Source organism: Streptomyces sp. NPDC050636 (assembly GCF_040654775.1).
GTDB lineage: Bacteria > Actinomycetota > Actinomycetes > Streptomycetales > Streptomycetaceae > Streptomyces.
In genome coordinates, this window is the sequence record NZ_JBFAIP010000047.1 from 1 (window position 1) to 51,382 (window position 51,382).

At 70.1% G+C, this 51,382-nt stretch carries 42 protein-coding genes, 1 pseudogene and 1 riboswitch; of the genes and pseudogenes, 27 read left to right on the forward strand and 16 right to left on the reverse strand.

Translation table 11 applies throughout. The features are described from left to right. Positions 1–154 precede the first annotated feature (154 nt). Positions 155–850 (reverse strand): annotated as a pseudogene (locus tag AB0I10_RS26965) (M23 family metallopeptidase); the annotation flags it as partial. Positions 851–1,760: 910 nt separating this feature from the next. Between AB0I10_RS26965 and rpsB the strand changes: the two are divergent. The 9 genes from rpsB (at position 1,761) to AB0I10_RS27010 (ending at position 11,830) form a co-directional block, all read left to right on the forward strand. After that, positions 1,761–2,648: a 30S ribosomal protein S2 gene (rpsB, locus tag AB0I10_RS26970; RefSeq protein ID WP_363155214.1), complete on the forward strand. Its 888-nt coding sequence runs from the start codon at positions 1,761–1,763 to the stop codon at positions 2,646–2,648. Positions 2,649–2,754: 106 nt separating this feature from the next. Next, on the forward strand, positions 2,755–3,591 hold the full coding sequence (tsf, locus tag AB0I10_RS26975; RefSeq protein WP_363155215.1) for a translation elongation factor Ts: 837 nt from the start codon (positions 2,755–2,757) through the stop codon (positions 3,589–3,591). A 161-nt stretch (positions 3,592–3,752) separates the two neighbouring features. Beyond that, the gene (pyrH, locus tag AB0I10_RS26980) at positions 3,753–4,523 is read left to right on the forward strand and encodes a UMP kinase (protein ID WP_363155216.1); all 771 of its coding nucleotides are present in this window, start codon (positions 3,753–3,755) and stop codon (positions 4,521–4,523) included. Positions 4,524–4,698: 175 nt separating this feature from the next. Beyond that, complete coding sequence (frr, locus tag AB0I10_RS26985) at positions 4,699–5,256, forward strand: ribosome recycling factor (RefSeq protein WP_363155217.1); 558 nt, start codon at positions 4,699–4,701, stop codon at positions 5,254–5,256. Further along, positions 5,256–6,419: a phosphatidate cytidylyltransferase gene (locus AB0I10_RS26990; RefSeq protein WP_363155218.1), complete on the forward strand. Its 1,164-nt coding sequence runs from the start codon at positions 5,256–5,258 to the stop codon at positions 6,417–6,419. Before frr ends, AB0I10_RS26990 begins: the two co-directional genes overlap by 1 nt. A gap of 169 nt (positions 6,420–6,588) precedes the next feature. After that, positions 6,589–7,701, forward strand: a complete 1,113-nt coding sequence (gene rlmN / locus AB0I10_RS26995) for a 23S rRNA (adenine(2503)-C(2))-methyltransferase RlmN (protein WP_363155219.1) — start codon at positions 6,589–6,591, stop codon at positions 7,699–7,701. 33 nt (positions 7,702–7,734) lie between these two features. After that, a riboswitch (TPP riboswitch) is annotated at positions 7,735–7,855 on the forward strand. Positions 7,856–7,958: 103 nt separating this feature from the next. Next, positions 7,959–9,026, forward strand: coding sequence for a thiamine ABC transporter substrate-binding protein (locus tag AB0I10_RS27000; protein WP_363155220.1), 1,068 nt, complete (start codon positions 7,959–7,961; stop codon positions 9,024–9,026). 53 nt (positions 9,027–9,079) lie between these two features. After that, positions 9,080–10,759 (forward strand): iron ABC transporter permease, encoded by a 1,680-nt coding sequence (locus tag AB0I10_RS27005; RefSeq protein WP_363155254.1) that lies wholly within the window; start codon positions 9,080–9,082, stop codon positions 10,757–10,759. Beyond that, entirely contained in the window at positions 10,760–11,830 is a 1,071-nt protein-coding gene (locus tag AB0I10_RS27010) for an ABC transporter ATP-binding protein (protein WP_363155221.1), read from the forward strand. A 63-nt stretch (positions 11,831–11,893) separates the two neighbouring features. Here AB0I10_RS27010 and AB0I10_RS27015 read toward each other — a convergent pair whose 3' ends face one another. The 3 genes from AB0I10_RS27015 to AB0I10_RS27025 form a co-directional block, all read right to left on the reverse strand. Then, positions 11,894–12,931, reverse strand: coding sequence for a hypothetical protein (locus AB0I10_RS27015; RefSeq protein ID WP_363155222.1), 1,038 nt, complete (start codon positions 12,929–12,931; stop codon positions 11,894–11,896). A gap of 200 nt (positions 12,932–13,131) precedes the next feature. Beyond that, positions 13,132–14,277, reverse strand: a complete 1,146-nt coding sequence (locus AB0I10_RS27020) for an LOG family protein (protein WP_363155223.1) — start codon at positions 14,275–14,277, stop codon at positions 13,132–13,134. 10 nt (positions 14,278–14,287) lie between these two features. Continuing rightward, positions 14,288–14,695: a MarR family transcriptional regulator gene (locus tag AB0I10_RS27025; RefSeq protein ID WP_363155255.1), complete on the reverse strand. Its 408-nt coding sequence runs from the start codon at positions 14,693–14,695 to the stop codon at positions 14,288–14,290. A 116-nt stretch (positions 14,696–14,811) separates the two neighbouring features. Here AB0I10_RS27025 and AB0I10_RS27030 point away from each other — a divergent pair, with 116 nt between their 5' ends. Then, positions 14,812–15,234 (forward strand): RidA family protein, encoded by a 423-nt coding sequence (locus AB0I10_RS27030; protein ID WP_363155224.1) that lies wholly within the window; start codon positions 14,812–14,814, stop codon positions 15,232–15,234. A 179-nt stretch (positions 15,235–15,413) separates the two neighbouring features. Here AB0I10_RS27030 and AB0I10_RS27035 read toward each other — a convergent pair whose 3' ends face one another. From AB0I10_RS27035 to AB0I10_RS27050, 4 genes are all read right to left on the reverse strand, one after another. Beyond that, on the reverse strand, positions 15,414–16,568 hold the full coding sequence (locus AB0I10_RS27035; RefSeq protein WP_363155225.1) for a hypothetical protein: 1,155 nt from the start codon (positions 16,566–16,568) through the stop codon (positions 15,414–15,416). Next, positions 16,550–17,290, reverse strand: coding sequence for an ATP-binding cassette domain-containing protein (locus tag AB0I10_RS27040; RefSeq protein ID WP_363155226.1), 741 nt, complete (start codon positions 17,288–17,290; stop codon positions 16,550–16,552). Before AB0I10_RS27040 ends, AB0I10_RS27035 begins: the two co-directional genes overlap by 19 nt. 216 nt (positions 17,291–17,506) lie before the next feature. Next, entirely contained in the window at positions 17,507–18,868 is a 1,362-nt protein-coding gene (locus AB0I10_RS27045) for an aspartate aminotransferase family protein (protein ID WP_363155227.1), read from the reverse strand. Positions 18,869–18,870: 2 nt separating this feature from the next. Continuing rightward, entirely contained in the window at positions 18,871–19,353 is a 483-nt protein-coding gene (locus tag AB0I10_RS27050) for an Lrp/AsnC family transcriptional regulator (RefSeq protein ID WP_363155228.1), read from the reverse strand. Positions 19,354–19,532: 179 nt separating this feature from the next. On the opposite strand from AB0I10_RS27050, the gene AB0I10_RS27055 reads away from it, so the two are divergent. Beyond that, positions 19,533–20,987 (forward strand): gamma-aminobutyraldehyde dehydrogenase, encoded by a 1,455-nt coding sequence (locus AB0I10_RS27055; protein ID WP_363155229.1) that lies wholly within the window; start codon positions 19,533–19,535, stop codon positions 20,985–20,987. Positions 20,988–21,119: 132 nt separating this feature from the next. Beyond that, positions 21,120–22,301, forward strand: a complete 1,182-nt coding sequence (locus tag AB0I10_RS27060; protein ID WP_363155231.1) for a spermidine/putrescine ABC transporter substrate-binding protein — start codon at positions 21,120–21,122, stop codon at positions 22,299–22,301. Positions 22,302–22,337: 36 nt separating this feature from the next. Here AB0I10_RS27060 and AB0I10_RS27065 read toward each other — a convergent pair whose 3' ends face one another. Next, the gene (locus tag AB0I10_RS27065) at positions 22,338–23,324 is read right to left on the reverse strand and encodes a winged helix-turn-helix domain-containing protein (RefSeq protein ID WP_363155232.1); all 987 of its coding nucleotides are present in this window, start codon (positions 23,322–23,324) and stop codon (positions 22,338–22,340) included. A gap of 288 nt (positions 23,325–23,612) precedes the next feature. Between AB0I10_RS27065 and AB0I10_RS27070 the strand changes: the two genes are divergently transcribed. After that, positions 23,613–24,869 carry an alpha/beta hydrolase gene (locus AB0I10_RS27070; protein ID WP_363155233.1) on the forward strand — a complete coding sequence of 419 codons (1,257 nt, stop codon included), beginning with the start codon at positions 23,613–23,615 and terminating at the stop codon, positions 24,867–24,869. Between the two features lie 84 nt (positions 24,870–24,953). Here the strand turns inward: AB0I10_RS27070 and AB0I10_RS27075 are convergent, their stop codons facing one another. Further along, positions 24,954–25,655, reverse strand: a complete 702-nt coding sequence (locus AB0I10_RS27075; RefSeq protein ID WP_363155234.1) for a hypothetical protein — start codon at positions 25,653–25,655, stop codon at positions 24,954–24,956. Positions 25,656–25,927: 272 nt separating this feature from the next. On the opposite strand from AB0I10_RS27075, the gene AB0I10_RS27080 reads away from it, so the two are divergent. Continuing rightward, on the forward strand, positions 25,928–26,431 hold the full coding sequence (locus tag AB0I10_RS27080; protein ID WP_363155235.1) for a hypothetical protein: 504 nt from the start codon (positions 25,928–25,930) through the stop codon (positions 26,429–26,431). Between the two features lie 212 nt (positions 26,432–26,643). Here AB0I10_RS27080 and AB0I10_RS27085 read toward each other — a convergent pair whose 3' ends face one another. Then, the gene (locus AB0I10_RS27085) at positions 26,644–27,666 is read right to left on the reverse strand and encodes an adenosine deaminase (RefSeq protein WP_363155236.1); all 1,023 of its coding nucleotides are present in this window, start codon (positions 27,664–27,666) and stop codon (positions 26,644–26,646) included. Positions 27,667–27,789: 123 nt separating this feature from the next. Between AB0I10_RS27085 and AB0I10_RS27090 the strand changes: the two genes are divergently transcribed. Next, the gene (locus AB0I10_RS27090; protein WP_363155237.1) at positions 27,790–28,488 is read left to right on the forward strand and encodes a DUF4190 domain-containing protein; all 699 of its coding nucleotides are present in this window, start codon (positions 27,790–27,792) and stop codon (positions 28,486–28,488) included. A 70-nt stretch (positions 28,489–28,558) separates the two neighbouring features. Here the strand turns inward: AB0I10_RS27090 and AB0I10_RS27095 are convergent, their stop codons facing one another. Then, a complete protein-coding gene (locus AB0I10_RS27095) occupies positions 28,559–29,173 on the reverse strand; it encodes an NADAR family protein (protein ID WP_363155238.1) in 615 nt (204 codons plus the stop codon). Between the two features lie 202 nt (positions 29,174–29,375). Here AB0I10_RS27095 and AB0I10_RS27100 point away from each other — a divergent pair, with 202 nt between their 5' ends. From AB0I10_RS27100 to AB0I10_RS27125, 6 genes are all read left to right on the forward strand, one after another. After that, positions 29,376–30,914: a gamma-aminobutyraldehyde dehydrogenase gene (locus AB0I10_RS27100; RefSeq protein WP_363155239.1), complete on the forward strand. Its 1,539-nt coding sequence runs from the start codon at positions 29,376–29,378 to the stop codon at positions 30,912–30,914. A 191-nt stretch (positions 30,915–31,105) separates the two neighbouring features. Next, positions 31,106–32,353 carry a spermidine/putrescine ABC transporter substrate-binding protein gene (locus AB0I10_RS27105; RefSeq protein ID WP_363155240.1) on the forward strand — a complete coding sequence of 416 codons (1,248 nt, stop codon included), beginning with the start codon at positions 31,106–31,108 and terminating at the stop codon, positions 32,351–32,353. A 115-nt stretch (positions 32,354–32,468) separates the two neighbouring features. Next, positions 32,469–33,641 (forward strand): ABC transporter ATP-binding protein, encoded by a 1,173-nt coding sequence (locus tag AB0I10_RS27110; protein ID WP_363155241.1) that lies wholly within the window; start codon positions 32,469–32,471, stop codon positions 33,639–33,641. Beyond that, positions 33,638–34,576, forward strand: a complete 939-nt coding sequence (locus tag AB0I10_RS27115; protein ID WP_363155242.1) for an ABC transporter permease — start codon at positions 33,638–33,640, stop codon at positions 34,574–34,576. The genes AB0I10_RS27110 and AB0I10_RS27115 overlap by 4 nt, the downstream gene beginning before the upstream one ends. An 83-nt stretch (positions 34,577–34,659) precedes the next feature. Then, positions 34,660–35,454, forward strand: coding sequence for an ABC transporter permease (locus tag AB0I10_RS27120; protein ID WP_363155256.1), 795 nt, complete (start codon positions 34,660–34,662; stop codon positions 35,452–35,454). Between the two features lie 14 nt (positions 35,455–35,468). Beyond that, positions 35,469–36,899, forward strand: coding sequence for an FAD-dependent oxidoreductase (locus AB0I10_RS27125; RefSeq protein WP_363155243.1), 1,431 nt, complete (start codon positions 35,469–35,471; stop codon positions 36,897–36,899). Between the two features lie 101 nt (positions 36,900–37,000). On the opposite strand, the gene AB0I10_RS27130 is transcribed toward AB0I10_RS27125, so the two are convergent. Both AB0I10_RS27130 and gabT read right to left on the reverse strand, forming a co-directional pair. After that, on the reverse strand, positions 37,001–37,756 hold the full coding sequence (locus AB0I10_RS27130) for a phosphatase PAP2 family protein (protein ID WP_363155244.1): 756 nt from the start codon (positions 37,754–37,756) through the stop codon (positions 37,001–37,003). A 536-nt stretch (positions 37,757–38,292) separates the two neighbouring features. Then, positions 38,293–39,642, reverse strand: a complete 1,350-nt coding sequence (gabT, locus tag AB0I10_RS27135; protein ID WP_363155245.1) for a 4-aminobutyrate--2-oxoglutarate transaminase — start codon at positions 39,640–39,642, stop codon at positions 38,293–38,295. A 252-nt stretch (positions 39,643–39,894) separates the two neighbouring features. Here gabT and AB0I10_RS27140 point away from each other — a divergent pair, with 252 nt between their 5' ends. After that, a complete protein-coding gene (locus AB0I10_RS27140; protein WP_363155246.1) occupies positions 39,895–42,117 on the forward strand; it encodes an ATP-binding protein in 2,223 nt (740 codons plus the stop codon). Positions 42,118–42,123: 6 nt separating this feature from the next. On the opposite strand, the gene AB0I10_RS27145 is transcribed toward AB0I10_RS27140, so the two are convergent. Together AB0I10_RS27145 and AB0I10_RS27150 are read right to left on the reverse strand one after the other, a co-directional pair. Further along, positions 42,124–42,543, reverse strand: coding sequence for a PIN domain nuclease (locus AB0I10_RS27145; protein WP_363155247.1), 420 nt, complete (start codon positions 42,541–42,543; stop codon positions 42,124–42,126). Positions 42,544–42,548: 5 nt separating this feature from the next. Beyond that, complete coding sequence (locus tag AB0I10_RS27150) at positions 42,549–42,782, reverse strand: type II toxin-antitoxin system VapB family antitoxin (RefSeq protein ID WP_363155248.1); 234 nt, start codon at positions 42,780–42,782, stop codon at positions 42,549–42,551. A 208-nt stretch (positions 42,783–42,990) separates the two neighbouring features. Here AB0I10_RS27150 and AB0I10_RS27155 point away from each other — a divergent pair, with 208 nt between their 5' ends. From AB0I10_RS27155 to AB0I10_RS27175, 5 genes are all read left to right on the forward strand, one after another. After that, positions 42,991–44,676, forward strand: coding sequence for a PucR family transcriptional regulator (locus tag AB0I10_RS27155; RefSeq protein WP_363155249.1), 1,686 nt, complete (start codon positions 42,991–42,993; stop codon positions 44,674–44,676). Between the two features lie 217 nt (positions 44,677–44,893). Then, positions 44,894–46,351, forward strand: coding sequence for an aldehyde dehydrogenase family protein (locus tag AB0I10_RS27160; RefSeq protein ID WP_363155250.1), 1,458 nt, complete (start codon positions 44,894–44,896; stop codon positions 46,349–46,351). Between the two features lie 335 nt (positions 46,352–46,686). Next, the gene (locus AB0I10_RS27165) at positions 46,687–48,612 is read left to right on the forward strand and encodes an acyl-CoA dehydrogenase family protein (RefSeq protein WP_363155251.1); all 1,926 of its coding nucleotides are present in this window, start codon (positions 46,687–46,689) and stop codon (positions 48,610–48,612) included. Positions 48,613–48,743: 131 nt separating this feature from the next. Continuing rightward, entirely contained in the window at positions 48,744–50,009 is a 1,266-nt protein-coding gene (dxr, locus tag AB0I10_RS27170; protein WP_363155252.1) for a 1-deoxy-D-xylulose-5-phosphate reductoisomerase, read from the forward strand. Then, a complete protein-coding gene (locus AB0I10_RS27175; RefSeq protein WP_363155253.1) occupies positions 50,006–51,307 on the forward strand; it encodes a site-2 protease family protein in 1,302 nt (433 codons plus the stop codon). Before dxr ends, AB0I10_RS27175 begins: the two co-directional genes overlap by 4 nt. Positions 51,308–51,382: the final 75 nt, after the last annotated feature.

Genomic DNA, 51,382 nt, shown 5'->3' on the forward strand with positions numbered 1-51,382 from the left:
AGCCCGCAGCCCGCAGCCCGCAGCCCGCAGCCCGCAGCCCGCAGCCCGCAGCCCGCAGCCCGCAGCCCGCAGCCCGCAGCCCGCAGCCCGCAGCCGTGGTCCGCGCCCCCGCTACCTGGCGCTGCACCGCGCTACACCTCGCGTCTCTTCCCTCTCACTGCGACGGCGTCACCCCCCCCCAGCCCCCACGCGTCACCTCGGCGGACCGGTGGAGACGTCGAGACCAGCGGCCCCGGTGGCGGCCATAGGGTCTCCCGGCCGGCGAAAGCCGACCCAGCGCCCAGACCGCCCCGACGGCAAGCACGACCGCCCCCGTTAGCGCAGTCCCCGTCGGCGCGGCCCCCGTCTCGTCGGCTGTTGGCTCCGGCCGGTCGGGACCCGTATGGCCCAAGGGCCCGGGAACGGGGACGCCGATGACTGGGAGCAGGCGCGACGGGCCGCCGCGGATCATGGGCGGGGGCAGGAGCGAGAGCGGGTCCAGGTATGTCTTCCCGCGACGCAGGCCCCAGTGGAGGCATGGCGCCCGGCAGTGGAACGGGCCGCGTTGCAGTACCGCGACCGGCTGGCCTGCCGTGATGCGTTCTCCCTTACGGGCCGTGGCGCGCACGGGTTCGTATGTGGTGCGTAATGGGGGTCGACCCGAGCGGGACAGCTCGATGGTGAGGACGCCCCGGCCGGCGACCGTCCCGGCGAAGGCGACCCGCCCCGGTGCGGCCGCCCGCACCGTCGCGCCGGCCGTCGTTGCCAGATCCACGCCGCGGTGACCCGCCGCCCAGGGCGACGGTGGCGGCTCCCAGCCGCGTAACACCGTGGGCCGTAATCCCGCTGCTCCGTCCACAGGCCAAGCCCGGTCGGTCGCTGACGCCGACGCTGACCGCTCAAGCCGTACCGCGCCCCGCCCCGGCACGCGTTCCACCCGGCGCGCCGCCGCGTGTTCCGTCCTGCTCTCCACCCCACGTTCCGAAGCGAAGCCCGCGGATGTGGAGACCCCGGTGGTGGACGCGGATCCCAGCCCGAGCAGCGGCACGGAGAGCGCGGCGGCCAGCGCGACGGCCAGGGACGCACTCACACCACGCGCCGGGAAGAAGCAGCTCGGCCCGTACCTGTCCGGCTTGCCTCGCGGCGGCGGGGGCCAGAAGGGAGATGAGGGACGCGGCATCCCTCGCGGTCGCGGCGCACCGGACCGAGGCCGTCGGCATCCGCCTCGTCCTGGGAAGCCAAGCGGGCCAGCAGCACCAGAAGGCCCAGGCGCGCCGCATAAGCCAGCCGGGCTGGCAGGCCCGAACTCCGCCCCCAACCGACGCCACCCGCGCCACCCGTTCCACCCGCGCCGTCCACCCCACCCCTGCAATCGCCGCCCCGCCCCCGTGCCGCGGAAGATCAGAACCGACCTTGAATTTCCTCGCATGTTTCGTGGCATGTGTCGACGGTGGCGTAGTCCGCCGCTGCGTGGGGATCTTGGTCGGAAGCTGTGGATTACCGGCCGGTTGTGGACAACGGTGTCACTCGCGTGGGGCTCGAAAAGGTGCGCGTCGCCCGGTGCGTCGGCAGTCCCGTACACTTCTTATGGCGATCCGGGTCACCGGGTCGACTTCGCACGCCCCGCCATCAGTGCACCAGTCCCTTTCGGGCAGCACGGTGGCCGCGCTCCTCGGTCCTCGGAAGGTTCCGCAAGGTTCCCTCCTCGGCAGGCGCGTCGGGGCGTCAGGCACTGCGGCCGGCCGGTCGCAGTGAAACCGAGAAACACAAGGAGTACGGCCATGGCCGTCGTCACGATGCGGGAGCTGCTGGAGAGCGGCGTCCACTTCGGGCACCAGACCCGGCGCTGGAACCCGAAGATGAAGCGCTTCATCTTCACCGAGCGCAACGGCATCTACATCATCGACCTGCTCCAGTCGCTGTCGTACATCGACCGCGCCTACGAGTTCGTCAAGGAGACCGTCGCCCACGGCGGTTCGGTCATGTTCGTCGGCACGAAGAAGCAGGCCCAGGAGGCCATTGCCGAGCAGGCGACCCGCGTGGGCATGCCCTACGTGAACCAGCGCTGGCTCGGCGGCATGCTGACCAACTTCTCGACCGTCTACAAGCGCCTGCAGCGCCTGAAGGAGCTCGAGCAGATCGACTTCGAGGATGTGGCCGCCTCCGGCCTCACCAAGAAGGAGCTCCTCGTCCTCTCCCGCGAGAAGGCCAAGCTGGAGAAGACCCTCGGCGGTATCCGCGAGATGCAGAAGGTGCCCAGCGCCGTCTGGATCGTGGACACCAAGAAGGAGCACATCGCCGTCGGTGAGGCGCGCAAGCTCAACATCCCGGTCGTCGCGATCCTCGACACCAACTGCGACCCCGACGAGGTCGACTACAAGATCCCGGGCAACGACGACGCGATCCGCTCCGTCACCCTGCTCACCCGCGTGATCGCCGACGCCGTCGCCGAGGGCCTCATCGCCCGCTCCGGCGCCGCCACCGGCGACCAGAAGCCGGGCGAGAAGGCCGGCGAGCCGCTCGCCGAGTGGGAGCGCGACCTGCTCGAGGGCGAGAAGAAGGCTGACGACGCGGCCCCCAAGGCGGAGGAGGCCCCCAAGGCCGAGGCTCCCGCCGCCGAGGCCGAGGCCGAGGCTGAGAAGCCGGCCGCGGACGCCGAGCAGGCCTGACCTCAGAACCGGTTGATGACGGCGGGGGCAGGCGCGACCAGCGCCGCCCCCGCCGTCCACCCGTAGATCTTTCGACTTCGAGATTTCGAGAAGAGATTCACAGACCATGGCGAACTACACCGCCGCTGACGTCAAGAAGCTCCGCGAGCTCACCGGCGCCGGCATGATGGACTGCAAGAAGGCCCTGGACGAGGCCGAGGGCAACGTCGACAAGGCCGTCGAGGCGCTGCGCATCAAGGGTCAGAAGGGCGTCGCCAAGCGCGAGGGCCGCTCCGCCGAGAACGGCGCCGTGGTCTCCGTGATCGCCGGCGACAACACCTCCGGTGTCATCGTCGAGCTGAAGTGCGAGACGGACTTCGTCGCCAAGGGCGAGAAGTTCCAGGCCGTCGCCAACGAGATCGCCGCGCACGTCGCGAAGACCTCCCCGGCCGACATCGAGGCCCTGCTCGCCTCCGAGATCGAGGCCGGCAAGACCGTCCAGGCGTTCGTGGACGAGGCCAACGCCAACCTCGGCGAGAAGATCGTCCTGGACCGCTTCGCGCAGTTCGCCGACGGCTTCGTCTTCAACTACATGCACCGCACCATGCCCGACCTGCCGCCGCAGATCGGTGTCCTGGTCGAGCTGGACAAGGCCGACGCCGACGTCGCCAAGGGCATCGCGCAGCACATCGCCGCGTTCGCCCCGAAGTGGCTGTCCAAGGAGGACGTGCCGGCCGAGGTCGTCGAGACCGAGCGCCGCGTCGCCGAGGAGACCACCCGCGCCGAGGGCAAGCCGGAGGCCGCGCTCCCGAAGATCGTCGAGGGTCGCGTCAACGGCTTCTTCAAGGACGCCACGCTGCTCGGCCAGCCGTACGCCCTGGACAACAAGAAGACCGTCCAGAAGGTCCTGGACGAGGCCGGTGTCACCCTGAAGCGCTTCTCGCGCATCAAGGTCGGCATCTGAGCCTGCCACGAAGGCAGCGAATGACCTGCGACCCGCTAGGGTCGTACGCAGTCGGCCGCTCACCGGCCGGCCGCAGATGTGACGAGGAGGCCATTGCCGCAGAGGGATCTGGACCAGACCCACGGCAATGGCCTTCTTCGTATGTGCACGAGGAGAGCTCAATGAATCACGGTGCCGACGGCGCGGACACAGACAAAGCCGACAAGGGTGACAGGCGACGCTTCCTGCTGAAGCTGTCGGGCGAGGCGTTCGCCGGCGGCGGCGGACTGGGCGTCGACCCCGATGTCGTGCACGCCATGGCCCGCGAGATCGCCGCCGTGGTGCGCGACGGATACGAGATCGCCATCGTGATCGGTGGCGGCAACTTCTTCCGCGGTGCCGAACTCCAGCAGCGCGGCATGGACCGGGCCCGCTCCGACTACATGGGCATGCTCGGTACGGTCATGAACTGCCTGGCCCTCCAGGACTTCCTGGAGAAGGAGGGCATCGACTCCCGCGTCCAGACCGCCATCACCATGGGCCAGGTCGCGGAGCCGTACATTCCGCTGCGTGCGGTGCGCCACCTGGAGAAGGGCCGGGTCGTCATCTTCGGCGCCGGTATGGGCATGCCGTACTTCTCCACCGACACCACCGCCGCCCAGCGCGCCCTGGAAATCGACGCCGAGGCCATGCTGATGGGCAAGAACGGTGTGGACGGGGTCTACGACTCCGACCCCAAGAAGAACCCGGACGCGGTCAAGTTCGACGCCCTGGAATACGGCGAGGTCATCACCCGTGACCTCAAGGTCGCCGATGCCACCGCCATCACCCTGTGCCGCGACAACAAGCTCCCGATCCTTGTCTTCGAGCTGCTTACCGAGGGCAACATCGCGCGCGCGGTGAAGGGTGAGAAGATCGGCACGCTCGTCAGCGATCAGGGCACCCGGGCCTGACGGCCCCAACTGCCGCGATTCCGTACGGGCATCGGCCTGTGCGGGCGGCAACTCCCGGCCGTGGGAAGACCTCGGTACGGGGATGGACAACCGCCTGCCGGTCGGACACCGTGCAGGAGAAGACGCGCGGCAGGGGCGAGGCTCTGCTTCTTACCGAAAAGACCAGGAGCAAGTGGTGATCGAAGAGACCCTCCTCGAGGCCGAGGAGAAGATGGAGAAGGCCGTCGTGGTCGCCAAGGAGGACTTCGCCGCGATCCGCACCGGGCGTGCGCACCCGGCGATGTTCAACAAGATCGTGGCGGACTACTACGGTGCCATGACGCCGATCAACCAGCTGGCGTCGTTCTCGGTTCCCGAACCGCGGATGGCCGTGGTGACCCCGTTCGACAAGAGCGCGATGCGCAACATCGAGCAGGCGATCCGCGACTCCGACCTCGGCGTCAACCCGAGCAACGACGGCAATATCATCCGAGTGACGTTCCCGGAGCTGACCGAGGAACGCCGCAAGGAGTACATCAAGGTCGCCAAGGCCAAGGGCGAGGACGCGAAGATCTCGATCCGTAGCGTCCGCCGCAAGGCCAAGGAGACCCTCGACAAGCTCGTCAAGGACAAGGAGTCCGGCGAGGACGAGGTGCGCCGCGCCGAGAAGGAGCTCGACGACACCACCGCGAAGTACGTCGCGCAGGTGGACGAGCTGCTCAAGCACAAGGAATCCGAGCTCCTCGAGGTCTGATGAACGAGTCATCCTGGGGAGTCCCGCCCGGCGCCGGTCAATGGGGACCACCCGACAGGGGAACTGCCCCCTCGCTCCGGGCGATGCCCCCCGCCTCGGCGAGCCCCCTGCACGACGGGGGCGATGCGGCGCAGACTCGGCCCATGCCCCTCGTGCCCGGCGCAGGCGGACACCAGGACGACGCCCGGGACCACCGGGACATCCGGGACCACCGGGACGACCGGGGGGCTGCTCGACTGAGCGGCCCCCTGTTCCGCGACGAAAAGCCGCAGGAGCCCATGCCCACTGCTTTCCCCGGTTCTCCCGGGCACGACAGCTCGCAGGACTCGGACAAGCCGAAGAAGAAGAGCGCGGGACGCAATTTGCGTGCCGCAATAGGGGTCGGCGTCGGTCTCGGCGCGGTCATCCTCGCCTCGCTCTTCTTCTACAAGCCTGTCTTCATCGGCGTGATAGCGATCGCCGTTGTCGTGGGCCTGTGGGAGCTGACCTCGCGGCTGGCGGAACGCAAGGACATCCGGGTGCCGCTGGTGCCGCTCGCGGTCGGCGGCACCGCCATGGTCGTCGCCGGGTATGTGCGCGGCGCGGAAGGCGCGTGGGTGGCGATGGCGCTCACCGCGCTCGCCGTGCTGGTCTGGCGCATGACGGAGGCGCCCGAGAACTATCTGCGGGATGTCACCGCCGGTGTGTTCGCGGCGTTCTATGTGCCGTTCCTCGCGACGTTCGTGGCGCTGATGCTCGCGGCCGAGGACGACGGGCCGCAGCGGGTGCTGACGTTCCTGCTGCTGACGGTCGTCAGCGACACCGGCGCGTATGCGGTCGGCTGGCGGTTCGGCAGCCACAAGCTCGCGCCGCGCATCAGCCCTGGCAAGACCCGCGAGGGACTCGCCGGCGCGGTGCTGTTCGCGATGGTCGCCGGCGCGCTGTGCATGGAGTTCCTGATCACGGACGGCGCCTGGTGGCAGGGGCTGCTGCTCGGCCTCGCGGTCGCGGCCAGCGCCACCCTCGGCGACCTCGGCGAATCCATGATCAAACGCGATCTCGGCATCAAGGACATGGGCACGCTGCTGCCCGGCCACGGCGGCATCATGGACCGCCTCGACTCCCTGCTGCCGACCGCGCCGGTGGTCTGGCTGCTGTTTGTGATCTTCGTGGGAGCGGGCTGAATCGCCCCCAGGTACCCTGGAAGGGCTCGCTGCCTGTTGCAGCGGGCCCTTTTCCTGCCCCGCGGCTGCGGGGACGGCCCCGTGAGGTCTCCGGGTTCAGGCATCGTCCAGCCGTTGGCTCCGCGACAGCGGAGATCGTCCGGCCCATCGCAATGAGGAGTTTCCGCCCATGGCACCGCCCGAGCCTGGTGTGCTGACTTTCGTCGCCCCCCGCGGCGCCAAGCAGCCCCCGCGGCACCTTGCCGATCTCACCCCGGCCGAGCGCCGCGAAGCGGTGGCCGCGATCGGCGAGAAGCCGTTCCGCGCCAAGCAGCTGTCGCAGCACTACTTCGCCCGTTACGCGCACGACCCGGCGCAGTGGACCGACATCCCGGCGGCGGCGCGCGAAAAGCTGGCGGCAGAGCTGCTGCCCGACCTGATGAACGTGGTGCGGCACATCTCGTGCGACAACGACACCACCCGCAAGACCCTGTGGAAGCTGCACGACGGCACGCTCGTCGAGTCCGTACTGATGCGCTACCCGGACCGGGTCACCATGTGCATCTCCTCACAGGCCGGCTGCGGGATGAACTGCCCGTTCTGCGCCACCGGCCAGGCGGGACTGGACCGCAATCTCTCGACCGCGGAGATCGTCCACCAGATCGTCGACGGGATGCGGGCACTGCGCGACGGCGACGTCCCGGGCGGACCGGCGCGGCTGTCCAACATCGTCTTCATGGGGATGGGCGAGCCGCTCGCCAACTACAAGCGGGTGGTCGGCGCCATCCGGCGGCTGACCGACCCCGAGCCGGACGGGCTGGGGCTGTCCCAGCGCGGCATCACCGTCTCCACGGTCGGCCTGGTCCCGGCGATGCTGCGGTTCGCGGACGAGGGCTTCAAGTGCCGGCTCGCGGTATCGCTGCACGCGCCGGACGACGAGCTGCGCGACACGCTCGTGCCCGTCAACACGCGCTGGAAGGTGCGTGAGGTGCTGGACGCGGCCTGGGAGTACGCGGAGAAGTCCGGGCGGCGCATTTCGATCGAGTACGCCCTGATCCGGGACATCAACGACCAGGCGTGGCGCGGTGACCTGCTGGGACGGCTGCTCAAGGGCAAGCGGGTCCATGTGAACCTGATTCCGCTGAACCCGACGCCCGGCTCGAAGTGGACCGCCTCGCGTCCCGAGGACGAGCGGGCGTTCGTCAAGGCCATCGAGGCGCACGGCGTGCCGGTGACCGTCCGCGACACCCGCGGTCAGGAGATCGACGGCGCCTGCGGGCAGCTGGCTGCCTCGGAGCGCTGACCGCTCGCTGGTACGGTGTGGTCGAACAAATGCACATTCCGACAGGGGAGCGCCACAGCGCTGAGAGTGCGGAAGCGTCGTAGTCCTACGGTGCCCGCAGACCCTTGAACCTCGCCCGGGTCATTCCGGGTAGGAAGTTCGGTCGTCACTCATGCTGTTGCGCCCTGCCCGGAGTCCCCTCCGTACGTCATCGGACGTCGCGAGCCGCGGACACCGGGCGGGGCCGCGTCTCTTCCTGGCCAGCCAGGAGGAAATCAGTGAGCACCACCAGGAGGATCACCGCGACGGCCGTCGCCGCCGCGGTCGGTATGACGGCGCTCGCCGCATGCGGCAGCTCGGACGGCGGCAGCGCGGACGCCAAGACGGTCACGCTCGTCAGCCATGACTCGGGTCCCTCCGAGTCCGCCCTCGCCGCCTTCGAGAAGGAGAGCGGCTACAAGGTGAAGGTCCTGAAGGGCGGGGACGCCGGCAAGGCCGTCAACCAGGCGATCCTGTCCAAGGGCAATCCGCAGGGCGATGTATTCTTCGGCATCGACAACACTCTGCTCTCGCGCGGCCTGGACGAAGGCATCTTCAGCCCGTACCAGGCCGAGGGCTTGGACAAGGTCCCGGCCACGCTTCAGCTCGACAAGGGCAAGAACCGCGTCACCCCGCTCGACTACGGCGACATCTGCGTCAACTACGACCGGTCCTACTTCGACCGGCACAAGATCGCGCCGCCGAAGACGTTCGACGATCTGATCAAGCCCCGGTACAAGGGGCTGCTCGTCACGGAGAACTCCGCGACCTCCTCCCCGGGGCTCGCCTTCCAGCTCGGCACCATCGCCACGTACGGCGAGGAGGGGTGGCAGGGCTACTGGAAGAAGCTCAGGGCCAATGGCGTCGAGGTCGTCGACGGCTGGGAGCAGGCCTACAACGGGCGGTTCTCGGGCTCCGTGGCGGGCAAGGGCGACAAGCCGCTGGTGGTCTCCTACGCCTCCAGCCCGCCCTTCGAGGTGCTCGGCAAGAAGCCGGCGCCCAAGGAGGCACCGACCGGTGTCGCGACCGGCACCTGCTTCCGCCAGATCGAATTCGGCGGCCTCCTCAAGGGCGCGAAGAACGAGAAGGGCGGCAAGGCGCTGCTGGACTTCCTGCTGAGCAAGAAGTTCCAGGAGGAGGTGCCGCTGCAGATGTTCGTCAACCCGGCACGCGAGGACGCCAAGGTGCCGGAGCTGTTCACCAAGTACGGCGCGACGATCGACAAGCCGGCGACGCTGGCCCCGGAGACGATCACCAAGAACCGCGAACAGTGGATCAAGCAGTGGTCCTCGCTCGTTCTGAAGTAACCCGCGCTCTGCGCAGAAGGCCCTCGCGAGGAACGGCGGTGCGGCTCGGCCTGATGGCCCTGCCGCTCGCCTTCTTCGCGCTGTTCTTCGCCTATCCGGTCGTCGCGATCGTCGGCCGGGGGCTGAAGGACGGCGGACGGTGGCAGCTCGGCCGGATCGGCGAGGTGGTGAGCGATCCGGATCTTCTCCATGTCCTGTGGTTCACCGTCTGGCAGGCGGCGGCCTCGACCGCGCTGACCCTGCTGATCGCGCTGCCCGGAGCGTATGTCTTCGCGCGCTTCGACTTCCCCGGCAAACAACTGCTGCGGGCGGTGGTGATGGTGCCGTTCGTGCTGCCCACCGTCGTCGTCGGTTCGGCTTTTCTGGCGCTGGTCGGGCGCGGTGGGCTGCTCGACGACCTCTGGGGCGTACGCCTGGACACCTCGGTGTGGGCGATCCTGCTGGCACACGTCTTCTTCAATTACGCGGTGGTCGTACGGACCGTCGGCGGGCTGTGGGCGCAGCTCGACCCGCGTCAGGAAGAGGCGGCGCGGGTGCTGGGAGCCGGACGGTTCGCGGCCTGGCGGCGCGTGACGCTGCCCGCGCTCGGCCCGGCCGTCGCCGCCGCCGCGCTGATGGTCTTCCTCTTCACCTTCACCTCCTTCGGGGTGGTGCAGATTCTGGGCGGGCCCACCTTTTCGACGCTGGAGGTGGAGATCTACCGGCAGACCGCGGACTTCCTGGATCTGCCGACGGCCGCTGTCCTCACGATGATCCAATTCGCGGCAGTGCTGGGACTGCTGGCGCTGCACGCATGGACCGTGCGACGGCGGGAATCCGCTCTCCGTCTCGTCGACGCTTCGCAGACCGCTCGGCGGCCGCGCGGACCCGGCCAGTGGGCACTGCTGTGGGGCACGCTCACCGTCATCGCCGTCCTGCTCGTCGGGCCGCTGGTCGTGCTTGTCGAGCGGTCGTTCGCTGGGTCGGGCGGCTATGGGCTGACGTTCTACGACACGCTGCGATCCGCCGCGTCAGCCGACAACACCTTCGTCGTCGCACCGCTCGATGCCCTGTGGAACTCCCTCGCTTACGGGGCGGCGGCGACGGTGATCGCTCTGGTGGTGGGCGGGCTGGCGGCGGCCGCCCTCACCCTGCGGACGAGCTCGGCCGGGGGGAGCACTAAACCTGGTCGGCTCATCCGCGGTTTCGACGCACTGCTGATGCTGCCCCTCGGCGTCTCCGCGGTGACCGTCGGCTTCGGCTTTCTGATCACCCTCGACGAACCTCCGCTGGACCTGCGCTCCTCGTGGTGGCTGGTTCCCCTGGCCCAGGCGCTGGTGGGTGTGCCGTTCGTGGTCCGGACGATGCTGCCCGTCCTGCGTGCGGTGGACGGGCGGCTGCGCGAGGCGGCCGCGGTGCTCGGCGCCTCGCCGTGGCGGGTATGGCGGGAGGTGGATCTGCCGATCGTACGGCGGGCCGTGCTGATCGCGGCCGGCTTCGCCTTCGCCGTCTCGCTCGGTGAATTCGGTGCGACGGTCTTCATCGCGCGGCCGGACCAACCGACGCTGCCGGTGGCCGTTGCGCGGCTGCTGGGGCGCCCCGGCGAGCTCAACTACGGGCAGGCGATGGCCCTGTCGACCATCTTGATGGTGGTGTGCGCCGGTGTCCTGCTGGCCCTGGAGCGCATTCGCCCCCAGCCTCGGACAACCACGGCCAAGGGGACCCCCGTCACCGACCATCCCGGAGAGTTCTAGATGACGGCACAGGCCGACACCACGGCGCGGGAGCTGCTGCGACTGGGCGGAGTGACCGTCCGCTTCGGCACGTCCGGTGGGCACCTCGCGCTCGACGCGGTGGATCTGGACGTCGCCGCGCACGAAATCGTGTGTGTGCTGGGGCCGAGCGGCAGTGGCAAGTCCACGCTGCTGCGGGTGGTGGCCGGGCTTCAACAGGCCGATGCGGGGCGGGTGTTGCTGGAGGGCCGGGACCAGTCGGAGGTGCCCACGCACCGGCGCGGCGTCGGGCTGATGTTCCAGGACCACCAGCTCTTCCCGCAGCGCGATGTCGCGGGCAACGTCGCCTTCGGGCTGCGGATGCGCGGCAGCTCGCGCGCCGACCAGGAGCGTACGGTCGCCGAACTGCTGGAACTCGTCGGGCTGCCGGGTGCTCAGCGGCGCGCCGTGGCGTCGCTGTCCGGCGGCGAACAGCAACGGGTCGCGCTGGCCCGCGCTCTCGCCCCGCGCCCCCGGTTGCTGATGCTGGACGAGCCGCTCGGCCAGCTCGACCGCGGGCTGCGCGAACGACTGGTCGTCGAACTGCGGCGGCTCTTCCGCGAGTTGGGCACGACCGTACTCGCGGTCACGCACGACCAGGGTGAGGCGTTCGCGCTCGCCGACCGGGTGGTGGTGATGCAGGACGGACGGATCGCGCAGACGGGTACCCCATTGGAGGTCTGGCAGCGGCCCGCCACCGAATTCGTCGCCCGCTTCCTGGGCTTCGACAATGTGGTGGAGGCGACGGTGCAGGGCGAGGCCGCGGTCACTCCCTGGGGCAAGGTGCCGGTCCCGGAAGGTACTCCGGACGGGCCGTGCCGCCTGCTTGTCCGCCCGGCCGGTGTCCGGCTGACGCCTGCCCCGGAGGGCCTGCCCTGCACGGTCGCAGCCCGGACGTTCCGCGGCACCCACGTCGCCCTGCTGCTCCAGCCGGCCGCCGGACCGCAGGTGGAGGCGGCCTGCGCGCTCGTGGATGCGCCGGAGACCGGACAGAAGGTGGGCATCGCCTTCGCCGCGGAGGACGTAGTGGTGTTGGACGCCGCGCCGGAATAACGGCGCGGAATGTCGCTGCTGTGATGCCGTTCCTGTCAGGGCGGAGTGGGGCCGGGACCGTTCCTATGAGGAGCTGGCGCGATTGCTGGCCAGGGAGTGAGCGGGCTGGTCGGAGGCTCCAGAGGAGTCTCTGCCGGCCGGCAGAGACTCCTTCGGGTCGCCGGCCGACGCCGAGTCGTCCCCTGGCCGGGCACTGTCCTTCGCGCCCGCGTCCTCCCCGGTGGCCGGGCCGGACTCCGGCTCGCCGAACCAAGCGACCGCGACGGCACCGGCCACCGCCACCACGAAACCGAGGACGGCGACCCAGGCGAATCCTGGACGGGAGGAGTCACCCAGCCACAGCACCCCGAGGATGCCCGGGACCACGGTCTCGCCCACCACCAGAGCCGCCGTGGCGCCGTTCACAGAACCGATCTGCAGGGCGACGGTGTGGAGATACATCCCGCCGATTCCGGCCACGAGAATCGCGTAGAGGGCAGGGTCGCCGAGGAGGGTGGGCAGGTTGAACGGATCGACACCGTTCAGCACTCGTACGCCCACGCCGAGCGCGCCGAAGCCCAGGCCGGAGAGCAGGCCGGCGAGGATTGCGGCCCGTCCGCCGAGCAGGCGCACGATGAGGGTGCCGCCGCCGATGAGGACGACGGAGGCGGCCAGCAGCCACCAGTGTGTGGTGGTCGACGCATCGCCGCCGCCCTCCGGTCCCGCGGCCGTGGCCAGCAGCACCAACGCCGAACAGACCACGGCGATGGAGGCCCACTCCGGCCGGGTGAGCCGGATGCCGAGGAGCTTGACGCTGAGCACCGCGGTGACCACCAGGTTGGCGCTGATCACGGTCTGGGAAAGGAACAGCGGCAGCAGCCGCGCGGCCAGCGCACCGAGTCCGAACCCTATGAAGTCCAGCACCGTGCCGACCATGAATTCCCAGGTCACGGCGGCCTTGGCGGTGGAAGACAGGCTGGGGCCGCCGTGCTGGGTGACTCCTGTGCGGGAAGCGGCGGCCGCTTCCCGCTGGGCGGACTTGCGTGAACCCACCGCCTGCAGGACCGAACCCGTGCCGTAGCAGGCCGACGCCGCTACCGCCGTCAGAAGGCCGATGATCACCAAGAGCTCCGTTCGCGCACTGCCTGCATTACCTGTTCATTACCTGGCCTGGCAGACGCGCATTTCGGGATGGAAGTTGCCTCAGGAGGGCGGGCAGATATTTCGGTCGGCCAAAGGGGTGGTCAAAGGGGTGGTCAAAGGGGTCGGCCAAAGGGGGCGGTCACGGAGCGCGGGCCGAAGCGCTGCCGCGGCCCGCTCCGTCAGCACTCCGTCCCGGCCGTGAGGCGGGCCAGCGCCTCCGGGACATCATCCACCGAGTCGACGAGGGCGATCCGGTGCGCCATGGGGCGGTCCGCGGCGAGAGCCTGGAGGAGCGGCCAGGTGGGCAGCTTCTCGGTCCAGTGCTCACGGTTCACCAGCACCATCGGGGTCGGCTCGCCCCTCGACTGGTAGTAGTTCGGGGTCGCGGTGTCGAAGATCTCCTGTACGGTCCCGGCGGCGCCCGGCAGGAACACCACGCCGGCATTCGAGCGTGCCAGGAGGCCGTCCTCACGCACGGCGTTGACGAAGAACTTCGCGATATGTGAGGCGAACGCGTTCGGCGGCTCATGGCCGTAGAACCAGGTGGGGATACCGATCGAGGCACCGCCGCCCGGCCAGCTCCGGCGGACGTCGAAGGCGGCCCGCGCCCAGTCCGTGACGGAGGGCGTGAAGTACGGGGCCTTGGCGAGGAGTTCGAGCGCGGAGTCGAGCATGCCGTCGTCGAAGGGGGCGGCGTACGCCCCGAGGTTCGCGGCCTCCATCGCGCCCGGGCCGCCGCCTGTCGCGACGGTCAGGCCGCTGCGGGTGAGCCGGCGGCCGAGCCGCGCCGCGCCCGCGTAGGCCGCGGTGCCGCGTTCCAGCGCGTGCCCACCCATGATGCCCACCACCCGCGCACCGGCGACGTGTTCGTCCAGGGCGTCCGAGATGGCGTCGTCATGGATGCTCCGCAGCATCGAGGCGAAGATGTCGCCGTCCGTTCTGGTCTCTTGGTACCAGCGGTATGTGCGGCCGTCCGGTGTGGCTTCGTAGCCGGAGTCGACCAGCCCCTCGAAAAGTTCGTCCGGTCCGTGCAGGTCGCCGCGGTAGGGATCGAACGGCAGACCAGGTATGGGCGGGAAGACCAGGGCGCCGCCGGCGCGTACCTTCGCGGCGGCGTCCGGCTCCATGTCGCAGCCGAGAAACACGGAATCGGTGGTGTCCGTACCGAGCAGCGCGAACGTACGGTCCGTCAGGTCGAGCGACTGTACGCGGTGTCCGGCGAGGCTGCCCGAGGCGGTGACCCGGTCGAACTCCGCAAGGGACTCGATCTCGTAGTCGTGGCTGCGGGCGTGGTGGGACGCTGGGGGCTCTGAATTCGACTGCACGCACGTCATGTTAGGTGCGCAGCGACTCCACCAGGGGGCCGAGGTGTCCGTCTGCGGCCGCTGCGTCGAGCGCGGCGTGCAGGGCGCTGTCGTAGGTCGGGCGCGCCTTGTTCTGCATGTCGCGTCCCTCGTCGGTGATCACGCTGTAGACGCCGCGACGGTCCTTGGGGCACAGGTCCCGGCGGGTGAGGCCGGATGATTCCAGCCGGGAGGCCAGTCGGCTCACGGAGCTCTGGTTGAGACCGATGAGGTCGGCGAGCTCCTGCATGCGCAGTTCGCCGTCGTCCGCCTCGGCCAGCCGGGCCAGGGCGCGGTATTCCGAGAGGCCGATGCTGTGATGTTGCTGCAAGGCCCTCGCCAGCTCCTGCTCGACGCGCGTGTGCAGTGCTCCGAACCGGTCCCAGTGCTCCGCGTCCATCATCGTCCGCTCTCTTCTGCCTTTTCCTGCCGGCTCTTGACAACAGCGTACATGCAGCTGAAAATTATGTATGTGCATGCAAGAGATGTGCGCACATGGAACTGAGGGGGAGTGTCATGTCGGTGAGCGGCATTGCGGAGGACCGGGGTACTCAGGAGATCCAGCGGATCGCCACCACGCCGGATTGGTATGAGCCGTACAGGATCTCGCAGGCGATCAAGGCGGGTGGACTGATCCATGTCTCTGGCCAAGCGGGGATCGACGAGCGGGGACGGACCGTCTCGGATGACTTCCTGACTCAGGGGCGACAGGCGTTCGCGAACGTCGAGAGGGTCCTCGCCGCAGCGGGCGCCACGCTCGCCGATGTGGTGAAGGTGGGCATCTTCGTCACGGACATGGCTGCCGACCTCGACCACGTCATCACCCTGCGCGGAGAGTTTCTGTCCCAGCCCTATCCCGCCGACACGCTGCTCGAAGTGTCGTCACTGGCCCAGCCGGACTGGCGAATAGAGGTGGAGGTCACCGCCCTCGCTCGCTGAACAGCGGACGTTCCGGCACTCGCCGTGCGTCGCCCCGCGGTGCGGACCCGCGGCGCCGAGCCGCCGCCGCTCCCCGATGTCCGGCTACCTACGCATCTGCCCCGGCACACCACTGTCCTCGCGCCCCACCACCGGGCCGTCACCACGCGCTACGTCCCGCACTCCGGCCCCCACCCCGTTCACTGCACCAAAGGAAGAGTCGCCATCCCGGCGATGGCCCAGGTCAAGGGGCCGAGCACGATCACAAGGGCCGCGGCGCGCAGGGCGGTGGCGCGATAGAGGACGGAGGCAGGGGTGCCGAGCCGGCGCAGGGCGGCGGTGGTGTGGGCGCGGGCGGAGCGGGACTCCAGCGCGGCGGTGAGCGCGCTGGCGGCGGCACAGGCGAGGACGACCGTAGCCCCGATGGCGGTCAGAGGTCCGAAGGGACGGGAGGGAGCGGCTTCGTACATGTTCACCGCCGCGTAGGTGCCGGACGCGACCGCGCAGAGGACGCCGAGCGGGCGGCCGATGCGGTGCGACTCCTCCTGGAGCACGCGGCCGGAAAGCAGTCGCAGTGCACCGGGCCGGGCCAGGCACAGGAGCCAGCCGCACAGATACACCAGGCCCGGGCCGGCGAGGACGAGGCCGAAGGCGGACAGCGCCCAGCCGGCCAGCACGCCCGGGGGGCTGCCGATCAGTCGGCCGGGCATCGGCAGCAGCCCTCCGGTGGAGCCGGGGCTGGTGTAGGCCTCGATCGCCAGTCCTGCCGCCGTCAGGGCCATCCCCCACGGGAGGCCCACGGGCGGGGCCGTCGTGGGGCGGGCCTCGGTTTCGGGGGATGTGGCCTCGTCGCGGGGGCGCAGGGCTACGGCGGTCGCCGCGGCGGCGGTCACCGGCACGATCGACAGGAGGATGAGAGCACCGCCGGGCGGCACGGGGTGGCCGGCGCCGAGCAGGTTGGAGTCGATGAGGCCGGGGGAGGCGCCGAGGTCGCCGCGGAGCCGGAGGAAAGCGAGCAGGGAAAGGAGGACGCCGAGGACGCAGGACAGCGTGGTGGATGCCGCGGCGAGCAGGGTGAGCCGGATCGGGCCGAGGCCGGCGGCGGTCATGCCCCGGTGGAGGCGGGCGGCGGGGTCCGTACGGGCCACGGAGACGGCGAACTGCACGGTGGCGGCGAGCGGGGCGGCGCACCACAGCAGGCGCATCAGGGAGTCGCTGGTCGACGTCGGGTGGGCGGCGGCGTGGCCGAGGGCGGACAGCAGGAGGAAGCCGGTGCCGGCTGCTGCGGTGGCGACGCCGAGGCGGCGCAGCAGAACGAGGGGGTGAGAACCGCGAGCTAGACGGAGAGCGAGCACGCTGCCCTGCTTTCCGCGTCGGAGGAGCCGTCGGTGGCCGGAGCGGCGCCCGACTGGCGTCCGTCGACGAGGGTGATGGTCCGGTCGGCGAGCGTGGCGATATCGGGATCGTGGGTCGCCAGGACCACGGTGATCTGGTGTGAGCGTGCCGCGGTGGTGAGCGTGCGCAGGACCTGCGCGCCGTCGGAGCAGTGCAACGGGGCGGTCGGTTCGTCCGCGAAGAGGACCTGAGGGTTGGTGGCCAGCGCGCGGGCCACGGCGATGCGCTGGCGCTGCGACTGGTCGAGCTGCGCGGGGCGGCGGCGGGCGCACATGCCGACGTCGAGGCGGTCCAGCCATTCCATGGCGGTGTGCTTGGCGGAGCGCTGGCCGGTGCCGCGCAGCAGGAGCGGGAGGGCGGCGTTCTCCCAGGCGGTGAGCTCGGGGACGAGCTGTGGTTCGGTGTCGATCCAGCCGAACCGGTCCAGACGCAGCCGTTCGCGGCTGGGAGAGGAAAGGGTGTGTACGGGTGAGCTGTTGAACCAGACCTCGCCCTCGGTCGGGGTGAGTTGACCGGACAGGCATTTGAGGAGCGTGGTCTTGCCGCTGCCGCGTGGGCCGGTGACGGCGAGGATCTCGCCCTCGCGGACGCCGAGGGAGACCCCGGTGAGGGCGGAGGTGCAGCCGTGCGTGTGGTGCAGGCCGCGAGCCCAGAGAACGTCGTTGTCAGGCGGGGCCACCATCTGCGCACCTCTTGCTTGTTCGCGTCGACTCGTTCCCCTGACCGGGTGAACGACCATGCAGGGTATCGGTCACTAGCACGGTAAGGAGTGGTTGCCCCTCCTATTCACCGCTGGGCACGCACAACGGCCCAGATTCACTCGTATGGATTGAAGTGAGCGAAATCTGGGCCGTTGACTATTTAGTTGTGCTCTACCGAACCAGGAGGTGATGCGACGTCAGAGCTTGGTCCAGGCCTCGGTGAGGACGCTGCGCAGGATCTGCTCGATCTCGTCGAAGACCGGCTGGTCGGCGATCAGCGGCGGGGCGAGCTGGATCACCGGGTCACCGCGGTCGTCGGCGCGGCAGTAGAGACCGTTCTCGTACAGCGCCTTGGAGAGGAAGCCGTACAGGACGCGCTCGGTCTCCTCGTCGGTGAAGGACTCCTTGGTGCCCTTGTCCTTGACGAGCTCGATGCCGTAGAAGAAGCCGTTGCCGCGGACGTCGCCGATGATCGGGAGGTCGTGCAGCTTCTGCAGGGTGCTCAAGAAGTTGCCCTCGTTGTCGAGGACGTGCTGGTTGAGGCCCTCACGCTCGAAGATGTCGAGGTTGGCGACACCGACGGCCGCGGAGACCGGGTGGCCGCCGAAGGTGTAGCCGTGCAGGAAGGTGTTGTCGCCCTTGTAGAACGGCTCGGCCAGGCGGTCGGAGATGATGCAGGCGCCGATCGGGGAGTAGCCCGAGGTCATGCCCTTGGCGCAGGTGATCATGTCCGGGACGTAGCCGAACTTGTCGCAGGCGAACATCGTGCCGAGGCGGCCGAAGGCGCAGATGACCTCGTCGGAGACGAGCAGCACGTCGTACTGGTCGCAGATCTCGCGGACCCGCTGGAAGTAGCCGGGGGGCGGCGGGAAGCAGCCACCGGCGTTCTGCACCGGCTCCAGGAAGACCGCGGCGACGGTGTCCGGGCCCTCGAAGAGGATCTGCTGCTCGATCTGGTCGGCGCACCAGCGGCCGAAGGCCTCCAGGTCGTCACCGAAGATCGGGGCACGGTAGATGTTGGTGTTCGGCACCTTGTGCGCGCCGGGGACCAGCGGCTCGAAGGGGGCCTTGAGGGCGGGCAGGCCGGTGATCGACAGGGCGCCCTGCGGGGTGCCGTGGTAGGCCACCGCACGCGATATCACCTTGTGCTTGGTGGGCTTGCCGGTGAGCTTGAAGTACTGCTTGGCCAGCTTCCAGGCGGTCTCGACGGCCTCGCCGCCACCGGTGGTGAAGAAGACCTTGTTCAGGTCACCCGGGGCGTGGTGGGCCAGCCGCTCGGCGAGCTCCACGGCCTTGGGGTGGGCGTACGACCACACGGGGAAGAAGGCCAGCTCCTGGGCCTGCTTGTAGGCGGTCTCGGCGAGCTCCACCCGGCCGTGGCCGGCGTTGACCACAAAGAGGCCCGCGAGCCCGTCGATGTAGCGCTTGCCCTTGTCGTCGTAGATGTTGGTGCCCTCGCCGCGCACGATCGTGGGCACGGGGGCGTTCTCGTACGACGACATGCGGGTGAAGTGCATCCACAGGTGGTCGTATGCCGTCTTGGACAGGTCGGCGCTCATGTCTATCTCGTTCCCCAGGTGTAGGTCTGCTTCCGGAGCTTGAGGTAAACGAAGCTCTCGGTGGATCGGACGCCGGGCAGCGTGCGGATCCGCTTGTTGATCATTTCCAGGAGGTGATCGTCGTCCTCGCAGACGATCTCGATGATGAGATCGAAGGAGCCTGCCGTCATGACGACGTACTCGACCTCTTCCATGGTCGTCAGGGCGTCGGCCACGGGTTCGAGGTCGCCCTCGACATTGATGCCGACCATTGCCTGCCGCCGGAAACCGACCGTGAGGGGGTCGGTGACCGCGACGATCTGCATCACGCCTTGGTCGAGCAGTTTCTGTACGCGTTGGCGTACCGCCGCTTCGGACAGGCCCACGGCCTTGCCGATCGCGGCGTACGGACGGCGTCCGTCCTCCTGGAGCTGCTCGATGATCGCCAGGGAGACGGAGTCGATCGACGGAGTGCCGGTTCTGTCGGGACTGTTACGGGCTGCCACGTCCTCCACTGTGCACGAGCCTCGTCTGTATGGCAACCCCAAAGCGATGAAATTAGTTGTGTCGCGATCGAAATTTCACTGATTTCGTTGTTCCAGGGTGGCGGGTGTGTTGAAAACGTCGCCTCCGCGGCTAGGGTGGGTGTCTCAACCACCGGACATCTGACTGAAGGGGGCGCACAGTGACCACCGCACTGCGTCGTCTGCGCAACTACATCGACGGGGAGTTCCGGGACGCCGCCGACGGGCGGACCACGGAGGTGGTCAACCCCGCGACGGGCGAGGCATACGCCACCGCCCCACTGTCGGCCGCCACCGACGTGGACGCGGCGATGGCCGCCGCCGAGGCTGCCTTCCCCGCGTGGCGCGACCTGATCCCTGCCGAGCGCCAGAAGGTTCTGCTGAAGATCGCCGACCGCTTCGAGGAGCGGGCGGAGGAGCTGATCGCCGCCGAGTCCGAGAACTGCGGCAAGCCGGTCGCCCTCGTACGCTCCGAGGAGATCCCGCCGATGGTGGACCAGATCCGCTTCTTCGCGGGTGCCGCCCGGATGCTGGAGGGCCGCTCGGCCGGCGAGTACATGGACGGCTTCACGTCCATCATCCGGCGTGAGCCGGTTGGCGTCTGCGCGCAGGTCGCGCCGTGGAACTACCCGATGATGATGGCCGTGTGGAAGTTCGCGCCGGCCCTGGCCGCGGGCAACACCGTCGTCATCAAGCCGTCCGACACCACCCCCGCCTCGACGGTGCTGATCGCCGACATCATCGGCAGCGTGCTGGACGAACTGGGCCACCCCCGCGGCGTGTTCAACGTCATCTGCGGTGACCGCGAGACCGGTCGGCTGATGGTCGAGCACAAGGTCCCGGCGATGGCCTCGATCACCGGCTCGGTCCGTGCCGGTATGCAGGTCGCCGAGTCCGCGTCCAAGGACCTCAAGCGGGTCCACCTGGAGCTGGGCGGCAAGGCGCCGGTCGTCGTCTTCGAGGACACCGACATCGCCAAGGCCGTCGAGGACATCACGGTCGCCGGTTACTTCAACGCCGGCCAGGACTGTACGGCCGCCACCCGGGTGCTCGTCCAGGAGTCCATCCACGACGAGTTCGTCGCCGCGCTGGCCAAGGCCGCCGCGGAGACCAAGACCGGTGCGGTCGACGACGAGGACGTGCTGTTCGGTCCGCTGAACAACGCCAACCAGCTGAACCAGGTCAAGGGCTTCATCGAGCGGCTGCCCGCGCACGCCAAGATCGAGGCCGGCGGCGAGCAGGTCGGCGAGAAGGGCTACTTCTTCGCCCCGACCGTCGTCTCGGGCCTCAAGCAGGATGACGAGATCATCCAGCAGGAGGTCTTCGGCCCGGTCATCACCGTCCAGTCCTTCACGGATGAGCAGCAGGCGCTGGAGTGGGCCAACGGCGTCGAGTACGCCCTGGCGTCCTCGGTGTGGACGAAGGACCACGCCCGCGCCATGCGGATGTCCAAGAGCCTCGACTTCGGCTGTGTCTGGATCAACACCCACATCCCGTTGGTCGCGGAGATGCCGCACGGCGGATTCAAGAAGTCCGGTTACGGCAAGGACCTTTCGGCCTACGGCTTCGACGACTACACCCGCATCAAGCACGTGATGACCTCGCTGGACGGCTGAGCCGGACGGCGTATCCGGGGATCCACACCGTCGAACGGCACCGACCGCTCGACACACCGTCGCGGGCGGAGGCCCGGCAACTGACGATCTGTCTCTTGCCGCCTCCGCCCGCGACGCGTGAGAGTGCTGGCCATGGCTGATCTTTCGCGGCGTTCGCTGCTAAGAGGCATGGGCGGGATCGGTACGGCCGGGGCGCTGGCCGCCGCAGCCGGATGCGGGGTGCCGCCTGCGTACGTCGACGCCGCGGACCGCACCGGCCCGGACCGCTCGGCGCGGGACCGGAAGGTCGTCTTCGCCAACTGGCCGCTCTACATCGACGTTGACGACCACGACAAGCAGCGCCGGCCCACCCTGGACGGGTTCCGGCGGCGCACCGGGATCTCCGTCACGTACGCCGAGGAGATCAACGACAACGACGAGTTCTTCGGGAAGATCAGCCCCGCGCTGATGAACCACCAGCCCACCGGCCGCGACCTGATCGTCATCAGCGACTGGATGTGCGCCCGGTTCGTCCGGTTGGGATGGGTCCAGGAGATGGACCGGGCGGCTCAGCCCCATGTCGCAAAGAACCTCGATCCGCTGCTGCTCTCCCCGCACTTCGACCCCGGCCGCGCGCACTCCGTGCCCTGGCAGTCCGGGATCACCGGCATCGCGTACAACCGCAAGAAGCTCGGCCGGGAGATCCGCCACACCGCCGACCTGTGGAAGGACGATCTGCGCGGCCGGGTCACCCTGCTCTCCGGCCTCGACGAGGCGTTCGCGATGCTGATGCAGGGCGACGGCGTCGACATCACCCGCTGGACCGCCGACGACTTCCACCGGATGACCGACCGGATACGCGGCCTGGCCCGCACCGGGCACATCCGGCGGTTCACCGGCAACGACTACATCAAGGACCTGGACTCCGGGGATGTACTCGCCGCACAGGCCTACTCCGGCGATGTGATCCAACTCCAGGCGGACAACCCCGACATCGAGTTCGTGGTGCCGGAGGAAGGCGCCGAGCTGTGGGCGGAGAGCCTGATGATCCCCAACCTCGCGGACCACAAGCGCAACGCGGAGCGGCTGATCGACTACTACTACCGGCCGGAGGTCGCCGCAGACCTGGCCGCCTGGGTCAACTATGTCTGCCCCGTGCCGGCTGCGCGCGACATCCTTGCCTCCTCCAAGGACAGGGAACGCGCCGCACTCGCCGAGGACCCGCTGATCTTCCCTGACGATGCGATGCGCAAGCGGCTGGCGATCGCCCGGGACATCACGTCCCAGGAGCGGACCGGTTTCGCGAAGGAGTGGAATGGGATCGTGGGCTTGTAGGGGAGGGCCTGTGGTCTGTGGCCTTGGGGTGCGCGGTCAGGCGTTTGCGGTTCGTGTTCCGCTGCGTCGTTGGACCAGCAGGCTGCCCAGAGGGGTGCGCCGGTGCAGGACGGCTCGTCCGGCGCGGACCGTGGTGATGAGGCCCGCGCCGCGCAGTGCTGCGGTGTGTGTGGAGGCGGTGGCGTTGCTGATGCGGAGCCGCCGGGCGAGATCGCTGGTGGTGTGCTCTTCCGCGAGCAGCAGCAAGATGTCGACGCGGGTTCGCCCAAGCACACCGGCCAGTGCGTCGTCCGTGCCGCCCGCTCCAGCCGGCGAGAGCGGCAAGCCGGGACCGGCCGGGTAGGTCACGCCCAATGGGTGATCGGGCAGGTTGGCGATGAGGGGGTGGCCGGTCCAGTGGAAGGTGGGCAGGAGCAGTACGCCGCGACCGTGCAGCTTGATGTTCCACTCACCGGGTGCATTGAACTCCCATACATCGGCGTGCAGTTGGGAGCCGGGGATGAGGGTGGCGAGTGCGGGGCCGATGCCGTGCTCGGCCACGGCCAGGGCATGGCGGGTGAACTCCGCATGGTGCAGGTCCTGCACCATGGGCCACACGGGGCTCAGCACCGTGTCGAAGGCGGCACGCTGTGCGCGGCACAGGAGTTGCCAGGCATGGCCGTCACCCCGGTACAGGTCGCGGATCCACGGCGGAGCTGGGGACGGGCGGTTGGCATAGACCCGCTCGATCTCGGAGCGGACCAGGTCCGGGTGCGCAGCCCGGACGGTGTCGAGTCCCTCCTGCAGAGTGTCGCTGAACACGTCGATGAAGTTGGGGGCTTCGCCCGCGGGGACCAGGTCCCCCAGGGGCTCCACGGTGACCGGCAAGGAGCGGAGCAACCGTTGTCTCCAGCGGCCGAAGAGCAGCTCGTCGTCGCGGCCGCACATCTTCATGAGCGCTGTGTTCAGCTCTTGCAGCGGGGCCGGCCGGGACGCGAACCGGACCCGGGCGAAGTCGGCGGTCGTGAAGTGGATCCGGATCACTAGTCTCCCTGGCGGCGCCGCGCCATCGTTTCGGGCAGGGACTAAACGATCGCCCGCGCTCCCTGCCGGCGCCAGCATTCAGTCATGGCCTCCGCATTCACTCAGGGGGCCGCCGGAAGGCGCAAGGACTGAAGGCGCAAGAGCTGAAGTCACCAGGACTGAAGCCACAAGGCATGAGGGGGATCCATGGTCCGCAGGGACGTCGGCGATGGTGGGCCGGGAGGCCGGGCGAGTGCGCCTGAGCGAGGCACTGATGTCGGCCCCGGGGGTGAGGGGGGTGCAGCTGGAGTGGACCGACGGACCGTCACCAAGTCAGTCCTGGCGGCCGCCGGATTGTTGCTCGCGGGTGGCGGAAGCGTCGCACAGGCACAGGCACAGTCACGGGTGCAGGCAGGGGCACCGCCTCGGGCGCAGGAACGGGCCGCGGACGACGTCACCGTGCGGTTGCCGGCGCCGACCGGTCCGCACCGGATCGGGGTCACCACGCTGTACCTGGTCGATCGCACCAGGCGTGACCCATGGAAGCCCATCCCCGTGCGGGAAGTGATGGTCACGGTGTGCTATCCGGCCCGCGCCGCCCGCGGTTACCCGGTCGCACCGCAGATGACCGAGGGGGCTGCGGAGTGGTTCAAGATGATCGACCCCGTCATTCATCCGGAATTGCCGAAGACGGGTGTGAACTGGGCGGCCACTGTGACGCATTCGCACACTGACGCGCCCGCGCAGCCCGTGCGGCGACCGGTACTGCTGTACAGCCCGGGAGGCGGTGACCCGCGCACCATGGGCACCGGGATCGCCGAAGAGCTGGCGAGCCACGGCTACGTGGTGGTGACCATCGATCACCCTGGTGACGCCAGTGAGGTCGAGTTTCCGCAGAAGTCGAAGTACCGGGAAAAGGTCCGCGACACCGTCTTCCGGGGCGATCCCCGGACGGATCCGAAGATCTTCCGCACCGCGATCGACACCCGGATCGCGGATATCCGGTTTGTGCTCGACCAGTTGGACGTGCTGGCAGCCGGACGGAATCCCGATGCGGAGCGACGCGCGTTGCCGGAGCATCTGGACCGCGCGCTGGATCCGCGGCGGGTGGGCGTCTATGGCCACTCGGCGGGCGGCACCGCCGCGGCCGAGTCGATGTACGAGGACCGGCGCATCGACGCGGCGGTCAATCTGGAGGGCTATCTGGACTACCCGCCGGACAAGCCCGGCCACGACGGGGAGCTGTTCCCGATCGCCCGCTACGGGGTGGACCGGCCGTTGCTCCTGGTGGGTACCGATGGCTTCCCCGACAAGAAACAGATGGAGCGTTCCTGGTCGGCCATGCTCGCGCACCCGCGAGGCTGCACCGGTCGGCGGCAGCTCGACAACGCCACGCACTGGGTGTTCACCGACTACGCCGCCATGGCGCCCCAGTTGCAAGCCGCCGGGCTGATGACCGCCGGCGACCGGAACAAGCTGGTCGGCGCGATCGAGCCGGCAGAATCGGTGCCCCGGGTACGGGGCTACGTGCACTCGTTCTTCGCTGAGCATCTGCCTCCGTGCTGATCGGCCAGGACGTCGCACCGTGCGCCGCTCACCAGGCACCGCGACGGCCTTGCCTGCGGTCCCGCCCCGCGCGGCCGGGCGCTGTTACCCGCCATGTTCCTCCCGGGCTTCTGCGTGCGGATAGCCGATCGTCTCGATGTCGTCGTGCAGCGCGTCCAGGGTGACCTCCGGATTGAGCGCAGCGATGACCTCGGAGGTCAACGGCCTTAGCGCGTAGAGGTGTTGTACGGCGGACAAATCCGGCAGCGCCTCGTGGTGCACCCGTGCGAAGGCGTGGTACGCGTCCGGTGTCGGGTCGACCAGCAGCCGGAAAAGGCGGTCCGAGCCGTCCGGGTCGGGGTGGCCCGTCGGGAAGTCGATGTCCCCGGCCCGCCACACCGGACTGTCCGGCGTCCGCCACACGCAGGCCGTCACCCTCGGCAGCCCGTCCTCGTCGCAGAACGCGGGCTCCGTGATGCCCGCCGTCCGCAACTCGTCCGGTATGCCGTCGCATATCCCCGGCCACGGCCCGTCCCTGTCCCCGTCCCCGGCATACGGGCTCATCGGCGACTCATGATCGAAGCCGCGCAGGCACGCCCCGGCCGGCACGAGGACGAGGGAGAAGTCGTCGCCCTGGCCGTTGTTCATCGAAGCCATCTCCTGCGAGGGGCCCCAGCGCCGGTCGAAGGAGTAGCAGCGAAAGAGGTGGTCGGGACTGAGGATCGCATCGAGCATGGCCAAGGACCGGCACAGGTCCCGCAGTACGGGAACGTCCGGCAGCCGTCGCACAACGTCGAGAACCGTCACCCCTCCATGAAAGCGCAGGGGTCTGACAACGGCCCGATTCTCACCGATCGGGACAAGTTCTTGCTCAGCCGGGGCAAGTTCCGGACCGCCGGGGCAAGTTCTCGACCGGCAGGGCCGGTTCTTGTCCGGCAGGGTGTGACTGTTCGAAGTGTGCAGGTCAGGGCGTGGCAACCGTATGCTCCGCACATGAGCCGCAGCCCGATCCGCGCCACGCATGGCCCTCCCGTTGGCCCCCTCGTACCCCGCAGCCGCCCGGACGCTCCCCAAGGGCCGTGGCGCGGCGGGCACCCGCGGCGTACGGGATGAAGGCGGCGGTCAGCCGCTGGGAGGCGGGAATCTGCCGGTCCCGGATGCTGCGCGACCCGGACGGCGCCGCGCTGGAGGCGGCCCTGGCGGAACTGGACGGCGAGGTCTGCACGGAACTCTCCCTCGACCGATGGGAAGAGGGCGGTGGCTGTCTGACGGTCAGCGGCGGACCGGGCGTCTTTCTCGTCACCGGTGAATGTGATGACGGTGCGCTGCTCCAGCTGTGCCGGGCGGGAGAGCGGGCCGCCGGGAACCACGAGGGGCGTCGAGCGCGCCCGGAACGCCACGGTGCCTACCTGGACGAGGACCCGAACCGTGCCCCGGAGGAGGCGATCTGGCTGGTGTGCGGCGGCCAGGGTGCGTACTTCCCCGCGGACGAACTGGTCGACGCGGCGGCGGCGCGGTGGGCGGTCCGGCAGTTCCTCGCGGGGTTTCCGGGCGGGCTCGGCGCGCCTTGGCGGGTGGAGTAGCCGGGCGACCGGCAGTGTCTTCGGTCGCCCGGCCTGCCTCACCACAGTGCGTCGGCGGATCCGGGCCTATGGGGCGCTGCGGTGGTCGATGCTCGCCGTGACGCGGGCAACCGCCGTCCCGCGGACATCCGCCGTCCCGTGTGGAGGAACCCCCGCTGCCACCACGGCGCCGCCAGCCGCCACAGCAGCCACGGCCACCCCCGTCGCCCCGGCTACCCGCGCCACGTCGTCGTGTAGGTGTCGATCTCGGCGGTCAGCCGGGCCTTGGCGGGTGCGTCCATGAAGGAGGCCTCGACGGCGTTCTTGGCGAGGCCGGCCAGTCCGGTCGTGTCCAGCCCCAACAGCCGGGCGGCGACGCCGTATTCGGTGTTGAGGTCGGTGCCGAACATCGGCGGGTCGTCGCTGTTGATGGTGACCAGCACGCCCGCGTCGACCATGTCCTTTATCGGGTGCTCGTCCAGGGTGCGTACGGCCCGGGTGGCGATGTTGGAAGTGGGGCACACCTCCAACGGGACGCGGTGCTCGGCGAGATGGGCCAGCAGCGCGGGGTCCTGGGTGGCACTGGTGCCGTGACCGATGCGCTCGGCGCGGAGCGCGGTGAGGGCGTCCCAGATGGTGCCGGGGCCCGTCGTCTCACCGGCGTGCGGCACGGAGTGGAGACCGGCCGCGATGGCACGGTCGAAATACGGCTTGAACTGCGGGCGCGGGACGCCTACTTCGGGTCCGCCGAGCCCGAACGAGACCAGGCCCTCGGGCTGCAGATCGCAGGCGATCCGGGCGGTCTCCTCCGCGGCCTCCAGGCCGGCCTCGCTGGGAATGTCGAAGCACCAGCGCAGGACCACGCCCAGTTCGGATTCCGCGGACTTGCGAGCGTCCTCGATGGCCTCGACGAACGCGGCGTCGGGGATGCCCCGGCTGGTCGAGCTGAAGGGCGTGATGGTCAGCTCGGCGTAGCGGATGTTCTGGCGCGCCATGTCCCGGGCGACCTCGTAGGTCAGCAGCCGGACGTCCTCGGAGTCGCGGATCAGGTCCACGACGGAGAGGTAGACCTCGATGAAGTGCGCGAAGTCGCGGAAGGTGAAGTAGTCGGCGAGCGCTTCGGGGTCGGTGGGGACGGCGGAGTCCGGGTGGCGGGCGGCCAGCTCGGACACGATCCGCGGCGAGGCCGATCCGACGTGGTGGACGTGCAGCTCCGCCTTGGGCAGGCCCGCGATGAATGCATCGAGATCGGACAACGGTTCCTCCTGGTCAAGGGGTGTACGCCGGCGTACGGAACGGCCTGGTCATGGTATGCGGGGTCCGGGCGGCGGTGCGGTTCAGGTCTTATACATTGGCCGGACACCGATGGGAGGAGTGCCATGGTCGACGGCCGTCAGCAGTCCGAGCCGAGCGACCCGTGGGCGCCGCCGGAGGACAGGGTGCCGCTCACCAAGTCCTCGACGCCGAAGGTGGGAGGGCAAGGCCACGGGCATGCCGGTTACGGCGGGTCCGGCTATGGCGGCCCCGGTTACGGCGTGCCGGGCTACGGGCCCCAGGCGTCGTACGCGCAGCAGCCCCACGTCCACCACTCCGGCTACCCCCATTCCCCCGCCTTCCTCAACTACCCCAGCCAACCCAACCAACCCAGTCACCCCAACTTCCCCAACGCCATGGGTTACCCGGCCTGGCAGCCCGCCCGTCCCGACAACGGCTTCGGCACCGCCGCGCTGGCCGTCGGGATCGTCGGCGCGCTCCTCGGCGTCACCATCTTCTTCGGTGTCCTCTTCGGTGCGCTGGCGGTCATCTTGGGTGCCATCGGCCGGGCCAAGGTGACCCGGCGCGAGGCGACGAACGGCCCGACGGCGCTGGCCGGGGTCATCCTGGGCGGTGTCGCGCTGCTGATCAGCGCCCTGATGATCATCCTCATCGCGACCCACGGGCACCGCTCGGGCGACGACGGGCCGGGCAGCGGCGGTGGCCACGACAGCGGCTACTCCGACACCTACGACGCCGCCCCACCGGCCGTCGGGACACGCTCCGCCCCACCGGCCCCCGGTACCCGCCCCGCCCAGGTGTAACCGGGCGCGCCCCGCCACTGGCACCGCCCGTCGCGGCACGCTTGCCCAGGACACACCGCAGAGCGCCCGCCTAGGACACCCCGTCGGCCAGTCGCTGGCGGGCCTCCATCAGGGCGAAGCCCAGCAGATTCAGTCCCCGCCAGCGCGCCGGGTCCTCGGCGCGGTCGTCGTCGGCGGCCAGTCCGATGCCCCAGATGCGGTCCAGCGGGCTGGCCTCCACCAGCACCCGGGAGTTCGTGCCCAGCAGGTACTCCCGCAGCGCGGGGTCCTGGCCGAATTTGTGCACGCTGCCCTCCACCACCAGGTCGAAGCGGTCCCGCTGCCAGGTCGCGTCGTCGAAGCCGCGCACCGTACGCCCGACGCCCTTGGCCTGCTTGGGGTGGGTCGCGGCTATCGCGCGCCGCTCCGCTTCCTCGTCGCCGAACAGCCGGGCCTTGCCGGCCATCATCCAGTGCTCGGCCGTGGCGTACTCGACCCCGTCGACCGTGAAGGGGGAGGGCCACCACTGGCTGAAACAGCTCGCTCCGATGCTGCCGTCGCGCCGCGGGGCATGACCCCAGAAATGGACGTATTTGAGGCGCTGCTTGGTGGCGGCCGCCGCGATCAGTTCCTCGACCGAGCGCGGCCCGTCCGCAGCGCCCCGGCCCGAGCTCTCCGCCTTGATCCCCGTGATGTTGTGCATCATGCCGGGATTCTGTCAGCGGGCACTGACAACGTGTCGGGGTCCTGATCGAGGAAACCGCAGATTTCGTTGCGTAACCAAATGGCAACAACGGAATCACTTGTTGAGGCCCTTTCCCTCTGTCAGGATCAGCCATCGATTCCGGAAATAGCTACGCCAGGCACTGCTGCTGAGCGGCCCCGGCGCCCCGGCGGAGGAGAGCACGATGAATCAAGGGTTCCAGCGATTCGATGTCACCGAGCGATTCGCCGAGGGCGCGCAATTCATCGCGGGCAGCCTCCGCAGCGGCACATCGGGCCGTACGCAGGCGGTTGTGGACCCGGCGACCGGTGAGACGGTGTACTCCTACGAACTCGCCGGAACCGCGGACGTGGACGCAGCCGTCGAGGCCGCCGGGCGGGCCTTCCCGGAATGGAGCGGCGCGACGCCGGGTGAGCGCTCCGACGCGCTGCACCGCTTCGCCGCGGCGCTCGCCGAGGACGCCGGCGACCTCGCCTTCGCCGAGTCGCTGAACTGCGGAAAGCCGATCAAGCTCAGCAATGAGTTCGATGTGCCGGGCTCGATCGACAACGCCGCGTTCTTCGCGGGCGCCGCCCGCCACCTGGAGGGCAAGGCGTCCGGCGAATACAGCCCCGACCACACCTCCTCGGTCCGCCGGGAGCCCATCGGCGTCGTCGGCTCCATCGCGCCCTGGAACTATCCGCTCCAGATGGCCGCCTGGAAGATCCTGCCGGCCGTCGCCGCGGGCAACACCATCGTCCTCAAGCCCGCCGAGATCACCCCACTGACCTCGCTGCTGTTCGCGCAGGCCGCGCAGCGTGCGGGCCTGCCGGACGGCGTGATCAACATCGTCTCCGGGGCGGGCCGGGACGCCGGTGAACACCTCGTCGGCCACCCCGCCGTCGCCATGACCTCCTTCACCGGCTCGACCGGTGTCGGCAAGCGCGTCGCGGAGATCGCCACCGGCACCGTCAAACGGCTGCACCTCGAACTCGGCGGCAAGGCCCCCTTCGTCGTCTTCGACGACGCGGACCTGGAGGCCGCCGTCCACGGAGCGGTGGCCGGATCGCTGATCAACAGCGGCCAGGACTGCACCGCCGCCACCCGCGCCTACGTCCAGCGCCCGCTGTACGACGCGTTCGTCAGCGGTGTCGCCGACCTGATGGCGACCGTACGGCTCGGCGACCCCTTCGACCCGTCCACCGACCTCGGGCCGCTGATCTCGCACACCCAGCGGGACCGGGTGGCGGGATTCGTGGACCGGGCCCGCGCGTACGCCACGGTTGTCACCGGAGGCGAGGCCCCCTCCGCCGGCACGTACAGCGCGCTCGCCAAGGGCGCGTACTACCGGCCCACGCTGATCGCCGGCGCCGCCCAGGACAGCGAGGTCGTGCAGTCCGAGATCTTCGGTCCGGTGCTGGTCGTGCTGCCCTTCGACAGCGACGACGAGGGCATCGCGCTCGCCAATGACACCCCCTACGGGCTGGCCGCCTCCGCCTGGAGCCGGGACGTCTACCGCACCGGCCGCGCCACCCGCGAGATCAAGGCGGGCTGTGTCTGGGTCAACGACCACATCCCGATCATCAGCGAGATGCCGCACGGCGGCGCCAAGGCGTCCGGCTTCGGCAAGGACATGTCGGCCTACTCCTTCGAGGAGTACACGCAGGTCAAGCACGTCATGTACGACAACACTGCGGTCGCCAGGAAGGACTGGCACCGTACGGTCTTCGGGGACCGCCCGTAGGGACGTCCACCGCCAAGGACGTGCCACGACGGACGTCCACCGCCAAGGACGCGCCACTACGGCCGTCCACCCATCACGGCGTGCCCCCGCCCCCACCACGCCCCACGCCCCCGCCCCCTCTGCGGCCAGCGCCGCGCGGCATCGTCACCACCGGCCGAGCGCCGGGCTCACCCCCTGAAAGGGCACCGCGCATGGAGCACCACGAGCAGCCCGAACCCCTGTCCCAGGCCGAACTCGCCGCTATGCGCAGCAGTCTGACGAATGGCCGGCTGGCCATGACCAGGCGCTCACTGCTGCGCGCGAGCGGCGTCGCGGCGGCTGCGATGGGCGGCCTCGGTGCCCTGTCCGCCTGCGGCATCCCGCCCGCGGGCCGTACCGACGCCGGCAGCTCCGAGGACCACTCCAAGGCGGAGAAGCGCATCAACTTCTCCAACTGGACCGAGTACATGGATGTCACCGACGACGGCAAGCACCGGCCGACGCTGGAGGCTTTCACCAAGCGCACCGGCATCGCCGTCAAGTACACCGAGGACATCAACGACAACGACGAGTTCTTCGGCAAGGTCCAGGCGCAGCTCGCGGCAGGCCAGGACACCGGCCGGGATCTGATCGTGCTCACCGACTGGATGTGCGCGCGGATGATCTCGCTCGGCTGGATCCAGTCGCTGGACCCGGCCAACCTGCCGCACGCCTACGCCAATCTCTCGCCGCAGTTCCGCAGCCCCGCCTGGGACCCGGGCCGTGCGCACTCCTACCCCTGGCAGGGCATCCCGGCGATCATCGCGTACAACAAGAAGGCCACCGGCGGACGCAAGGTCGACTCCATCAGCCAGCTGCTGGAGGACCCCAAGCTCAAGGGCCGGGTCGGCTTCCTCTCCGAGATGCGCGACAGCGTCGGACTGACCCTCCTGGACATGGGCAAGAAGCCCGAGGAGGTCACCGCGGACGATTTCGACGCGGCCATCGCCCGGATCCAGAAGGGCGTCGACTCCCAGCAGATCCGCCGCTTCACCGGCAACGACTACACCACCGACCTGGACAAGGGCGATCTCGCCGCCTGTGTGGCCTGGGCGGGCGACGTCGTCCAGCTCAAGAACGACAACCCGGACATCGGCTTCGCCGTCCCCAAGGCCGGCTATATGACGTCCACCGACAACCTCATGGTGCCGAACAAGGCGCGCCACAAGCAGAATGCCGAACGGCTCATCGACTATTTCTACGAGCCGAAGGTCGCGGCGAAGATCGCGGCGTACATCAACTACGTCTGCCCCGTGGAGGGCGTACGCGAGGAACTCGCCAAGATCGACAAGGAGGCGGCCCGCAACCCGCTGATCATTCCGGACAAGGAGATGGCCGAGCGGTCCCACTCCTTCCGCGCCCTGTCCGCCAAGGAGAGCAAGGCCTTCGCGCAGAAGTTCTCCGACCTCACCGGTGCCTGAGCCTCCCCCCAAGCGCTCAACCTTCGAGCAGGGGTACCCCCATTCACGCCTGGGCCCCCACGCCCCCGCCAGGCCCGTATGAGCTGTCCGACCTCCGACACACGGGACGACCCACATGACCAACACCGCGACCCCCCAAAGCAGCGGCGGCGACGTCCGCCTCCACGGGATCAGCAAGACCTACGGGTCCTTCACCGCCGTCCACCCGCTCGATCTCACCGTCCCCGCGGGCTCCTTCTTCGCGCTGCTGGGCGCCTCGGGCTGCGGTAAGACCACCACGCTGCGGATGATCGCCGGGCTGGAGGACCCCACCACCGGGACCGTCGAGCTCTCCGGCAAGGACGTCACCGTCCTGCCGCCCTACAAGCGCCAGGTCAACACCGTCTTCCAGAACTACGCGCTCTTCCCGCACCTCGACATCTTCGAGAACGTCGCGTTCGGGCTACGCCGCCGCGGCATCAAGTCCGTCAAGAAGCAGGTCGAGGAGATGCTCGACCTCGTACAGCTCGGCCCCATGGCGCGCCGCAAGCCGCAGCAGCTCTCCGGCGGCCAGCAGCAGCGCGTCGCGGTCGCCCGCGCCCTGATCAACCACCCTCAGGTGCTGCTGCTCGACGAGCCGCTGGGCGCCCTCGACCTCAAGCTGCGCCGCCAGATGCAGCTGGAGCTCAAGCGGATCCAGACCGAGGTCGGCATCACCTTCGTGCATGTCACCCACGACCAGGAGGAGGCCATGACGATGGCCGACACGGTCGCGGTGATGAACGGCGGCCGGGTCGAGCAACTCGGCGCTCCCGCCGACCTCTACGAGAACCCCGCCTCCACCTTCGTCGCCAACTTCCTGGGCACCTCCAACCTCATCGAGGCCGAGGTCGTCGAGGCGAGCGACCGGCAGCACGGCGAACTGCTCCTCAAGGCCGGCGACGCCAAGCTCCGGCTGCCCGCCGGCCGATGTAGCGCCGTGGCCCGTCCCGGGGAGAAGGTGCTGGCCGGCATACGGCCCGAGAAGATCTCCCTGGCGCACGCCGACGATGCCGGGTCGATCACCGACGGCCGCAACCGGCTGCCGGGACGCATCAAGGACGCCAGCTTCATCGGCGTCTCCACGCAGTACGTCATCGAGGCCCCCGGCCTGGGCGAACTCGCCGTCTACGAGCAGAACATCGAGCGCGACGGGCGGCTGGTACCGGGCGCCGAGGTCGTTCTGCACTGGAGCCCGGGGCACACCTTCGGGCTGGACGCTGCGCAGGACATCGACGCCGGTGCGGACCTCGACGAGGAGGCCGCATGAGTACTGCAGAGGCCCCCGCGCCACCGGCCGAGCCGGCCGAGACCGAGCCGCTCCAGATACGCAAGGCCCCCACCCGTAAGCGCCTCGTCCCCTACTGGCTGCTGCTGCCCGGCATCCTGTGGCTGGTCGTCTTCTTCGCCGCCCCGCTCGTCTACCAGGCGTCGACGTCCATCCAGACCGGCTCCCTCGAAGAGGGCTTCAAGGTCACCTGGCACTTCGCGACCTACCTGGACGCGATAGGCGAATACTGGCCGCAGTTCCTCCGGTCGGTGCTCTACGCCGCCACCGCCACCGCCCTCTGCCTGCTGCTCGGCTACCCGCTGGCGTACCTCATCGCCTTCAAGGCCGGCCGCTGGCGCAATCTCGTGATGATCCTCGTCATCGCCCCGTTCTTCACCAGCTTCCTGATCCGCACGCTGGCCTGGAAGACGATCCTGGCGGACGGCGGAGCGGTCGTCGGCGTCCTCAACTCGCTGCACTTCCTGGACGTCACCAGCTGGCTGGGCCTCACCGAAGGGCAGCGGGTGCTGGCCACCCCGCTCGCGGTGGTCTGCGGACTGACGTACAACTTCCTGCCGTTCATGATCCTGCCGCTCTACACCTCTCTGGAGCGCATCGACCCCCGGCTGCACGAAGCCGCCGGCGACCTCTACGCCCGCCCGGCCACCACCTTCCGCCGGGTCACCTTCCCGCTGTCCATGCCGGGCGTCGTCGCGGGCACCCTGCTCACCTTCATCCCGGCCGCCGGCGACTACATCAACGCCGAACTGCTGGGCTCCACCGACCAGAAGATGATCGGCAACGTCATCCAGTCCCAGTTCCTGCGGGTCCTGGACTACCCGACCGCAGCCGCCCTCTCCTTCATCCTCATGGCGGCCATCCTCACGATGGTCACGATCTACATCCGCAAGTCCGGGACGGAGGATCTGGTCTGATGGCGGAAACCGAGACCACGGCAGCCACGGCGGCACGCACCCCCAACAAGGGCACCCCCAACAAGGGCACCCCCAACAAGGGCCTGCGCTGGCTGCGCCGCAACATCGTCACGATCGCGGGCCTGTGCACGCTGGCCTATCTGATCCTGCCCAACCTCGTCGTGCTGGTCTTCTCCTTCAACAAGCCCAACGGCCGCTTCAACTACCAGTGGCAGCGCTTCTCCACGGACGCCTGGACCGATCCGTGCGGCGTCGCCGACCTGTGCGGCTCGCTCGGTCTGAGCCTCCAGCTGGCCGTCTGGGCCACCCTCGGAGCGACCGTCCTCGGCACGATGATCGCCTTCGCGCTGGCCCGCTACCGCTTCCGTGCCCGGTCCGGTGTCAGCACCCTGATCTTCCTGCCGATGGCCATGCCCGAGGTCGTCATGGCCGCCTCCCTGGCCACCCTGTTCCTCAACATGGGCATCAATTTCGGCTTCTGGACGATCCTCATCGCGCACATCATGTTCTGCCTGAGCTTCGTCGTCACCGCCGTCAAGGCACGCGTGATGAGCATGGACCCGCGCCTGGAACAGGCCGCTCAGGACCTCTACGCCTCCCCGGCGCAGACCTTCCTCCGGGTGACGCTGCCGATCGCCGCGCCCGGCATCGCGGCCGGCGCGCTGCTCTCCTTCGCGCTCTCCTTCGACGATTTCATCATCACCAACTTCAACGCCGGCTCCACCGTGACCTTCCCCATGTTCGTCTGGGGATCGGCGCAGCGTGGCACACCCGTTCAGATCAATGTCATCGGAACGGCGATGTTCCTGGTCGCCGTGCTGTGCGTAGTCGTCGGCCAACTGGCCGGCAACCGCCGTAACAGGCGTAAGAGGAGCTAGAGGAGCTGAGAACCATGGCACGAGCTGCCATGCCGTACATCTCGGGGGCGTCCCCCGTCCGCGCGCTCGCGGATGCCGCCCCCACCCCCTTCTGGCTGGAGGACCCGGACCGCCCCGACGCCCTGCCCGCCCTCGTCGGCGACGAGACCTGCGATCTGCTCGTCGTCGGCGGCGGCTACTCGGGGCTGTGGACCGCCCTGATCGCCAAGGAGCGCGACCCGCAGCGCGATGTCGTCCTCATCGAGGGCAACGAGATCGGCTGGGCCGCGTCCGGGCGCAACGGCGGCTTCTGCGCCGCCTCCCTCACCCACGGCCTCGGCAACGGCCTGGCCCGCTGGCCGGGCGAACTCGCCAAGCTCGAAGAGCTCGGCATCCGCAACCTCGACGACATCGAGGACGCCGTCGCCCGCTACGACATCGACTGCGCCTTCGAGCGCACCGGCGAGATCGACATCGCCACCGAGCCGTACCAGGTCGCCGAGCTCAAGGAGGCCGCCGAGGACGCCGCCCGGCTCGGCCTGGACCGGCACCGGTTCCTCGACCAGGACGAACTGCGTGCCGAGGTCGACTCACCGACCTTCCGGGCCGGACTCTGGGACCGCGACGGCGTCGCCATGCTCAACCCGGCCCGCCTCGCCTGGGGCCTGAAGAGGGCCTGCCTCGACCTCGGCGTACGCGTCTACGAACGCACCCGGGCCACCGCCCTCGCCTCCGAGGGCCTGGGCATGGCCGTCCGCACCCCCTACGGCCGGGTGTTCGCCCGCCATATCGCGCTCGGCACCAACGCCTTCCCGTCCCTGGTGCGACGGGTCCGCCCGTACATCGTCCCGGTCTACGACCACGCCCTGATGACCGAGCCGCTGTCCGACGGCCAGCTCGCCGCCATCGGCTGGCGGAACCGCCAGGGCCTGTCCGACAGCAACAACCACTTCCACTACTTCCGCATCACCGCCGACAACCGCATCCTGTGGGGCGGCTACGACATCGTCTACCGCTACGGCGGCGGCGTCCGCGCCGAGTACGACCAGCACCCGGCCACGTACGAGAAGCTCGCCCGGCACTTCTTCCGCTGCTTCCCGCAGCTGGAGGGCCTGCGTTTCAGCCACACCTGGGGCGGCGCGATCGACACCTGTTCCCGCTTCTCCGCGTTCTTCGGCACCGCGCACGCCGGCCGGGTCGCGTACGCCGCCGGATATACGGGCCTCGGCGTGGGCGCCACCCGCTTCGGCGCCGAGGTGATGCTCGACCTGCTCAGCGGCGAGCGCACCGAACGCACCGAGCTGGAGATGGTGCGCAGCAAACCACTGCCGTTCCCGCCCGAGCCGCTGCGCTGGGCCGGTATCGGCATCACCCAGTGGTCGATGACCCGCGCGGATACGCATGGCGGGCGGCGCAATCTGTGGCTGAAGGCCATGGACAAGGTGGGGCTGGGCTTCGACAGCTGACGGGAAGCACGCAGGAAGCACCCGAGCCGCCGGCGGTGTCCGCCGGCTCGTCCCGCCGGATGGCACGGGCATGCTCACCGACCCGGGCGTCCTGGCACTCGCTATGGACGAGGCGGCGGCCCAACTGACGCGGAAGGGCTGACGGGAGGCGGAGCTGCCGCCCACCGGGCGCACACCGCCCACCACACCGACAGGATCACCCCGGCGAGGCACCAGCTGCCGAGTACGTCCAGCGGCCAGTGATAGCCCTGGCGCACCAGGCCGAGGCCGACGCCGGTGTTGAGGACGGTGACTCCGGCGGCGAGGGCGACCGGGACCAGGGCCCCGCCGGCCGGGCGGCCCGTATATCGCCGACCGTGTGTCAGGAGCAGGGCGGCCACGCCGTATGCGACGGCCGCCGTCGCGCCATGGCCCGACGGATAGAAGCCGTCGTGTGTGCCGCCCTGCATCTGCGGCGGGCCCGGCCGGGCGAGCCATAGTTTGAGCGGGACGACCAGCGCCGGCACCGTGGCCAGGGCGAGCGCGGCGGCGAGCGGCGGAAGCCACCAACGTGCCGCAGCGGCACGGTCGTTGGCGTCCCGTTCCCGCCCCGGGCCGCGCCGCCGGCCATGCCACGCGGTCCAGGCGACGGCCGCCAGCAGCACCGGCAGCGCGACGACCGTGTTGCCGAGGTCGGCGAAGAACTCTGCGGCCCAGGAGGGGATGGCCCTTGCCGCAAGGGCGCGGCCGAGCCGCTCGTCGAGTGTGCGCAGCGGGCCGTGGCACGCCACCTGCCAGGTGAGCGTGGCGAAGAGCAGCACGCTCAACAGGCCGACCGCGAGAGCCGGGAACTTCGTAAGTCCTGGGAACTTCGTCAATCCTGGGAACCCCGGAATCCCGGAAACTTCGGAAACTTCAGAAAATGGGTCGGCCGCCTCGGAACAGGGGGGGTGGTTCCGAGGCGGCCGCGCTGACCGGTGTCCCGCGCGCCCCGGGGGGTGTGGGGCGGGCGGACATCCGATCGGTGAGGATTCCCGGAGCCCCGGCCAGGGGTCCCGGTGTTGTGCGCGAGGGCACGGCCTGGCCGGAGCTGGGGAAGCGCCGGCCGGGCGTCGCCCGCAGTCCCCTGCGAGCGGGGTGTTTCTCTCATCTGCAGAAACCGTACGGCACGGGCGGCACCCCCGACAGGCGGATCACCCGGCCGCCATCGCCCCCGCACATCTTCTTCACTCCATGCCGCCAGATACCCGCGAAACGGGCGCCATGGTACGGGCGGATGCGGACAAATGGGAGGCGCGAAGAGTGTGGAAAGGGGCGCGCGGCCCGGGGCACGGACGGATACCGTTCCCCGGGCCGCGCGTGGTCCCCTCGCACGGGCTGTCGCCGGCTCAGCTCATCTCGGCTCAGGTGGAGCTCAGAGCGCGGCGAAAGCCGCCTCGATGATGTCAAGGCCCTCGTTGAGCAGGTCCTCGCCGATGACCAGCGGCGGCAGGAAGCGCAGCACATTGCCGTACGTGCCGGTCGTCAGCACCAGCAGGCCCTCCTGGTGGCACGCCTTGGCGAGCGCCCCGGTGGCCGCCGGGTTGGGCTCCTTGGAGCCGGACTGCACCAGCTCGATGGCGATCATCGCGCCGCGGCCGCGGACCTCGCCGATGATGTCGAACTTCTCCGCCATCGCCTCCAGGCGCGGCTTCATGAGCTCGCCGATCCGGCGGGCCTTGGCGTTCAGGTCCTGCTCGCGCATGGTCTCGATCGAGCCGAGCGCCGCGGCGCAGGCCACGGGGTTACCGCCGTAGGTGCCGCCCAGGCCGCCCGCGTGCGCGGCGTCCATGATCTCGGCGCGGCCGGTGACGGCGGCCAGCGGCAGACCGCCCGCGATGCCCTTGGCCGTGGTGATCAGGTCCGGAACGATGCCCTCGTCCTCGCACGCGAACCACTGCCCCGTACGGCAGAAGCCCGACTGGATCTCATCGGCGACGAAGACGATGCCGTTTTCCTTCGCGAAGTTCGCGATGGCGGGCAGGAAGCCCTTGGCCGGCTCGATGAAGCCGCCCTCGCCGAGCAGCGGCTCGATGATGATCGCCGCGACATTGTCCGCGCCGACCTGCTTGGTGATCTGCTCGATGGCCTGGTCCGCGGCCTCCTTCGCGCAGTTCTCCGGGCCGGTCAGCCAGCGGTAGGCGTAGGCGACCGGTACCCGGTAGACCTCGGGTGCGAACGGGCCGAAGCCGTGCTTGTACGGCATGTTCTTCGACGTGAGCGCCATCGTCAGGTTCGTCCGGCCGTGGTAGCCGTGGTCGAAGACCACGACTGCCTGGCGCTTGGTGTAGGCGCGAGCCACCTTGACGGCGTTCTCCACGGCCTCCGCGCCGGAGTTGAAGAGCGCGGACTTCTTGGCGTGGTCGCCGGGGGTCAGCTCGGCCAGCGCCTCACAGACCTCGACGTACGGCTCGTACGGCGTGACCATCGCACAGGTGTGGGTGAAGTCGTTGAGCTGCGCGGTGGCACGGCGCACCACGGCCTCGGCGCTGTTGCCGACCGAGGTCACCGCGATACCGGAGCCGAAGTCGATGAGGGAGTTGCCGTCCACGTCCTCAAGGACACCGCCGCCCGCGCGCTTGACGAAGACGGGCAGCACGGCCCCGACGCCGTTGGCCACCGTGGCCTGCTTACGGGCCCACAGCTCCTGGGACTTGGGGCCGGGGATCGCGGTGACGACGCGACGCTCCTGGGGGACGGCGGGGCCTCCGGACAGTTCGGTCATGGCAGTCTCCTGGGGGTGGAACACGGACGGACGGAAGTGTTGTTCTCGCAGGCTAGGGGCGGGGCGCCGGGTCTGGCATGTTCCGTTCGGGAGAAGTGCGCGTGTTGCGTTGTCCGCACCGGACATAGCGATGGCGTACGGCCAGTAGATTGAACCCGCGGTACACAGGCCATCGCTGATCGAGGCTGATCCGGGCCGACCCGGATCGATCGAAGTTGATCACGGCTGATCAAGGGGGAGCAGGGGCACAGGATGGACACCGAGGGCACGCACGACGCACCGCACACCGCCGCCCCGCCGTCCGGCGGAGCACACCGACCCGAACCGAGCGTGCCGCGCCAAGCGGCACCGCCCACGCCGCCGGCCGCCGCGCCGGTCTCCCCGCCACCGCCCGCCGCCCCGCCCGCCAAGCCCGCCGCCCCGCCGGCTGTGTCTGTCGGTCCCGTCGGCCCCGCCGGTTCGGGCGCTTCGCCGGAGCCGCCGCTGCTGGGCTGGCTGCGCACCCCGCGCCCGGCCGCCGCGCCCGGCATCTGGACGTTCGGGCACCGGCCCCGGGCGGCCGAGGAGCCGGACCGGGTGCCCGCACGGCAGCTGATCAGCGGTGCGGTGATCTCGTTCCTGTGCGGCTGGCTGCTGTGGTCGCTGCTGTGGAACGGCTACCTCGGCAGCTACTGGCTGTTCCCGCTGCTGCTGCTCACGCCGGACTCCTGGCGGGAGGCGGGCGGCGACCAGATGATCTACGTCTGGGCCACCTACATCTACTACGGACTGTTCGTGGCCCTCCTGGCCGTCGTCTTCGGCCGCCTCGGCCGCTGGCCGGAACTCGCCCGCCGCCTGGTGCTTCCCCTCGTCCGGCGTGTCGGCGACCGCGCGCCCGCCCGTGCGCCCGAGCCCGCCGCCGACCCGGCGCAGTGGCCGGAGCTGCGCGCCCAAGGAGCCCCGGATGCCGCCGACAAGCTCGCGGCGGAGGCCCGCGCGGGCAGGATGAACGATGTGGACGTGGCCAGGATCGAACGCGCCTGGCGCTCCGTACGCTCCGGCAAGAACACCGTTGCCGCCTTCTCCGACACCGTGCTGCGGCACGGCGCGGCGGCCTGCGCGCACCCCTCGGGGCGGCGCGATCTGGCCCACCGGACCGCCGACCACGACATGCTCGCGCACCAGGTCCGGATCGGCACCGCGGCCGACCACCCGCGCAACCCGTATCAGCACCGCGGTGCCGGATGCGCGCTGGAGCCGGGCGTGTTGGGCACCTCGCTGCTGGCCGTCGGGCCCTCGGGGAGCGGCAAGACGACGCGGGTGCTGAAGCCGGTCGTGGAGTCGATGTGCCTGCAGGCGCTCGCCGGGCAGTGCGCGGTCATCGCCGTCGGACCGGCCGGCGCGGACCTCGGCCCGGACGACGCGTTCGACGTGGTGGTCAAGATCGGCCGCCCGGACCCGGAGTGCGATCTCGACCTGTACGGCGGCACCACCGACCCGGACGAGGCGGCCGGCATCCTCGCCGAGGCGCTGGTCGGCGACCTCGCCGGGCAGCTACCCGGCGGCGACAGCCGGCGCGCCGCGACCGCCCTGGCCCAGCTGCTGGGCCCCTTCCGGGCGGCCCACGACCGCTTCCCCTCCGTCCAGGAGCTGCGCGAACTGCTCGACGGCGCGACCGAGCCGATCGCCGCGCTGCGCGCCGTCCTGGAGGGCGCCCGCGAACACACCCTGCTGCGCGAACTGGACGCCCGCGCACGGCAGTCGGAGCGGGCGGGCGATGTGGGCGTGCTGCTCGCCGACCGCATCGCGCTGCTCGACCGGCCCGCCTTCGCGGACTTCTTCGACCCGACGGGACGCACCCGCCAGGTCTCGCTCCGCGCCCTCGACCACCCCCTGCGGGTCCGTATCGAACTGCCCGAGCGCGGTCACGCGGAGGCCTCACGGATCCTCGCCCGGCTCGTGCTCGCCCAGTTCACCGAGTGCGCGGTGGCCCGCAGGGACCGCTCCCTGTTCGCCTGCCTGGTGCTCGACGAGGCCGCGCACACGATCACCGCCGAGGCGCTGCGCGGACTCCAGCGGCTGCGCTCCGCCAACGCCGGCGCGGTGCTGACGCTGCGCGCGCTGGACGACGTCCCCGATGCGCTGCGGAGCGCGCTGCTCGGCGCGGTCGGCTGTCGGATGGCGCTCGCGGGCGTGACGACGTGGGACGGAGCGCGGTTCGCCGAGGTGTGGGGCAAGGAGTGGGTGGAGACCCGTGATGTGACGGATCGTCAAATCATCGCGGAGGGCGCCGCGATGAAGGCCTTCCACGTCTTCCGCCACCTGGTCACGGGCAAGGCGGCCACCGCCAAGGCCGTCACCGTACGCACCGTCGAACGCGAACGGTGGTCCGCCTCCGACCTCGCGAACCAGGTCCCCGCCGGGCACGCCGTGCTGTCGGTGACATCGGTGAAGGGGGAGCACGCGCCGCCGGTGTTGGTGGATCTGCGGGGGTGAGGGGGGTCAGTGGCCGGAGGGTGCCACGATGCGCTGCACCGGCAGGCCTGTCAGGCGGGAGATCGCCTCGTAGTCACGGTCGTCGTGCAGGACGATCAGGCCTTCCCGCTCGGCGGTGGCCGCGACCATCAGGTCCACGGCACCTGCCGAGCGGTGCTGGCCTGACACGGTGAGCTGCTGCTGGAGCTGCTGGGCCCGTTCGAAGACGCTGTCGGGCATGGGGACCCAGGAGAACAGTTCCCGAAGTAGCTCCTGCTTCTCCAGGCGGTCTGCCAACGACTGGGCGGAGTACAGGAATTCCAGCTCAACGGCTGGACAGACGGAAATGATTCCGGCGGCGAGCTGACGGCTCCAGTGCTCGCGGAGCGGTTTGCGGAGAATGCGGGCGAGAGCGGATGTGTCGATGAGGAAGAGCGCGCTGCTCACTGCCGTTAGGCCGCCTTATCGTTGATGGGCGCGTCGACGTCGCCCTTGTTCTCGATGAGCATGTCGAAGTCGCCGCGGTCGGCCATCTCGCCCAGCCGCTCCAGCGCGCGGGCACGCTTGATCTGCTGAGTGACTTCGCGCAGCGCGGTGTTGACGGTGTCCTTCTTCGTCTTCGTGCCGAAGACCTTGGCGGCCTGCTCAAGAGCCTCGTCGTCGATGTCGATCAGCATTTTGGTCATGGCTGACTCCCTCTGTGGATATACCGAAAGGTTAGTCGGAATATCTTTGGCTGTCTAAGGAATCGTTTCGGCACTTCCGGGTGGTCTCCGGCCGCGAGGTCCCCCCGATTCCTCCGCTGAGGCAGAATCGGAAGCGACCGTTCGTACGGGACGGCGAAAACGCCCCGCGCAGCGCCCGCCTCGCCCCCACGCCGCAACCGAAGGTCCCATGCCGCACACCCTCGCCTCCCTGGTCAACCACACCGCGCTCAAGCTGACCGTGCTCGCGGGCGGGGACCGGCTGGACGTCCCGGTGCGCTGGGCGCACGCCAGCGAGCTGATCGACCCGGTGCCCTACATGGAGGGCGGTGAGCTGCTGCTCATCACCGCGCTCAAGCTGGACGCGGAGGACGCGGAGGCGACCCGCAGGTATGTGCGGCGGGTCGCGGAGGCCGGGGTCGTCGGGCTCGGCTTCGCGGTCGGGGTGAATTACGAAGAGGTACCGGAGGCGCTGGTCGAGGCGGCCCGGCAGGCGGATCTGCCGCTGCTCGGGGTGCCCCGCAGGACCCCCTTCATCGCCATCAGCAAGGCCGTCTCGGCCGCCGTCGCCGCCGACCAGTACCGCGCGGTGACCGCCGGCTTCGAGGCGCAGCGGGAGCTGACCCGGGCGGCGCTGAGTGCCGAGGGCCCGGCCGAGCTGCTGTCGCGGCTCGCCGCGCATCTCGACGGCTGGGCCGCGCTGTACGACGCCTCGGGCGCGGTGGTGGCCGCCGCCCCCGACTGGGCGGCCCGGCGTGCCGCCCGGCTGGCCGATGACGTGGGGCGGCTGCGGGAACGCCCCGCCCCCGCCAGCTCCGTCGTCAGCGCGGTCGACGGTGACGATCGGGTGGAATTGCAGTCGCTGGGTACGGGGCGCCGGGCGCGTGGTGTGCTCGCGGTCGGGACCGGCGCGCCGCTCGGTACCGCCGAGCGGTACGCCGTGCACTCCGCCGTCGCGCTGCTCACCCTCACCACCGAACGCTCCCGGGCGCTGCAGGACGCCGAACAGCGGCTCGGCGCGGCGGTCCTGAAAATGCTGCTCGCGGGCGAACCGGACCACGCACGGGCGGTGGCGGGACGGCTCTACGGCGGGCTGCTGGACGCGCCGTTCCGGATGGTGGTGGCCGAGTCCGTCGCGGCAGACGGTGATCCGGCCACACCGCCCACGCCGCCCACGTCTACGGGGGCCGCCGCCTCCGCCGCGTCTTCGGGGACCCCCGCCGTCCTGGACGCGCTCGCCGATGCGATGGAGTCCGCAGCCGCCAGGACCGGCGAGGCGGTGCTCACCGTGCCGGCCGGCGGCCGGCTGGTCGTGCTGGTCGCGGACGGCGGCGCGGCCGCGGCCGCCTGCGCCGAGTACGCCGCCGCGGCCGAGGCCCGCCTCGGGGCGCGGTCGCGGCAGCGCGGCCGGTCCGAGCGCGCCGAGGCGGGGCATGGCGGCGAGGGGCTGGCCGTCGGGCTGTCCGCGCCGACCGGCCCGACGGCCGCCGCGACCGCCCACCGCCAGGCGGAACAGGCGCTGTCCGTCGCCCGCCGACGCGGCCGCACGCTGGTGGAACACGAGGACGTGGCGGCAGGATCCGTCCTCCCGCTGCTCGCCGACGACGCCGTACGCGCCTTCGCCGACGGACTGCTGCGCGCGCTGCGCGAGCACGATGCCACCGGCCGCGGAGACCTGGTCGCCTCGCTGCGCGCCTGGCTGTCCCGGCACGGCCAGTGGGACGCGGCCGCCGCCGACCTGGGCGTACACCGCCACACCCTGCGCTACCGGATGCGGCGGGTGGAGGAGATCCTGGGCCGCTCCCTTGACGACGCGGACGTCCGGATGGAGCTGTGGCTGGCCCTCAAGGCCACCTCGGCGCCGACGGAGGAGTGACCGAGAGCGACGGGGCAGTGGGGGAGAGGGTGACGGGGGAGCGGGGAAGGCCCCGTCGATCCGTACGCCTCTTCCACCACGGAGAGACACGCGGACGGATTACGCCGCTTCGGACAAACGCCACAGGACCCTCGCGCCCCTACGGTGGGGACAGAAAACGCAGCCGCTCCCAGAGCCATGCGCACCACCCACCACTTCGGAAGGGCCGGGATCCACTGTGCCGAACACTGCTGCAGCCCCCACCGCCTTTTGGCTCGCCGGCCGTAAGGCCACCGGTGAGGCCACCTTCGATGTCACCTCCCCCTGGGACGGACGTCTCGTCGGCACGGTGAGCGTCCCCACCGAGGCCCAGGTCGAGGAGGCCATCGCGGCCTCCGTCGCCGTCCAGGACGAGTTCGCCGCGACCCCGGCCCATGTGCGGGCCGCCGCCCTGGACCACGTACAGCGCCGGCTGGTGGAGCGTACGGAGGAGATCGCCCGGCTGATCTCCGCGGAGAACGGCAAGCCCATGAAGTGGGCGCGCGGCGAGGTCGGCCGTGCCGTGTCCGTGTTCCGCTTCGCGGCCGAGGAGGCCCGCCGCTTCAACGGCGGCGAGGCGCAGCGCCTGGACACCGACGCGGGCGGCGCCGGGCGGCTCGCCCTGACCCGCCGCTTCCCGCGTGGCACGGTCCTGGGCATCGCGCCGTTCAACTTCCCGCTGAACCTCTGCGCCCACAAGATCGCCCCGGCCATCGCGGCCGGCGCCCCGATCCTCCTCAAGCCCGCCCCGGCCACCCCGCTCTCCGGCCTGATCCTGGGCGAGCTGCTCGCCGAGACCGAGCTGCCGGCCGGGTCCTGGTCGATCCTTCCGGTGCCCAACGAGCGGATGGAAGCGCTGGTCCAGGACGAGCGGCTGCCGGTCGTCTCCTTCACCGGCTCCGAGAAGGTCGGCTACGCGATCCTCGACTCGGTGCCGCGCAAGCACTGCACCCTGGAGCTCGGCGGCAACGGCGCGGCCGTCGTGCTGCCGGACTTCTGCTCCGAGGCGGACCTGGACTGGGCGGCGCAGCGCATCGCCACCTTCTCCAACTACCAGGGCGGCCAGTCCTGCATCTCGGTGCAGCGCGTGATCGCGGACGCCACCGTGTACGACCGGCTGGTGCCGAAGATCGTCAAGGCGGTCGGCGCGCAGGTCACCGGTGACCCGTCGGACGACGCCACCGAGGTCGGCCCGCTGGTGAGCGAGGACGCCGCCAAGCGCGTCGAATCCTGGGTGGACGAGGCCGTGCAGCGCGGTGCGAAGCTGCTCGCGGGCGGCAAGCGGGACGGCGCCTCGTACGCGCCGACCGTGCTCGCCGATGTGCCCGCCGACACGACGATCGCCTGCGAAGAGGTCTTCGGCCCGGTGCTCACGGTCACGAAGGTCGACGGCGAGGCCGAGGCGTTCGCCGCCGTCAACGACTCCAAGTACGGCCTCCAGGCGGGTGTGTTCACGCATGACCTGCAGACCGCGTTCCGTGCGCACCGCGCGCTGGAGGTCGGTGGCGTGATCATCGGCGATGTGCCGTCCTACCGCGCCGACCAGATGCCGTACGGCGGTGTCAAGCAGTCCGGCGTCGGCCGCGAGGGCGTGCGCTTCGCGATGGACGACTACACGTACGAGCGGGTCATGGTCCTCACCGGCCTCGACCTGTAGGACGACACCCGACCGGCCTGGACCGGTGGACAGCGACGGCCATGCCTTCGGCCGTACCGCCCTCCAGGCCCCGGCCGACGCACCCCCCGGCGCCGGCCCCGGCCGCGGCGCGCTCCGGAACCCTGTCCCGGAGCGCGCCGCGTCGCCCGTTTTCCCCGCCCTGCCGGTTCCGCGCCGACTACCACGCATGGCGGGTATCCGCACCCTCACCCGGACCGCCCCGCGCCACCACTGGTGCAACCCGCGGGGATCGAGGACCCTCACAAGTAGCACTGACCGGTAGCCGACCGGCCTGCCGGTGCAGCACTCCCGATCCGCGGTGAGGTGAGCTCCTGATGACCGCTCCGTCCATCCGAAAGGTTTCCGAGCGCGAGGCACGGCAGGTCGCCGAGGCGGCCCGTGAGCAGGACTGGCGCAAGCCCAGCTTCGCCAAGGAACTGTTCCTGGGGCGCTTCAGGCTCGACCTCATCCATCCGCATCCCACCCCGGCGGCGGACGACGTACGGCGCGGGGAGAAGTTCCTGGCCACGCTGCGCGAGTTCTGCGACACGAAGATCGACGGCGCGCGGATCGAGCGCGAGGGGCAGATCCCGGACGAGACCGTGAACGGGCTCAAGGAGCTCGGCGCGCTCGGCATGAAGATCGACACGAAGTACGGCGGCCTCGGGCTGACCCAGGTCTACTACAACAGGGCGCTCTCGCTGGTCGGTTCCGCCAGCCCCGCGATCGGTGCGCTGCTGTCGGCGCATCAGTCGATCGGAGTACCGCAGCCGCTGAAGATCTTCGGCACCCAGGAGCAGAAGGACGCCTTCCTGCCGCGCTGCGCCCGTACGGACATCTCCGCGTTCCTGCTGACCGAGCCGGATGTCGGCTCCGACCCGGCCCGGCTGGCGACCACCGCCGTCCCGGACGGCGACGGCGAAGGCTACGTACTGGACGGCGTGAAGCTGTGGACCACCAACGGGGTCGTCGCCGATCTGCTGGTGGTGATGGCAAGGGTGCCCGCCTCCGATGGCCACAAGGGCGGCATCACCGCCTTCGTCGTCGAGGCGGACTCGCCCGGCATCACCGTCGAGAACCGCAACGCCTTCATGGGCCTGCGCGGCCTGGAGAACGGCGTGACCCGCTTCCATCAGGTACGGGTCCCCGCCGCGCACCGCATCGGCCCCGAGGGCGCGGGCCTGAAGATCGCCCTGACCACGCTCAACACCGGTCGGCTCTCGCTGCCCGCGATGTGCGTCGGCGCGGGCAAGTGGTCGTTGAAGATCGCCCGTGAGTGGTCCGCGGCCCGCGAGCAGTGGGGCAAGCCGATCGCCCGGCACGAGGCCGTCGGCGCCAAGATCTCCTTCATCGCCGCGACCACCTTCGCCCTCGAAGCCGTCGTCGACCTCTCCTCCCAGATGGCCGACGAGAACCGCAACGACATCCGTATCGAGGCGGCCCTCGCCAAGCTCTTCGGCTCCGAGATGGGCTGCCTGATGGCGGACGAGCTGGTGCAGATCCGCGGCGGCCGCGGCTTCGAGACCGCCGCCTCGCTCGAGGCCCGCGGCGAACGTGCCGTGCCCGCCGAACAGCTGCTGCGCGATCTGCGGATCAACCGGATCTTCGAGGGTTCGACGGAGATCATGCATCTGCTGATCGCCCGGGAGGCGGTCGACGCCCATCTGTCGGTCGCCGGTGACCTCATCGACCCGGACAAGAGCCTCGCCGACAAGGGCCGGGCGGCGGCGAAGGCCGGCGGCTTCTACGCCCGATGGCTGCCCAAGCTCGTCGCGGGACCCGGTCAACTCCCGCGTACCTACCAGGAGTTCGGTGAACTGGCCGGCCATCTGCGGTACGTCGAACGGGCCGCCCGCAAGCTCGCCCGGTCCACCTTCTACGCGATGTCCCGCTGGCAGGGCCGGATGGAGACCAAACAGGGCTTCCTCGGCCGGATCGTCGACATCGGCGCCGAACTCTTCGCGATGAGCGCGGCCTGTGTACGGGCGGAGCAGATGCGGACGACCGGCGGCCACGGACGCGAGGCGCACCAGCTCGCCGATGTCTTCTGCCGCCAGTCGCGGATCCGCGTCGAGGAGCTGTTCGCGCGGCTGTGGACCAACACCGACACCCTCGACCGGAAGCTCGTCGCCGGGGTTCTCGACGGCCGTTACACCTGGCTGGAGGAGGGCGTCGTCGACCCCAGCGGCGACGGCCCCTGGATCGCCGACGCCACCCCCGGCCCGAGCGCGAAGGACAATGTGCGCCGTCCGATCCGCTGAGCGGCCCGGTCCGCACACCCGGGGCCGGTTCCGGGGAAGATCCGCCGGACCGGCCCCGGGTGTCCACCGAAGATCCGCCGGACCGGCCCTAGGTGTCCACGCCGCCCGGCCGACCGGCCACAATGGACCACATGACGGACTCCCTCGCCCACCCGCACCTGCGTTTCGAGCCGGCCCCCGCCCAACCGGGCGGCCCGCGCGAGATCGTGATCCTCGGCTCGACCGGCTCGATCGGCACCCAGGCGATCGACATCGTGCTGCGCAATCCCGGCCGCTTCCGCGTGACCGCGCTCTCCGCGGCCGGCGGCCGGGTGGAGCTGCTCGCCGAGCAGGCGCACCAGCTGCGGGTCCGCACCGTCGCGGTGGCCCGCGAGGACGCGGCGCCCGCGCTGCGTGAGGCACTGACCGCGCGCTACGGGACCGGGGAGCCGCTGCCCGAGATCCTGGCGGGCCCGGACGCGGCCACCGAACTCGCCGCCTCCCCCTGCCACACCGTCCTCAACGGCATCACCGGCTCCATCGGACTCGCCCCCACCCTCGCCGCCCTCACGGCGGGCCGGGTGCTCGCCCTCGCCAACAAGGAGTCGCTGATCGTCGGCGGGCCGCTGGTCAAGGCCGTCGCCAAGCCCGGCCAGATCATCCCCGTCGACTCCGAGCACTCCGCGCTCTTCCAGGCGCTGACCGGCGGTGCCCGCGAAGAGGTCCGCAAGCTCGTCGTCACCGCCTCCGGCGGCCCGTTCCGCGGCCGTACGAAGCGGGAGCTGGCCGACGTCACCCCCGAACAGGCGCTGGCGCACCCCACCTGGTCCATGGGCCCGGTCGTCACCATCAACTCCGCGACCCTGGTCAACAAGGGCCTGGAGGTCATCGAGGCGCATCTGCTGTTCGACGTCCCCTTCGACCGCATCGAGGTCGTCGTCCATCCGCAGTCCTACATCCACTCGATGGTGGAGTTCACCGACGGCTCGACCCTCGCCCAGGCCAGCCCGCCCGACATGCGGATGCCGATCGCACTGGGCCTCGGCTGGCCCGAGCGGGTCCCGGACGCCGCGCCCGGCGTCGACTGGACGAAGGCCCAGACCTGGGAGTTCTTCCCGCTGGACGAGACGGCCTTCCCGTCCGTCCCGCTGGCCTGCCACGTAGGTGATCTGGGCGGCACCGCCCCCGCCGTCTTCAACGCCGCGAACGAGGAATGCGTCGCCGCGTTCCTCAAGGGCGGGCTGCCGTTCACCGGGATTGTGGATACGGTCGCCGAAGTGGTCGCCGAGCACGGAACGCCCGCACAGGGAACTTCTCTGACCGTCGCGGACGTCCTGGAGGCGGAAACCTGGGCGCGCGCCCGCGCCCGCGAACTGGCCGCCCGTGCGGCACGTACACCTTCGGAGGTTCGCGCATGACGACCTGGATGACCATCCTCGGCATAGTCGTCTTCGTCGTCGGCCTGCTGTTCTCCATCGCCTGGCACGAACTCGGCCATCTCTCCACGGCCAAGCTCTTCGGCATCCGGGTGCCGCAGTACATGGTGGGCTTCGGGCCGACGCTCTTCTCCCGTAAGAAGGGCGACACCGAGTACGGCATCAAGGCCATCCCGCTCGGCGGCTACATCCGCATGATCGGCATGTTCCCGCCCGGCGACGACGGGAAGCTCCAGGCCCGCTCCACGTCCCCGTGGCGCGGCATGATCGAGGACGCCCGCTCGGCGGCCTTCGAGGAGCTGGGGCCCGGCGACGAGAAGCGGATGTTCTACACGCGCAAGCCGTGGAAGCGCGTGATCGTCATGTTCGCCGGACCGTTCATGAATCTGATCCTCGCGGTCGTGATCTTCATGAGCGTGCTGATGGGCTTCGGCATCAACACCCAGACGACCCAGGTCGGCTCGGTCTCGGACTGCGTCATCTCGGCCTCCGCCAAGACCGACAAATGCCCGGCCGACGCCAAGGACTCCCCGGCCAAGGCCGCCGGCCTGCGGGCCGGCGACAAGATCGTCTCGTTCAACGGCCGGGCCGTCCCGGACTGGGGCACCCTCCAGCAGCAGATCCGCGACACCACCGGACGCGCGACGATCGTCGTCGAACGGCACGGCGCCCGGCAGACCCTGAACGCCGACCTGATCGAGAACAAGGTCGCCAAGACCGACGGCCACGGCGGCTATGTCCCCGGCGAATACGTCACCGCCGGATTCCTCGGCTTCACCCCGGCCAGCGGCGTCGTCCCGCAGTCCTTCGGCCAGTCCGTGGACCGCATGGGCAACATGGTCCAGCAGGGCGTGGAGTCGCTGGTCAACCTGCCCGCCAAGGTCCCGGACCTGTGGGACGCGGCCTTCAACGGCGGCGAACGCAAGCAGGACTCGCCGATGGGCGTGGTCGGCGCGGCCCGGGTCGGCGGCGAGGTCTTCGCCCTGGACATCCCGCCGGAGCAGCGGGTCGCGACCATGCTCTTCCTGGTCGCCGGCTTCAACCTCTCGCTGTTCCTCTTCAACATGCTGCCGCTGCTGCCCCTGGACGGCGGGCACATCGCCGGCGCCGTCTGGGAGTCGATCCGGCGCGCCTTCGCCAAGATCGTCCGGCGCCCCGACCCCGGCCCCTTCGACGTCGCCAAGCTGATGCCGGTCGCCTACGTCGTCGCCGGGATCTTCATCTGCTTCACGCTGCTGGTGCTGGTCGCCGACGTGGTGAATCCGGTGAAACTGACATAACCGGGCGTCGGGGGGCGGCGCCCCCCCCCCCCCCAGCGGGGGCGGGCCCCCCCCGCCCGGGGGGGGGGAGAGGAC

Excerpts from the sequence above, each read along its gene's own strand:
- AB0I10_RS27105 (WP_363155240.1), top strand. The coding sequence starts at position 31,106 with ATGGAGCACCACGAGCAGCCCGAACCCCTGTCCCAGGCCGAACTCGCC.
- dxr (WP_363155252.1), top strand. The coding sequence starts at position 48,744 with ATGACGGACTCCCTCGCCCACCCGCACCTGCGTTTCGAGCCGGCCCCC.
- AB0I10_RS27090 (WP_363155237.1), top strand. The coding sequence starts at position 27,790 with ATGGTCGACGGCCGTCAGCAGTCCGAGCCGAGCGACCCGTGGGCGCCG.
- AB0I10_RS27010 (WP_363155221.1), top strand. The coding sequence starts at position 10,760 with ATGACGGCACAGGCCGACACCACGGCGCGGGAGCTGCTGCGACTGGGC.
- AB0I10_RS27125 (WP_363155243.1), top strand. The coding sequence starts at position 35,469 with ATGGCACGAGCTGCCATGCCGTACATCTCGGGGGCGTCCCCCGTCCGC.
- AB0I10_RS27155 (WP_363155249.1), top strand. The coding sequence starts at position 42,991 with ATGCCGCACACCCTCGCCTCCCTGGTCAACCACACCGCGCTCAAGCTG.
- AB0I10_RS27060 (WP_363155231.1), top strand. The coding sequence starts at position 21,120 with ATGGCTGATCTTTCGCGGCGTTCGCTGCTAAGAGGCATGGGCGGGATC.
- AB0I10_RS27140 (WP_363155246.1), top strand. The coding sequence starts at position 39,895 with ATGGACACCGAGGGCACGCACGACGCACCGCACACCGCCGCCCCGCCG.
- AB0I10_RS26990 (WP_363155218.1), top strand. The coding sequence starts at position 5,256 with ATGAACGAGTCATCCTGGGGAGTCCCGCCCGGCGCCGGTCAATGGGGA.
- AB0I10_RS27175 (WP_363155253.1), top strand. The coding sequence starts at position 50,006 with ATGACGACCTGGATGACCATCCTCGGCATAGTCGTCTTCGTCGTCGGC.
- AB0I10_RS27115 (WP_363155242.1), top strand. The coding sequence starts at position 33,638 with ATGAGTACTGCAGAGGCCCCCGCGCCACCGGCCGAGCCGGCCGAGACC.
- rlmN (WP_363155219.1), top strand. The coding sequence starts at position 6,589 with ATGGCACCGCCCGAGCCTGGTGTGCTGACTTTCGTCGCCCCCCGCGGC.
- AB0I10_RS27005 (WP_363155254.1), top strand. The coding sequence starts at position 9,080 with ATGGCCCTGCCGCTCGCCTTCTTCGCGCTGTTCTTCGCCTATCCGGTC.
- gabT (WP_363155245.1), bottom strand. The coding sequence starts at position 39,642 with ATGACCGAACTGTCCGGAGGCCCCGCCGTCCCCCAGGAGCGTCGCGTC.
- AB0I10_RS27030 (WP_363155224.1), top strand. The coding sequence starts at position 14,812 with ATGTCGGTGAGCGGCATTGCGGAGGACCGGGGTACTCAGGAGATCCAG.
- AB0I10_RS27040 (WP_363155226.1), bottom strand. The coding sequence starts at position 17,290 with ATGGTGGCCCCGCCTGACAACGACGTTCTCTGGGCTCGCGGCCTGCAC.
- AB0I10_RS27150 (WP_363155248.1), bottom strand. The coding sequence starts at position 42,782 with ATGACCAAAATGCTGATCGACATCGACGACGAGGCTCTTGAGCAGGCC.
- AB0I10_RS27095 (WP_363155238.1), bottom strand. The coding sequence starts at position 29,173 with ATGATGCACAACATCACGGGGATCAAGGCGGAGAGCTCGGGCCGGGGC.
- AB0I10_RS27100 (WP_363155239.1), top strand. The coding sequence starts at position 29,376 with ATGAATCAAGGGTTCCAGCGATTCGATGTCACCGAGCGATTCGCCGAG.
- AB0I10_RS27165 (WP_363155251.1), top strand. The coding sequence starts at position 46,687 with ATGACCGCTCCGTCCATCCGAAAGGTTTCCGAGCGCGAGGCACGGCAG.
- AB0I10_RS27110 (WP_363155241.1), top strand. The coding sequence starts at position 32,469 with ATGACCAACACCGCGACCCCCCAAAGCAGCGGCGGCGACGTCCGCCTC.
- tsf (WP_363155215.1), top strand. The coding sequence starts at position 2,755 with ATGGCGAACTACACCGCCGCTGACGTCAAGAAGCTCCGCGAGCTCACC.
- pyrH (WP_363155216.1), top strand. The coding sequence starts at position 3,753 with ATGAATCACGGTGCCGACGGCGCGGACACAGACAAAGCCGACAAGGGT.
- rpsB (WP_363155214.1), top strand. The coding sequence starts at position 1,761 with ATGGCCGTCGTCACGATGCGGGAGCTGCTGGAGAGCGGCGTCCACTTC.
- AB0I10_RS27045 (WP_363155227.1), bottom strand. The coding sequence starts at position 18,868 with ATGAGCGCCGACCTGTCCAAGACGGCATACGACCACCTGTGGATGCAC.
- AB0I10_RS27025 (WP_363155255.1), bottom strand. The coding sequence starts at position 14,695 with ATGGACGCGGAGCACTGGGACCGGTTCGGAGCACTGCACACGCGCGTC.